The organism is Paenibacillus sp. GXUN7292 (genome assembly GCF_050864975.1).
GTDB lineage: Bacteria > Bacillota > Bacilli > Paenibacillales > Paenibacillaceae > Pristimantibacillus.
In genome coordinates, this window is record NZ_JBOZWO010000001.1 from 288,358 (window position 1) to 346,028 (window position 57,671).

Annotated in this window: 54 protein-coding genes, 4 tRNA genes and 1 other annotated feature (1 of these 59 running past the window's edge); of the genes, 44 read left to right on the forward strand and 14 right to left on the reverse strand. The window is 44.8% G+C overall.

Going from position 1 to position 57,671, the window contains the following annotated elements; all coding sequences use genetic code 11:
• Positions 1–841: 841 nt before the first annotated feature.
• The 28 genes from ACRRU2_RS01255 (at position 842) to ACRRU2_RS01390 (ending at position 28,593) form a co-directional block, all read left to right on the forward strand.
• On the forward strand, positions 842–1,123 hold the full coding sequence (locus ACRRU2_RS01255; protein WP_331699324.1) for a PRC-barrel domain-containing protein: 282 nt from the start codon (positions 842–844) through the stop codon (positions 1,121–1,123).
• 46 nt (positions 1,124–1,169) lie between these two features.
• Positions 1,170–2,027, forward strand: coding sequence for a peptidoglycan editing factor PgeF (pgeF, locus tag ACRRU2_RS01260; RefSeq protein WP_432499712.1), 858 nt, complete (start codon positions 1,170–1,172; stop codon positions 2,025–2,027).
• Between the two features lies 1 nt (position 2,028).
• Positions 2,029–2,748, forward strand: a complete 720-nt coding sequence (locus ACRRU2_RS01265) for a YggS family pyridoxal phosphate-dependent enzyme (RefSeq protein ID WP_432499713.1) — start codon at positions 2,029–2,031, stop codon at positions 2,746–2,748.
• Between the two features lie 2 nt (positions 2,749–2,750).
• Positions 2,751–3,233: a cell division protein SepF gene (locus ACRRU2_RS01270; protein ID WP_331699327.1), complete on the forward strand. Its 483-nt coding sequence runs from the start codon at positions 2,751–2,753 to the stop codon at positions 3,231–3,233.
• A gap of 7 nt (positions 3,234–3,240) precedes the next feature.
• Positions 3,241–3,519 (forward strand): YggT family protein, encoded by a 279-nt coding sequence (locus ACRRU2_RS01275; RefSeq protein ID WP_331699328.1) that lies wholly within the window; start codon positions 3,241–3,243, stop codon positions 3,517–3,519.
• Positions 3,520–3,524: 5 nt separating this feature from the next.
• The gene (locus ACRRU2_RS01280) at positions 3,525–4,301 is read left to right on the forward strand and encodes an RNA-binding protein (RefSeq protein ID WP_432499714.1); all 777 of its coding nucleotides are present in this window, start codon (positions 3,525–3,527) and stop codon (positions 4,299–4,301) included.
• A 104-nt stretch (positions 4,302–4,405) separates the two neighbouring features.
• Positions 4,406–4,903, forward strand: a complete 498-nt coding sequence (locus ACRRU2_RS01285; protein WP_331699330.1) for a DivIVA domain-containing protein — start codon at positions 4,406–4,408, stop codon at positions 4,901–4,903.
• A gap of 152 nt (positions 4,904–5,055) precedes the next feature.
• Positions 5,056–5,332, forward strand: a binding site (T-box leader).
• A gap of 81 nt (positions 5,333–5,413) precedes the next feature.
• On the forward strand, positions 5,414–8,500 hold the full coding sequence (ileS, locus tag ACRRU2_RS01290) for an isoleucine--tRNA ligase (RefSeq protein ID WP_331702651.1): 3,087 nt from the start codon (positions 5,414–5,416) through the stop codon (positions 8,498–8,500).
• 105 nt (positions 8,501–8,605) lie between these two features.
• Complete coding sequence (locus ACRRU2_RS01295) at positions 8,606–8,959, forward strand: DUF5665 domain-containing protein (RefSeq protein WP_331702652.1); 354 nt, start codon at positions 8,606–8,608, stop codon at positions 8,957–8,959.
• Positions 8,960–9,103: 144 nt separating this feature from the next.
• On the forward strand, positions 9,104–9,625 hold the full coding sequence (lspA, locus tag ACRRU2_RS01300; RefSeq protein WP_331702653.1) for a signal peptidase II: 522 nt from the start codon (positions 9,104–9,106) through the stop codon (positions 9,623–9,625).
• Entirely contained in the window at positions 9,606–10,550 is a 945-nt protein-coding gene (locus tag ACRRU2_RS01305; protein WP_432499715.1) for an RluA family pseudouridine synthase, read from the forward strand. Before lspA ends, ACRRU2_RS01305 begins: the two co-directional genes overlap by 20 nt.
• 278 nt (positions 10,551–10,828) lie before the next feature.
• A complete protein-coding gene (gene pyrR, locus ACRRU2_RS01310) occupies positions 10,829–11,374 on the forward strand; it encodes a bifunctional pyr operon transcriptional regulator/uracil phosphoribosyltransferase PyrR (protein WP_432499845.1) in 546 nt (181 codons plus the stop codon).
• Entirely contained in the window at positions 11,371–12,270 is a 900-nt protein-coding gene (locus tag ACRRU2_RS01315; protein ID WP_331702656.1) for an aspartate carbamoyltransferase catalytic subunit, read from the forward strand. Before pyrR ends, ACRRU2_RS01315 begins: the two co-directional genes overlap by 4 nt.
• Before the next feature lie 157 nt (positions 12,271–12,427).
• A complete protein-coding gene (locus ACRRU2_RS01320) occupies positions 12,428–13,714 on the forward strand; it encodes a dihydroorotase (protein ID WP_331702657.1) in 1,287 nt (428 codons plus the stop codon).
• 27 nt (positions 13,715–13,741) lie between these two features.
• On the forward strand, positions 13,742–14,878 hold the full coding sequence (gene carA, locus ACRRU2_RS01325; RefSeq protein ID WP_432499716.1) for a glutamine-hydrolyzing carbamoyl-phosphate synthase small subunit: 1,137 nt from the start codon (positions 13,742–13,744) through the stop codon (positions 14,876–14,878).
• Positions 14,871–18,086 (forward strand): carbamoyl-phosphate synthase large subunit, encoded by a 3,216-nt coding sequence (gene carB, locus ACRRU2_RS01330; RefSeq protein WP_331702659.1) that lies wholly within the window; start codon positions 14,871–14,873, stop codon positions 18,084–18,086. Before carA ends, carB begins: the two co-directional genes overlap by 8 nt.
• Positions 18,087–18,112: 26 nt before the next feature.
• A complete protein-coding gene (gene pyrF / locus ACRRU2_RS01335; protein ID WP_432499717.1) occupies positions 18,113–18,847 on the forward strand; it encodes an orotidine-5'-phosphate decarboxylase in 735 nt (244 codons plus the stop codon).
• Positions 18,840–19,478 (forward strand): orotate phosphoribosyltransferase, encoded by a 639-nt coding sequence (gene pyrE / locus ACRRU2_RS01340; protein WP_432499718.1) that lies wholly within the window; start codon positions 18,840–18,842, stop codon positions 19,476–19,478. The genes pyrF and pyrE overlap by 8 nt, the downstream gene beginning before the upstream one ends.
• A gap of 223 nt (positions 19,479–19,701) precedes the next feature.
• Entirely contained in the window at positions 19,702–20,472 is a 771-nt protein-coding gene (locus ACRRU2_RS01345; protein WP_432499719.1) for an ABC transporter ATP-binding protein, read from the forward strand.
• Entirely contained in the window at positions 20,438–21,502 is a 1,065-nt protein-coding gene (locus ACRRU2_RS01350; RefSeq protein WP_331702664.1) for an efflux RND transporter periplasmic adaptor subunit, read from the forward strand. Before ACRRU2_RS01345 ends, ACRRU2_RS01350 begins: the two co-directional genes overlap by 35 nt.
• Positions 21,503–21,505: 3 nt before the next feature.
• Entirely contained in the window at positions 21,506–24,424 is a 2,919-nt protein-coding gene (locus ACRRU2_RS01355; RefSeq protein ID WP_432499720.1) for an ABC transporter permease, read from the forward strand.
• Positions 24,425–24,430: 6 nt separating this feature from the next.
• Positions 24,431–25,321, forward strand: a complete 891-nt coding sequence (locus ACRRU2_RS01360; RefSeq protein ID WP_331702666.1) for an ABC transporter ATP-binding protein — start codon at positions 24,431–24,433, stop codon at positions 25,319–25,321.
• Between the two features lies 1 nt (position 25,322).
• Positions 25,323–26,834: an ABC transporter substrate-binding protein gene (locus tag ACRRU2_RS01365; protein ID WP_432499721.1), complete on the forward strand. Its 1,512-nt coding sequence runs from the start codon at positions 25,323–25,325 to the stop codon at positions 26,832–26,834.
• A 158-nt stretch (positions 26,835–26,992) separates the two neighbouring features.
• Positions 26,993–27,160 (forward strand): hypothetical protein, encoded by a 168-nt coding sequence (locus tag ACRRU2_RS01370; RefSeq protein WP_331702668.1) that lies wholly within the window; start codon positions 26,993–26,995, stop codon positions 27,158–27,160.
• A 164-nt stretch (positions 27,161–27,324) separates the two neighbouring features.
• A tRNA-Met gene (locus ACRRU2_RS01375) sits at positions 27,325–27,401 on the forward strand.
• A gap of 37 nt (positions 27,402–27,438) precedes the next feature.
• Positions 27,439–27,515 (forward strand) — tRNA-Ile (locus ACRRU2_RS01380).
• Between the two features lie 18 nt (positions 27,516–27,533).
• Positions 27,534–27,622: transfer RNA gene (locus ACRRU2_RS01385), tRNA-Leu, on the forward strand.
• A 293-nt stretch (positions 27,623–27,915) separates the two neighbouring features.
• The gene (locus ACRRU2_RS01390; RefSeq protein WP_432499722.1) at positions 27,916–28,593 is read left to right on the forward strand and encodes a uracil-DNA glycosylase; all 678 of its coding nucleotides are present in this window, start codon (positions 27,916–27,918) and stop codon (positions 28,591–28,593) included.
• 151 nt (positions 28,594–28,744) lie between these two features.
• Here ACRRU2_RS01390 and ACRRU2_RS01395 read toward each other — a convergent pair whose 3' ends face one another.
• The 5 genes from ACRRU2_RS01395 to ACRRU2_RS01415 form a co-directional block, all read right to left on the reverse strand.
• A complete protein-coding gene (locus ACRRU2_RS01395; protein ID WP_432499723.1) occupies positions 28,745–29,731 on the reverse strand; it encodes an S-layer homology domain-containing protein in 987 nt (328 codons plus the stop codon).
• 358 nt (positions 29,732–30,089) lie between these two features.
• The gene (locus ACRRU2_RS01400; protein WP_331701766.1) at positions 30,090–30,410 is read right to left on the reverse strand and encodes a hypothetical protein; all 321 of its coding nucleotides are present in this window, start codon (positions 30,408–30,410) and stop codon (positions 30,090–30,092) included.
• Positions 30,411–30,805: 395 nt separating this feature from the next.
• Positions 30,806–31,057, reverse strand: coding sequence for a translation initiation factor 2 (locus tag ACRRU2_RS01405; RefSeq protein ID WP_432499724.1), 252 nt, complete (start codon positions 31,055–31,057; stop codon positions 30,806–30,808).
• Between the two features lie 173 nt (positions 31,058–31,230).
• On the reverse strand, positions 31,231–31,539 hold the full coding sequence (locus ACRRU2_RS01410; protein WP_331701764.1) for a WGxxGxxG family protein: 309 nt from the start codon (positions 31,537–31,539) through the stop codon (positions 31,231–31,233).
• A gap of 145 nt (positions 31,540–31,684) precedes the next feature.
• Entirely contained in the window at positions 31,685–31,906 is a 222-nt protein-coding gene (locus tag ACRRU2_RS01415; RefSeq protein WP_331701763.1) for a DUF2905 domain-containing protein, read from the reverse strand.
• 215 nt (positions 31,907–32,121) lie between these two features.
• On the opposite strand from ACRRU2_RS01415, the gene ACRRU2_RS01420 reads away from it, so the two are divergent.
• Positions 32,122–32,358, forward strand: coding sequence for an acyltransferase (locus ACRRU2_RS01420; RefSeq protein ID WP_432499725.1), 237 nt, complete (start codon positions 32,122–32,124; stop codon positions 32,356–32,358).
• Between the two features lie 428 nt (positions 32,359–32,786).
• Here the strand turns inward: ACRRU2_RS01420 and ACRRU2_RS01425 are convergent.
• Positions 32,787–32,862, reverse strand: a tRNA-Val gene (locus ACRRU2_RS01425).
• A gap of 384 nt (positions 32,863–33,246) precedes the next feature.
• Between ACRRU2_RS01425 and ACRRU2_RS01430 the strand changes: the two genes are divergently transcribed.
• A complete protein-coding gene (locus tag ACRRU2_RS01430; RefSeq protein WP_331701772.1) occupies positions 33,247–33,477 on the forward strand; it encodes a DUF3892 domain-containing protein in 231 nt (76 codons plus the stop codon).
• Positions 33,478–33,582: 105 nt separating this feature from the next.
• On the opposite strand, the gene ACRRU2_RS01435 is transcribed toward ACRRU2_RS01430, so the two are convergent.
• Entirely contained in the window at positions 33,583–34,296 is a 714-nt protein-coding gene (locus ACRRU2_RS01435) for an MBL fold metallo-hydrolase (protein WP_432499846.1), read from the reverse strand.
• A 314-nt stretch (positions 34,297–34,610) separates the two neighbouring features.
• Here ACRRU2_RS01435 and ACRRU2_RS01440 point away from each other — a divergent pair, with 314 nt between their 5' ends.
• Together ACRRU2_RS01440 and ACRRU2_RS01445 are read left to right on the forward strand one after the other, a co-directional pair.
• Positions 34,611–35,180: a stalk domain-containing protein gene (locus tag ACRRU2_RS01440; RefSeq protein WP_331701759.1), complete on the forward strand. Its 570-nt coding sequence runs from the start codon at positions 34,611–34,613 to the stop codon at positions 35,178–35,180.
• 111 nt (positions 35,181–35,291) lie between these two features.
• The gene (locus ACRRU2_RS01445) at positions 35,292–35,612 is read left to right on the forward strand and encodes a DUF1292 domain-containing protein (RefSeq protein ID WP_432499726.1); all 321 of its coding nucleotides are present in this window, start codon (positions 35,292–35,294) and stop codon (positions 35,610–35,612) included.
• A 57-nt stretch (positions 35,613–35,669) separates the two neighbouring features.
• On the opposite strand, the gene ACRRU2_RS01450 is transcribed toward ACRRU2_RS01445, so the two are convergent.
• Both ACRRU2_RS01450 and ACRRU2_RS01455 read right to left on the reverse strand, forming a co-directional pair.
• Positions 35,670–36,086: a DUF1885 family protein gene (locus tag ACRRU2_RS01450; RefSeq protein ID WP_331701757.1), complete on the reverse strand. Its 417-nt coding sequence runs from the start codon at positions 36,084–36,086 to the stop codon at positions 35,670–35,672.
• 83 nt (positions 36,087–36,169) lie between these two features.
• Complete coding sequence (locus tag ACRRU2_RS01455) at positions 36,170–37,639, reverse strand: aminotransferase class I/II-fold pyridoxal phosphate-dependent enzyme (RefSeq protein WP_432499728.1); 1,470 nt, start codon at positions 37,637–37,639, stop codon at positions 36,170–36,172.
• A 287-nt stretch (positions 37,640–37,926) separates the two neighbouring features.
• On the opposite strand from ACRRU2_RS01455, the gene ACRRU2_RS01460 reads away from it, so the two are divergent.
• The gene (locus tag ACRRU2_RS01460; RefSeq protein WP_432499729.1) at positions 37,927–39,120 is read left to right on the forward strand and encodes an MFS transporter; all 1,194 of its coding nucleotides are present in this window, start codon (positions 37,927–37,929) and stop codon (positions 39,118–39,120) included.
• A gap of 192 nt (positions 39,121–39,312) precedes the next feature.
• The gene (locus ACRRU2_RS01465; protein ID WP_432499730.1) at positions 39,313–42,327 is read left to right on the forward strand and encodes an efflux RND transporter permease subunit; all 3,015 of its coding nucleotides are present in this window, start codon (positions 39,313–39,315) and stop codon (positions 42,325–42,327) included.
• Between the two features lie 126 nt (positions 42,328–42,453).
• Here ACRRU2_RS01465 and ACRRU2_RS01470 read toward each other — a convergent pair whose 3' ends face one another.
• Entirely contained in the window at positions 42,454–43,086 is a 633-nt protein-coding gene (locus ACRRU2_RS01470) for a YktB family protein (RefSeq protein ID WP_432499731.1), read from the reverse strand.
• Positions 43,087–43,284: 198 nt separating this feature from the next.
• Between ACRRU2_RS01470 and ACRRU2_RS01475 the strand changes: the two genes are divergently transcribed.
• Both ACRRU2_RS01475 and gndA read left to right on the forward strand, forming a co-directional pair.
• Positions 43,285–43,881: a hypothetical protein gene (locus tag ACRRU2_RS01475; RefSeq protein ID WP_432499732.1), complete on the forward strand. Its 597-nt coding sequence runs from the start codon at positions 43,285–43,287 to the stop codon at positions 43,879–43,881.
• 141 nt (positions 43,882–44,022) lie between these two features.
• Positions 44,023–45,435 carry an NADP-dependent phosphogluconate dehydrogenase gene (gndA, locus tag ACRRU2_RS01480; RefSeq protein ID WP_432499733.1) on the forward strand — a complete coding sequence of 471 codons (1,413 nt, stop codon included), beginning with the start codon at positions 44,023–44,025 and terminating at the stop codon, positions 45,433–45,435.
• Here the strand turns inward: gndA and ACRRU2_RS01485 are convergent.
• The gene (locus ACRRU2_RS01485) at positions 45,432–45,713 is read right to left on the reverse strand and encodes a hypothetical protein (protein ID WP_331701750.1); all 282 of its coding nucleotides are present in this window, start codon (positions 45,711–45,713) and stop codon (positions 45,432–45,434) included. The two genes, gndA and ACRRU2_RS01485, sit on opposite strands and share 4 nt — an antisense overlap.
• A 190-nt stretch (positions 45,714–45,903) precedes the next feature.
• Between ACRRU2_RS01485 and ACRRU2_RS01490 the strand changes: the two genes are divergently transcribed.
• The 5 genes from ACRRU2_RS01490 (at position 45,904) to ptsP (ending at position 52,019) form a co-directional block, all read left to right on the forward strand.
• Positions 45,904–46,434, forward strand: coding sequence for a shikimate kinase (locus ACRRU2_RS01490; protein WP_432499734.1), 531 nt, complete (start codon positions 45,904–45,906; stop codon positions 46,432–46,434).
• Between the two features lie 23 nt (positions 46,435–46,457).
• Positions 46,458–47,750, forward strand: a complete 1,293-nt coding sequence (gene aroA / locus ACRRU2_RS01495) for a 3-phosphoshikimate 1-carboxyvinyltransferase (protein ID WP_331701747.1) — start codon at positions 46,458–46,460, stop codon at positions 47,748–47,750.
• 28 nt (positions 47,751–47,778) lie between these two features.
• Complete coding sequence (locus ACRRU2_RS01500; protein ID WP_331701746.1) at positions 47,779–48,210, forward strand: CoA-binding protein; 432 nt, start codon at positions 47,779–47,781, stop codon at positions 48,208–48,210.
• 147 nt (positions 48,211–48,357) lie between these two features.
• Positions 48,358–50,244 (forward strand): glucose PTS transporter subunit IIA, encoded by a 1,887-nt coding sequence (locus ACRRU2_RS01505; protein ID WP_432499735.1) that lies wholly within the window; start codon positions 48,358–48,360, stop codon positions 50,242–50,244.
• The gene (gene ptsP, locus ACRRU2_RS01510) at positions 50,241–52,019 is read left to right on the forward strand and encodes a phosphoenolpyruvate--protein phosphotransferase (protein WP_331701743.1); all 1,779 of its coding nucleotides are present in this window, start codon (positions 50,241–50,243) and stop codon (positions 52,017–52,019) included. Before ACRRU2_RS01505 ends, ptsP begins: the two co-directional genes overlap by 4 nt.
• A gap of 56 nt (positions 52,020–52,075) precedes the next feature.
• Here ptsP and ACRRU2_RS01515 read toward each other — a convergent pair whose 3' ends face one another.
• The gene (locus tag ACRRU2_RS01515) at positions 52,076–52,606 is read right to left on the reverse strand and encodes a type 1 glutamine amidotransferase domain-containing protein (RefSeq protein ID WP_432499736.1); all 531 of its coding nucleotides are present in this window, start codon (positions 52,604–52,606) and stop codon (positions 52,076–52,078) included.
• Positions 52,607–52,667: 61 nt separating this feature from the next.
• Here ACRRU2_RS01515 and ACRRU2_RS01520 point away from each other — a divergent pair, with 61 nt between their 5' ends.
• The 3 genes from ACRRU2_RS01520 to ccpA all read left to right on the forward strand — a co-directional run bounded on the left by ACRRU2_RS01520 (position 52,668) and on the right by ccpA (position 54,973).
• Positions 52,668–53,123 (forward strand): VanZ family protein, encoded by a 456-nt coding sequence (locus ACRRU2_RS01520; RefSeq protein ID WP_432499737.1) that lies wholly within the window; start codon positions 52,668–52,670, stop codon positions 53,121–53,123.
• Between the two features lie 154 nt (positions 53,124–53,277).
• Positions 53,278–53,700 (forward strand): hypothetical protein, encoded by a 423-nt coding sequence (locus ACRRU2_RS01525; RefSeq protein WP_432499847.1) that lies wholly within the window; start codon positions 53,278–53,280, stop codon positions 53,698–53,700.
• A 268-nt stretch (positions 53,701–53,968) separates the two neighbouring features.
• Complete coding sequence (gene ccpA, locus ACRRU2_RS01530) at positions 53,969–54,973, forward strand: catabolite control protein A (protein ID WP_331701770.1); 1,005 nt, start codon at positions 53,969–53,971, stop codon at positions 54,971–54,973.
• A 1,394-nt stretch (positions 54,974–56,367) separates the two neighbouring features.
• Here the strand turns inward: ccpA and ACRRU2_RS01535 are convergent.
• Both ACRRU2_RS01535 and ACRRU2_RS01540 read right to left on the reverse strand, forming a co-directional pair.
• Entirely contained in the window at positions 56,368–57,549 is a 1,182-nt protein-coding gene (locus ACRRU2_RS01535) for an acetoin utilization protein AcuC (RefSeq protein WP_331701737.1), read from the reverse strand.
• Between the two features lie 26 nt (positions 57,550–57,575).
• Positions 57,576–57,671, reverse strand: the 3' end of a protein-coding gene (locus ACRRU2_RS01540; RefSeq protein ID WP_331701735.1) for a GNAT family N-acetyltransferase. Its footprint extends 540 nt past the window's final position; only the last 96 of its 636 coding nucleotides appear in the window; its start codon lies beyond the right edge, outside the window; the stop codon is at positions 57,576–57,578.

The window sequence follows — 57,671 nt, forward strand, 5'->3', positions numbered from 1 at the left end:
CTTCCGTACTGCATCCAGCCTTGCATGGCTAATTGCATTTCCTCAGGCTGTGGGAAGAGCTATAATGCAGCTTGATAGTCGGTAACAGGCTCGGTAAGCGTTTATTTTATAACGAATCCTCAAGGCGCTATTTTGCATAAAATGCACCTTTGGAAATTTTAAGTGGAACGAATCGACAATTTCGCTAGATGGTCAGACGTTCCGTTATTACGCCTAAAATCGTAGATTTGCGGTGGCAAAGTGACAGACGTTCCGTTATTGATCTATAAATTGCTGAAAGTGCCTCATTTGGAGCCGTATAGCGGAATGTGTGACCGCGAAATGAAGAAAATGGCGGTTTTTAGGCAAATAACGGAACGTGTGACCACGTCCATTCATTGTGAGCATCATTTGGTAAGCAAAGAAAAGGGGAACGGAGAGCAAGATTGGGACTGGAGAAGCGGTAGCGTCCGCCTTTGTAGGCCAATTTTAACCATTACAGGTTTTATAGGTGCCAAAAAACTATTAAGCAACTGCAGAGCTTTTTCAACAGTCTGATAATCGCTGGATTACTGAAAGAAAGGTAACAAAACGGGAAAATATGATGTAATTTCGTATCATGTCCAACAAGTACGACAGGTATCGCGCGGCAATTCAGCCAACAACTGCCTAACAAGTATTACTCAGCAGCAATGCACAGAAACAGTACCGAATGCCCTGATGCATTATTAAACAGCAATGCACAACAACTTGCATTGAATTTCCCGGTAATCTTGCTGGCTGAATGTACATTTTTTCAAATATATTCATATAGTATAAAAGAGGCTTACCGGACAACAACCTATTTGAAAGCGGTGATTCGATGAAAATTTCTGATTTTCAAACGAAGGACGTTATAAATATTGTAGATGGCAAGCGGTTGGGCCAGGTTACAGATTTGGAATTGGATTTGCGCCAAGGCCGCATAGATTCTATCGTAGTACCGCAGTATACAAAAATTTTAGGCTTGTTTGGAAGCTCCGGCACCGAGGTGGTCATACCATGGCGCAACATTGTGAAAATAGGAACGGATGTTGTGCTCGTCAGGCTTGATGAAGCGCGTAATAATCGGCCGGAGGAGGAAGATTTGCACGCGAGAACATAACGATGTAATATTGAATTAGCAATGTTTTCAAAGAGGAGAGGACAGCGTGGAGCCATTTCAAACACTCGATTCAGCGAAGGCGCCTTCGCTTTTTTTATTGTCGGACTGGATGAGCGTCAATAATAAATTAACTGCAGGCTTTACAGGACGCTCTGGCGGAGTCAGCGAGGAGCAATGGTCTTCGCTTAATATGGGACTGCATGTTGGAGACTCAAGCGAGGCTGTTATTCGCAATCGCCAGCTGGTCGCCAGCGCTCTGGAATGGCCCTTTGACGCTTGGAGCTGCGCAGAGCAGGTGCATGGCCACTCTGTATACAAAGTAGAGCGCAGCGACCGCGGCAGAGGCAGAGAGAGGCATCAGGACGCTATAGCAGGCTGCGACGCGATAATGACGAATGTGCCCGGCATTTTGCTGGTGTCATATTATGCGGATTGTGTTCCTTTATACTTTTACGATAAGGATAATAATGCCGTCGCCCTTGCCCATGCGGGCTGGAGAGGTACGGTCGAACAAATCGCGGCGCATACAATTGAAGCTATGCAGCGAGAGTATGGCACGCGCACTGATGCGCTGCGGGCTGCTATCGGTCCTTCAATCAGCTCATGCTGCTATGAGGTTGATGGGCAGGTTATAAGCTCACTTGAGCAGCTTGCTCATAATTATGGTCTGGATCCTGTACAATCAGGCTGGATGAATAGGGTGAGCGAGGAAGGAAAATCTCAAATAGACTTGAAAGAAATAAACCGACAGATTATGATGAAAGCAGGAATTTTGCCGATCCATATCGAATTAACGAAGTACTGCACTGGCTGTAGAACTGATTTATTTTATTCGCATCGTATCGAGAAGGGCAAAACTGGACGCATGGCCAGCTGGATCGGCATCTCAGAGGGAGAGCGATAGCATGTTGATCCGTACTAAATTATCGCAAGTAGAGGAGCGCATTTTGGCTGCTTGCGAGCGCTCGGGCCGGAATAGAAATGACATAACTATAATCGCCGTAACGAAATATGTTTCTACGGACAGAGCTAACGAAGCTTTGCAAAACAATTTATGGCATCTTGGAGAAAACCGCTGGCAGGATGCCCGTGCCAAATGGGAGGAATTACAGCAGCTTCAACATACCGATGCGCATCTTTCGACAAAGCCAGTCTGGCATTTTATAGGTTCCTTGCAAAGCAATAAAGCCAAGGAAGTAGTAGGTAGATTTGATTATATTCATTCACTGGACAGAATTTCACTAGCAGAAGCGATACAGAAGCGAGCAGAAGCGTTGGGCATAACGGTGCCTTGCTTTATTCAGGTTAATGTATCGGGGGAGGATTCCAAGCAAGGGATAGAGCCGGATCAGCTGACGGCTTTTATAGATCAGCTTGGCCAATATTCCGCGATCAAGCCAATCGGACTTATGACGATGGCGCCTTATGAAGCTGATCCTGAATCGACGAGACCGGTATTTAGAGCGCTGCGCGAGCTTAGAGATCATATTCAGAGCAACTCAGGAGGGACAAGCCCCATACGCGAGCTTTCGATGGGCATGTCCAATGATTTTGAAGTAGCGATTGAAGAAGGGGCAACCTGGATTCGGTTAGGCACGATACTAGTTGGGGAAGAGGAGGAATAACTATGAGCGTCATGAATAGGTTTATGAATTTTCTTGGCTTGCAGGAAGAAGAGGAAGTTGTGGAGCGCGAGAAAGTTTCACAATCGCAGCAGGAAGACAATGAAGTGGAACCAACGACCTTCGAAGCGCGTAGAAATGCTAAGGCGAGCAGTATGAATAGCGGTATAAATAGCAATAATGTGGTTAGCATTCATTCGCAAAAAAATATGCGCGTCGTGCTCAATGAGCCGCGTTCCTATGACGAAGCTCAAGAAATTGCCGATCATTTGCGCTCTCGCCGCTCTGTCATCGTTAATTTGCAGCGTGTTCGCGGTGATTTAGCGCTGCGAATTGTAGATTTTTTAAGTGGTACCGTATATGCCCTGAACGGCAGCATCTCTAAGCTTGGTCCTAATATTTTTCTGTGTACGCCAGAATCAGTAGAAATTCAAGGTGCCATTACAGAAATGCTGGCAGAGGAGCACGATTACAACAAAATGAGGTGACCTTGAATTGGATTTTATTTACAGGTTTGTTTCGAATGCATTGGAAATTTATAGTTATTTAATTATTGGTTATGTGCTGTTGTCGTGGTTTCCTAATGCACGAGACAGCTTTATCGGTCAAATACTCGGGAAAATTGTAGAGCCGTATGTCGGCGTATTCCGCAGATTTATTCCGCCAATCGCCGGACTGGATCTATCGCCGATCGCTGCGCTGTTTGCTTTAAGATTTATTAGCGTTGGCATATTGGCTGTATTGTCATTTATTTTTAATATGATTAACGGGTGAGTTTGGTGAAACCAGCAATTTATGAACATTTTCACGCGGACGAGAAGCCGTTTGTCGATCGGGCTGCCGAGTGGATCGATCGGTCTGCCAGACAGCATGAGCTTCGGCGAACGGATTTTCTTGATCCCCGTCAGGCGCAAATTTTGCTTAGCCTGGCGAACCGCAGCGGCGAGGTCGTTATTCGTCTGGATGGCGGGTATAGCGAGGCAGAGCGGAAACGAGCGATTATAGCGCCGGATTACCGTGATGTGGACAGCGAAGCGCTTGAGCTATCCGTGCTTGAAGTGAAATTGTCCGCTAAAACCGAGCTCGATCACGGCGATTTTCTCGGAGCGCTGCTTGGGCTTGGCATTAAGCGGGACCGGATTGGCGATATTCATGTTCATGATTCTTTTGCCCATATCGTTGTGCTCGACGAGATCGCATCGTTTCTTAATGTTCATTTGCGCCAGGTGCACCGTGACAATGTGCTGACAGAAATACTGCCGATCGAACAGCTGCAGCCTGTAAAGCAGCAGCTTGAAGAAATCAGTATTACAGTCGCGTCTATGCGGCTTGATGGCATTGCCAGCGACGTTTATCGTTTAAGCCGAACGAAGATTGTTGATCCGATCCGTGCCGGCAGATGCAAGGTTAACTGGCGCACAATGGAGGATCCGTCCGCAGCATTGAAGGAAGGCGATGTCGTTTCGTTTAAAGGCTTTGGCAGGTTTAAGGTGCTGGAGGCTGACGGCGTGACGAAGAAGGGCAGAGCGCGAGTCAAAATCGGCAAATATGTTTAGGCTTGTTTTTAAAAAAATAAAGGCATCTTGCTGCAGCTTGCAGGAATTTGAACAATTCTGTCGAAATGATTGTTCAGATATTAGAAGTTTTAGGAGGTGCGCCAATGCCGCTTACGCCATTGGACATACATAATAAAGAGTTTTCACGAAGATTGCGCGGCTATGACGAGGATGAAGTTAATGAGTTTTTGGATCAAGTCATAAAAGACTACGAGTCCCTCATTCGTGAAAATAAAGAAATTCAAAATCAAATGTTAAGCCTGCAGGAGCGCTTGAATCATTTTGCCAATATTGAAGATACTTTAAGTAAAACGATTATCGTAGCGCAGGAAGCTGCAGATGAAGTGCGCAACAATGCTAAGAAGGAAGCGCAGCTTATTATTAAAGAAGCTGAGAAAAATGCTGACCGTATTGTTAATGACGCTTTGAATAAATCGCGTAAAGTGTCTTTGGAGGTAGAAGAGCTGAAGAAGCAGGCCTCTATTTACCGCGCTCGCTTCCGCACGCTGGTTGAAGCTCAATTAGAGCTGTTGTCGCAGGACGGCTGGGAAACATTGGAGCAGCAAGCTCAAGCTAAGGAGCAAGAGCTGCTAAGAGGCTAAGCGGACGCACATTCGTGTTCTGTTCCTTTATTTCATCAGTAAACACAATTGTCAAAAGGAAGGCGAAAGCCGTTTACCTTGGCCTATTTATTCGCCCGCAGGTTGACAATGAGGGCAAATATACGCTATAACAGTATTATTATAACGAAATAAGCAATTCGATGACGAGAACAAGTACAATGCGAATTCAATCTTCAGAGAGCCGGCATCCGCTGAAAGCCGGCGTTTGGATCGTGCTGGAATATCATCTCCGAGAATTAGCACCTAACCCGCTTGAAGCCGTATTAAGTGCTGACGGATGTCCACCGTTACAAGGAACGCGAATGATTTGTTCGTGCTGAGCTGCCGCAATACTAATTTGCAAAGTTATTCTTTGCGATTTAATAATGCGGAATTAGGGTGGTAACGCGAGATAGCCTCGTCCCTTTTTTAGGGGACGGGGCTTTATTTGAGTTAAGCCTTAGTTGAGCCATTTAACCTTGTTTAGAAATTGCGAAGGGAGTTTATATAATGAGAAGAGTAGATGTAAAAGAACCAGCACGCAGCCGCGAGCTGCGCGTATTGCAGCAATGGAAGGAGCAGGATACGTTTAAGCAATCCATTGCAAACCGTGAAGGAAAACCTAACTTTGTTTTTTATGAAGGTCCCCCAACAGCTAACGGTGCGCCGCACATTGGCCATGTGCTGGGCAGAGTAATTAAAGATTTTGTATGCCGCTACAAAACGATGGCAGGCTATCGCGTCGTTCGTAAGGCAGGCTGGGATACGCATGGTTTACCTGTCGAGCTGGGTGTTGAAAAGCAGCTGGGCATTTCAGGTAAGCAAGAAATTGAAAATTACGGCGTAGAAGCATTTGTTAAGAAATGTAAAGACAGTGTGTTCGAATATGAGAAACAATGGCGCGAACTTACTGAGGCAATTGCTTATTGGACAGACCTTGATGATCCTTATATTACGCTCAAGAATGAATATATTGAAAGTGTATGGCATATTCTTGCGACTATTCACCGCAAAGGCCTGCTGTATCGCGGTCATCGCGTGAGCCCCTATTGCCCTTGCTGCCAGACGACTTTAAGCTCACATGAGGTAGCACAAGGCTATGAGGATGTTAAGGACTTGAGTGCAACAGCCAAATTCAAGCTTGTTGACAGTGGCGAGTTTATTTTGGCATGGACGACAACGCCTTGGACGCTTCCGGCTAACGTGGCGCTGGCTGTTCATCCAGAGCTCACATATGTAAAAGCAAAGAAAGATGGCGAAGTATATATCGTAGCACAAAATTTGGCTGAGACGGTATTAAAGGAAGACTTCGAGGTGCTTTCCGAGCTGAAAGGCGCTGATTTGGTTGGCCGCAGCTACGAGCCGCCATTCCAATACGCATCTATCGAAAAAGGCCATATCGTTATTGCTGGTGATTTTGTCAGCGATACGAGCGGTACAGGTATCGTTCATATCGCGCCTGCACATGGTGAGGATGACTACCGTGTAGCTCGCCAGAACGGCATCAGCATGCTGAGCGTTGTGAATAATGCTGGTCGCTATACAGACGAGGTTACTGATCTTGCAGGGCGTTTTGTGAAGGACTGCGATGTAGATATCGTAAAAATGCTAAGTGAAAAAGGCTTGCTATTCTCTAAGGAGCGCTATGAACATAGCTATCCGTTCTGCTGGCGCTGCAAATCACCGCTGCTTTACTATGCGACTGAAAGCTGGTTTATTGAAACAACCGCTGTCAAGGATCAGCTGATTGCCAACAATAATGGCGTTGATTGGTATCCTGGACATATTCGCGAAGGACGCTTCGGCAAATTCCTGGAGGATTTAGTCGATTGGAATATTAGCCGTAACCGTTATTGGGGCACACCGCTTAACGTTTGGATCTGCGAAGCAACAGGCAAACAGTATGCCCCAGACAGCATCGCTGACTTGCGCGCTCGCGCCGTAGGCGAGGTGCCGGAGGATATTGAGCTTCACAAGCCTTATGTGGACAGCATTCAATTAAGATCGCCATTTGCGGAAGGCGCTGTTATGAACCGTACTTCAGAAGTTATCGATGTATGGTTTGACAGCGGATCGATGCCTTTTGCCCAGCAGCATCATCCGTTTGAGAACGATCAGCAATTTGCAGAGCAATACCCTGCTGATATGATTTGCGAAGGCATTGACCAAACACGCGGCTGGTTTTTCAGCTTGCTTGCTGTTTCAACCCTTTATAATGGCAAGGCGCCTTATAAATCTGTTATCTCGACGGGCCATATTCTGGATGAGAACGGGCAGAAAATGTCCAAATCCAAAGGCAATGTTATCGACCCATGGGAAATTATTAATGAGTACGGAACTGATGCTTTCCGCTGGGCGCTGCTTGCCGATAGCGCTCCTTGGAACAGCAAGCGCTTCTCGCGCGGCATCGTTGGAGAAGCTAAATCTAAAGTTATTGATACGATTGTAAATACACATGCGTTCTACGCGCTCTATGCTTCCATTGACGGCTTTGATCCCGAAAAGCATCCAGCGGTAGCATCGACGAATAAACTGGATCACTGGATTGTTTCCAGACTGAACAGCTTGATCAAAACAGTTACGAAAGGGCTGGACGTTAATGACTTCCTAAACCCTGCCAAAGCGATTGAAACGTTTGTAGATGAGCTGAGCAACTGGTATATTCGCCGTTCAAGAGACCGTTTCTGGGGCAGCGGCTTGGCAGATGATAAAGTTGCGGCTTACCATACGCTTAGAGATGTGCTGTTGACATTATCACGATTGATCGCACCTTATGCGCCGCTTTTGGCTGAGGATGTATATGGCAATCTGGGCGGCAAAGGCAGCGTACATTTGGCTGATTATCCTGTTGCCAAAGATGAGCTTATTAATGAGACGCTGGAACGGGATATGGACAGCGCGAAGCAAATGGTTGAGCTGGCACGTAATGTCCGCAATGAAACAGCAATTAAAACACGCCAGCCATTGTCTGAGCTGATCGTTTCGCTTGATCGCGAATTTGAGCTTGCACCATACGAGGAAATTATTAAGGATGAAGTTAACGTGAAGCAAATTGTCGTTCAATCGTCCGACAGCGGCTTTGTAGACTTTACGTTAAAGTTGAATCTTAAGGTTGCAGGCAAAAAGTTCGGCAAGCTCGTTGGTCCGATCCAAGGTGAGCTGAAGGCTATGAGTCCGGAAGCAACTCGGGCAGTCGTGCAGGCTGGGGAGTGCAGGCTGGAAATTGCAGGCGAACAGGTCATTATCGCGCTGGATGAGCTGCTTGTAGAAAAGCAGGCGAAAAGCGGCTTTGCTTCTGCTTCGGCTGGAGGTATAACAGTAGCGCTGAATACTGAAATTACGACTGAGCTGGAGCAAGAGGGCTGGGTTCGTGAAGTTATTAGAGCGGTGCAGGATACGCGCAGAAAGCTTGATCTGCCGATTGAGAAGCGCATCGATCTAGTGCTGAACGTCGATGAAGAGCTGCATAGCGCGCTTACGGCTTTCGAGCATGTATTGAAGGATAATGTGCTGCTGCAATCCGTGCAATACGGCGAGACAGCAGATATGGAGAAGGTAGCGCTTGGCGAAAAAATAATTGGGATTTCCATTCAGTAATCGGGAAAGCTAAACAATGAACATAGCCCGCTTGCCTGCCGGTAATGTTGGCAGACAGCGGGCTATATCCTTAAAGGAAGAGAAATCAAAATGGGAGGTCTAACTATGAAGCGTATTGGTAAGCGGCGCAAAAAAAATGAAGTCAGGGATGAACAGCTGCCAATCGAGGAAAGACTGTCTCGTCTCGATCGCTCTCTAAACCGAATTGCAGTTGATATGGAAAAGACAAGAATGGCTGAATATGTCGATTTGCTTAATCGGCCTATTAGTTTGATATGGCGTAATTTGCTTGCGGGTACGGCCAGAGGTGTAGGGATTGCGATCGGTTTTACTTTTTTTGCAGCGACAATATTGTATTTCTTGAAAATACTCGGAGCGCTTAACCTGCCGATTATTGGCGACTACATTGCAGATATAGTACGTATTGTACAAATACAGCTGGAAGGGAAAAACTATTAATTCTCACCAATATTTTAAGCCTGAAGCCATGCAAGCAAAGCGGTTGTGTGCGGATGGCATGGGCAGACTGGCTCGACGGGGATGCTTTATGCTACACTAAAGTGAACATATGGTTAGATTTTATTGTTGGTGAGGAGAGATTGCATGCGCTTTTACTATTACATAGTAGCGATAATTGTGCTAATACTTGATTTTATTACAAAAAAATTGATTGCAACACAAATGACGATCGATGAAGAAATAAGCATTATAGGCAATTTCTTTTTAATTACTTCCCATCGCAATCGCGGAGCTGCATTTGGCATTTTGCAGGAGCAAAGACTTTTTTTTATAATTATAACCGTCATCATTGTTTCAGGATTAATATGGTATATTCAAACAGTGAGAAAATCAGCACATGCCAGGCTTCTAGTCGGTCTTGGTCTGGTGCTCGGAGGAGCGATCGGCAATTTTATTGATCGGGCCCGATTTGGCGAGGTTGTTGATTTTTTAAAGTTTAATTTCGGAAGCTATACATTCCCGATATTTAACATTGCAGATTCAGCAATTGTATGCGGGGTTGCTTTGATTTTACTGGACACATTGCTCACTGCCAAGCATGAAGGCAAGCCGATACAAGGCGGAGAGGACAAGGATCAAAACGAGAATGGACAACAATCAATTTGAAGATGAACAAATGTTGGAATGGACCGCAGATGAAGAGCAGGCAGGAGAAAGAATGGATAAATGGCTGCATGAGCAGCTGGATGACCCGTCAGTGTCCCGCACTCAAATTCAGGACTGGATAAAGGGCGGCGCGGTCAGTGTTGATGGTAAAACAGTAAAAAGCAATTATCGCATTACAGCTGGCGATCAAATTAAGGTAGAAATACCTTCTGTTGTAGAGGCAGAGATCGCAGCTGAGCCGATTCCGCTTGATATTGTATATGAGGATTCAGATGTCATCGTGATTAACAAGCCGCGCGGCATGGTTGTTCATCCTGCTCCTGGACATACTAGCGGTACAGTAGTTAATGCATTAATGTACCATTGCAAGGATTTATCCGGCATTAACGGGGTAATGCGGCCTGGCATCGTGCATCGCATCGACAAGGATACCTCTGGTCTGCTTATGGCTGCCAAAAATGATCTTGCGCATTTATCTTTAGCTGAGCAGCTGAAGGAGCATAGCGTGACCCGGAAATATATTGCTTTGGTGCATGGCAACCTACCACATGATACAGGAACGATTGACGCTCCTATAGGCAGAGATGCGAAGGATCGCAAGCAATTTGCTGTAACGGACGTAAACAGCAAGCATGCCGTCACTCATTTTGCTGTTCTAGAGCATATTGGCACTGACTTTACGCTGGTGGAGCTGCAGCTTGAAACCGGTCGCACGCATCAAATACGCGTTCATATGAAGTATATTGGCTATCCGTTAGCTGGCGATCCTGTATATGGCCGCAGCAAAACCGTTGCACTGCATGGTCAGGCGCTGCACGCTGCTGTTATCGGCTTTGAACATCCTAGAACAGGCGAGCGTCTTCTATTTGAGACAGAGCTTCCTTCAGATATGCAGCAGGTGCTGCTGCAATTAAAATCTAGATAAATAATCGGTATAAAAAATGTTGACATCTTTTGTCGAGCGTGGGATAATAACAACAACCTAAAGCAGTACCTTTAACTCAGTCCAGAGAGGCTGGCAAGGTAGCGTGAATAACTGATCATCAGTTGTTGGGATTGCTCATGGCCACATTACAGATGCGGTCATGCTAAGCTGTCTTATTTTACAACCGATGATTTCAGGCTCCTTGCATATAACGCAAGGAGCTTTTTTCGTTGCCATGTGTGGTTAAAAAATCGATATAGGAAGGAGTAAGCAATATGCTGGAGGAAGAACAACTCGTCATTATGGATGAAACGGCTATTCGCCGGGCTCTGACAAGAATTGCGCATGAAATTGTGGAAAAGAACAAAGGGATCGATAATTGCTGTATTGTAGGCATTCGTACGAGAGGCATCTACTTAGCTAAAAGAATTGCTGAGCGAATTGCAGATATTGAAGGCAAGCCTGTTGATTATAGTGAGCTTGATGTTACTCAATACCGGGATGATCGAGCAGACAGCAATCAGAAAGAAGCGGCACAGCTCCCTTTTCCTGTAAAAGAGAAAAAAATTATTCTCGTCGATGATGTTCTCTACACAGGCCGCACGATTCGCGCCGCAATGGATGCCATTATGGATGGCGGCAGGCCGCAAAGCATTCAGCTGGCAGTGCTTGTGGATCGAGGCCATCGCGAGCTGCCGATTCGTCCAGATTATGTAGGGAAAAACGTTCCGACCTCCAAGCAGGAAGAAATTAATGTTGCTCTCAACGACATCGATTCTAAGGACCAGGTTACAATCATCCACAATAGGGGGCAATCGGTATGATTATGACAAAAGTAAAACAACGAAGCTTGCTTGGCTTGAAGGAATTGAGCAAGGAAGAGATTGTATCCATTTTGGATCGTGCAGCATATTGGGAAAATCACGACAATACGGTGCACAATATCATGCAAGGCAAATTTGCCGTTAACATGTTCTTCGAAAATAGCACCCGCACACGTTTCTCCTTTGAAGTAGCCGAAAAGCGCCTGGGTACAGAGGTTATCAACTTCACAGCTGCAACCTCCAGCGTGCAAAAAGGCGAGTCCATCTACGACACTGTAAAAACATTGGAATCGATGGGAGTAGATGTAGGCATTATTCGTCTAAAGCCGATTGGAGTGCTGGCTGAAATTGCTCCTAAAATCAGTATGCCGCTTATCAATGCCGGTGATGGCAACAATGAGCATCCGACACAAGCGCTGCTTGACTTGTACACGATGCGCAAGCATTTTGGCTCGATTGAGGGCTTGAATGTAGTCATTGTAGGCGATGTGAAGCACAGCCGCGTAGCTCGCTCCAATGTATACGCCCTGCGCAAGTTTGGCGCCAAAGTAAGCTTTTGCACACCTCCGAATATGAGAGCCCCAGAGCTGGATGTACCATATATTAGCATGGAGGAAGCGCTGAAAGCTGATGTTGTGATGATGCTTCGCGTCCAACTGGAGCGTCATGAGAGCGGCATGCTGAATTCTGCAGAAGCTTATCGCCAAAACTATGGCTTGACGATGGAAAGAGCATCGCAAATATCGCCAAGCGCTATTATTATGCACCCGGCGCCGATTAATAGAAATGTTGAGATTGATGATGAGGTTGTCGAGCACGCTCAATCGAGAATTTTTCCGCAAATGAGCAACGGTGTGCCGATCCGCATGGCAGTAGTTGAAAGAGCGCTTAGCTAGCTGATTAGTGAAATGCGCTGGAGTATTGGATTGATAAAAATTAAATAATTGGCAAGTTAAAGAGTGTACTGCCCGCCGCTTTTCCTTTGCAAGGTGCTCACACTCGGTTTAGAAAAGTGCATATGCGGCTAAATCATAAATGTACGGAGGGTTACAAATGTCACTTTGGATATTGAACGGTCAAGTTTGGAATGAAGCTAGCAATGCGCTAGAGAATAAGCATATTCATGTAGTTGATGGCAAAATTGAAGCGCTGCTAGAAGGAAGCCTTGCCCCAGATACTGCTGGCGCTGAAGTTATTGATGCAGCAGGAAAGCTGGTATCAGCCGGTTTTATCGATATGCACGTGCATTTGCGTGACCCAGGCTTTGAATACAAAGAGGATATTGTTACAGGCTCGCGTTCAGCAGCCAAGGGCGGTTTTACAACAATCGCTTGTATGCCGAATACAAGGCCTGTAACCGATACGCCGGAAACTGTTCGCTACATTATAGATAAAGCAAACGAATCCGCGCTCGTAAAGGTGCTTCCTTATGCAGCCATTACTAAAAATGAACTGGGACGGGAGCTTACAGATTTCGATGCTTTGAAAGAAGCGGGAGCAATCGGTTTTACGGATGATGGGGTTGGCGTGCAGAATGCGCAAATGATGAAAAATGCGATGGCGTTAGCCAAGTCGCTGGATATGCCTGTCATTGCTCACTGCGAGGATGATTCGTTGGTCGTCGGCGCATGGGCAACAGAGGGCGAATTTGCTCGTAAGCATGGCCTTAAAGGTATTCCGAATGAATCCGAGGCTATCCATGTAGGACGCGACATTTTACTGGCGGAAGCAACTGGGGTTCATTATCATGTGTGCCACGTCAGCACTGAACAGTCCGTGCGTTTAATCCGCTTGGCTAAGCAAATCGGCATTAAAGTTACAGCAGAGGTATGCCCGCATCACTTGATTTTGTCAGATGAAGACATTCCAGGATTGGATGATGCGAACTGGAAAATGAATCCGCCGCTTCGTTCGCCGCGCGACGTTGAGGCTGTTATAGAAGGACTTGAGGATGGAACGCTGGATATGATCGTTACCGATCATGCTCCGCATAGCGCAGAGGAAAAAGCTAAAGGCGTTGATCTGGCGCCGTTTGGCATCGTTGGCTTCGAAACAGCCTTTCCGCTGCTGTACACAAAATTTGTTGAAACAGGCAAATGGACGCTCGGATTTTTGCTTAAGCGTATGACTGAGGATCCAGCGCGAGTATTCAGATTGGAAAGCGGACGTCTCATTGCAGGCGCGCCTGCTGACCTCACTATTGTTGATCTGCAGATGGAGCGGGTGGTTGATCCAAGCACTTTTGCCTCCAAAAGCAATAATACACCGTTCGGCGGCTGGCAGTTAAAAGGCTGGCCAACTACTACGATCGTAAACGGTCAAGTAGCTTGGACGGAATAAATAAAAATATGTAAAGGAGCGAGTGGAATGCAAGCAAGACTATTATTAGAAGACGGAACTTTATTTACCGGACAATCATTCGGCGCAGAAACAGAGCATGCAGGGGAAGTTATTTTCCATACAGGGGTAACTGGCTATCAAGAATTGATTTCCAGCCCTGCTTCCGCGGGTCAAATCGTCGTCATGACTTATCCGCTGGTAGGCAACTATGGAATTACTCGCAGTGAATTTGAGTCGCTGACACCGTTTATTCACGGGCTAGTCGTACGCAGCCACGAACCTTACCCAAGCAACTGGAGAGCGCAACACTCGCTGTCACAACTGCTTCAAAAACATGGTATTCCTGCAATTAGCGATATTGATACGCGTATGCTTACTCGCAAGCTGCGTCAAAACGGCTCCATGAGAGGCATAATCACAACAGGCAATGAATCAGTAGAAGCACTGCTGGAGAAGCTGAATGGTTCCAAGCCGGTAACAGATGCGGTTGAACGTGCGTCTACCTCCTCCATTTATTTTTGCCCAGGCAAAGGAGAGCGCGTAGTGCTTGTAGATTTCGGTGCGAAAAACAGCATTTTGGCTCAATTGATTAAAAGAGGCTGCGACGTTGTCGTAGTACCGCATAACACAACTGCAGCGCAAATTCGCGAGCTGTCCCCAGACGGAATCGTTTTGTCTGACGGACCAGGAAATCCGCAGGATCTTCCATATGCTATAGAAATGGTAAAAGAATTGCTGGGCGAGCTTCCGATTTTCGGGATCTCATTAGGTCATCAGCTGTTTGCTCTGGCATGCGGCGCCCGTACTGAAAAAATGAAATTTGGCCACCATGGCGGCAACTATCCGGTGAAGAAGCTTTCTACTAATGAATGCTTTATTACTTCACAGGGTCATGGATATGCCGTGCACAAGGATTCTGTACAAAGCACTGAGCTGGTGATTACGTACATTAATAATAACGATGGAACGGTAGAAGGACTGCAGCATCAGACAGCACCTGCCTTTTCTGTACAATTTCATCCTGAGTCAGCGCCAGGCTCACATGATTTGCTAAGTCTGTTCGACGAGTTTTTGACGATGATGATTGAACATAAAAATTCGAACAAAGTACCGCCGCAAGTAGCGCTAATGGAGAAATTGAAAGGAGAGCTTCAACATGCCTAGAAATAATAAATTGAAAAAAATTCTTGTAATTGGTTCAGGTCCTATCGTTATTGGTCAAGCAGCGGAATTTGACTATGCCGGCACACAGGCTTGTCAAGCGCTTAAGGAAGAAGGCTATGAAGTCGTTCTGATCAACAGCAATCCTGCTACGATTATGACGGACACAAATATGGCTGACAAAGTGTATATCGAGCCGATTACACTGGATTTTGTAACACAAATTATTAAGCAGGAGCGTCCGGACGGCTTGCTGCCGACATTGGGCGGTCAAACGGGTCTTAATATGGCAGTTGAGCTGGCAAAAGCAGGCGTGCTTGAGCGTGAAAATGTAAAACTGCTTGGAACGCAGCTGTCCGCAATTGAGAAAGCTGAGGATCGCGATCTGTTCCGTGAATTGATGCGTGAGCTGGAGCAGCCGGTTCCTGAGAGCGACATCGTAACAACGGTTGAAGATGCGGTTGCCTTTGCTAATGAAATCGGTTATCCGATCATCGTTCGTCCGGCGTTTACGCTTGGCGGCACTGGCGGCGGCATTTGCGCGGATGAGGAAGAGCTGCGCGAGGTTGTAGCTTCAGGTATTCGCTATAGCCCAATTAACCAATGTCTAATTGAAAAATCTATCGCGGGCATGAAAGAAATTGAGTATGAAGTTATGCGCGATGCTAATGACAATTGCATCGTAATATGCAATATGGAGAACGTTGACGCAGTCGGCGTTCATACAGGAGACAGTATCGTAGTCGCTCCAGCACAAACGATGTCGGATCACGAGCATCAAATGCTTCGCACTGCATCTCTGAAAATTATTAGCGCTCTAAATATCGAAGGCGGCTGCAACGTGCAGTTCGCGCTCGATCCGTACAGCTATCAATACTATGTAATCGAAGTAAATCCTCGTGTCAGCCGTTCTTCAGCACTTGCCTCCAAGGCTACAGGCTATCCAATCGCCAAGATGGCAGCTAAAATTGCAGTAGGCTATACACTGGACGAAATCGTAAATCCGGTTACGGGAAAAACCTATGCTTACTTTGAGCCGGTGATCGACTACGTCGTTTCCAAAATTCCGCGTTGGCCATTCGATAAATTCGTGAGCGCGAACCGTAGACTCGGCACACAAATGAAAGCGACTGGTGAAGTAATGGCAATCGGCCGCACATTTGAGGAGTCTATTCACAAAGCGGTACGTTCACTGGAAATTGGCACACACCGCTTGTTTTTGAAGGAAGCATCCGATCTTGAAGACGGCGTACTGCGCACAAGACTGGAGAAGCCAGACGATGAGCGTATATTTCTGCTAATGGAAGCTTTCAGAAGAGGCTTCAAGCTGCAAGAAATTCAAGATCTGACCAAAATCGACTGGTGGTTCCTGAACAAGTTTGAAAATATTTTTAAATTTGAGCAGCTGCTTGCAAGCGAGAAGGAACTGAGTGCTGAGCTTTTGCTGGAAGCAAAACGGATGGGTCTGGCGGATCGTTCGATTGCGGAGATTCGCAGCGAAGCCTTCCCTGGAGAAGCTAACACAGAAGAAGCTGAAATACGCGAGCTAAGATTGCAGCATAATATTAAACCAGTTTACAAAATGGTCGATACATGCGCGGCGGAATTTGAAGCTTTGACACCATACTATTATTCTACGTACGAAGTAGAGAATGAAGTTACAGAAACAGAAAAACAAAAAATTGTCGTGCTTGGCTCAGGTCCAATTCGTATCGGCCAAGGTGTTGAATTTGACTACTCCACCGTTCATGCGGTTTGGGCTATTCAAAAAGCAGGCTATGAAGCGGTTATTATCAATAACAATCCTGAGACCGTATCGACTGACTTCAGCACCTCTGACCGCCTATATTTTGAACCGCTATTCCTGGAAGATGTGCTTCATGTCATTGAACAAGAGCAGCCAATTGGTGTAATCGTTCAATTCGGCGGCCAAACAGCAATCAATCTGGCAGCGCCGCTAGCTAAGGCGGGCGTGCAAATTCTTGGCTCGAGCCTTGAAAGCATCGATTCTGCCGAGGATCGTAAAAAGTTCGAGGCACTGCTTCGCAAGCTGGAAATCGCTCAGCCGAAAGGCAGCACCGTCACATCTGTGGATGAAGCTGTAGGAACAGCTCAAGCGCTGGGTTATCCTGTGCTGGTAAGACCTTCCTATGTACTTGGCGGACGCGCGATGGAAATCGTATATTCCGATGAGGAATTGCTGAACTACATGGAGGTAGCAGTAAAAATCAATCCTGAGCATCCTGTGCTTATTGATCGTTATATGCTTGGCCAAGAAGCTGAAGTAGATGCGATTTGTGATGGCGAAACGGTTCTAATACCTGGTATAATGGAGCATGTTGAGCGGGCTGGTGTTCACTCCGGCGACTCGATCGCGGTATACCCTCCACAATCATTAAGCGATGAGATTAAAAATGAAATTGTGGATATGACAATTAAAATTTCCAAAGAGCTGAAAGTAGTCGGCCTTGTGAACATTCAATTTGTCATCCATCAGCAAAAAGTGTATGTAATCGAAGTAAATCCTAGATCTTCACGGACAGTTCCGTTTATGAGCAAGGTTACAACGATACCGATGGCCAATCTGGCAACCCAAGCTATTTTGGGCATCAAGCTAGCTGATCAAGGCTATACAGACGGATTATGGCCGGAAGATAAGCATGTTTCCGTAAAAGTGCCGGTGTTCTCCTTCGCTAAGCTGCGCCGCGTTGACCCAACGCTTACACCGGAGATGAAATCGACAGGCGAGGTTATGGGCCGTGATGTTTCTTATGCCAAGGCGCTTTACAAAGGCTTGATCGGCGCAGGAATGAAAATTCCTTATGCGGGCTCCATTATCGCAACGGTTGCTGATAAGGACAAGGAAGAAGCGATCGAGCTATTGCGCGGCTTTTACACTATTGGTTATACGATTTATGCAACAGGCGGCACAGCTGCTGCGCTTGAAACGGCGGGTATTAATGTGACTCCGGTTAACAAGCTAAGCGAAGGTTCGCCGAATATTCTCGATCTGATTAGAGAAGGCAAAGCGCATTTTGTTGTCAACACATTAACAAGAGGCAAAGCGCCTGAGCGTGACGGCTTCCGTATTCGCCGCGAAGCGGTCGAGAATGGAGTAGTCTGCTTGACTTCTCTTGATACGGTGCGCGCTCTGCTCGGCATGCTGCAAACGATCAACTTCTCTTCTGAGGCAATGCCGGCAAAACTTTAACAAAATTAAGGGCGGAGGGAATGCAAGTGAGGCTTACAAAGGATCAAGCGGCAAGCCGCATTATGGTGGCGCTCGATTATCCGAGCGCTGGCGAGGCGGAGCGGCTGCTTGCCCAGCTGCAAGGCATTCCGTGTTATATGAAGGTGGGCATGCAGCTGTTTTATGCTGCAGGCCCTTCCTTTGTGGAAAGCTTGAAAGCCAAAGGATATTCCGTTTTTCTGGACGTAAAAATGCATGATATACCTAACACGGTGAAGGGCGGAGCTATGAGCATCGCAAAGCTTGGCGTAGACATGTTCAATGTGCATGCAGGCGGCGGCAGGGCGATGATGGAAGCAGCGCTGGAAGGTGTAGAGAACGTGCTCGGCAGCGCCAACAAAAAGCCGATCGTGATAGCTGTAACGCAGCTGACAAGTACGAATCAGCAGGTTTTGAATGAGCAAATTGGCATAAGTGGTTCCGTAGAGCAAGCGGTATTGCATTATGCAAAGCAAACTCAGCTGGCAGGTCTGCATGGCGTAGTTGCTTCTCCTTCTGAGGTTGAAGCAATTAAAGCGGCATGCGGCCATTCCTTCCAAACCATTACACCTGGTATACGTCCTTTGGGCGCAGCGGTGAATGATCAATCCAGAATTATGACGCCAAGGGACGCTGTACTGGCAGGAACGGACTATTTAGTCATCGGAAGACCGATTACAGCTGCCGCTTCTCCGAGAGAAGCGATTGAAGCTATTATTGAGGAGATGATTTCAGTTGAGTAATGAACAATTGCCTAAACAAATCGCCAAACATTTGTTGAGCATTGAAGCAGTTGCTTTACGGCCTAACGATCCTTTCACATGGACATCGGGTATCAAGTCGCCTATCTATTGCGATAATCGCTTAACGATGGCTTACCCGGAAATTCGTGATGTAGTGGCTGACGGTTTTGTAACTATTATTAAAGAGCAGTATCCTGAAGCAGAAGTGGTTGCCGGCACCTCTACAGCAGGCATTCCTCATGCTGCTTGGGTTGCTCAAAAAATGAATTTGCCTATGGCTTATATTCGTGATAAGGCGAAAGGACATGGCAAGCAAAATCAAATTGAAGGCCGCATTGCTGAGGGGCAAAAGGTAATCGTCATTGAAGATTTGATCTCGACAGGCGGAAGCTCGCTAAAGGCTGCGCTTGCTGTTCGCGAAGCGGGTGCTGAACCGCTAGCAGTTCTTGCTATTTTCTCTTATCAATTCAAGCAAGCGATTGATGCCTTTGCAGAAGCAGGCATTCCGCTTCAAACGCTCTCGAATTATACTGCCCTGATTGAAACGGCAGTCGAGCTGGGCACTGTACAGCCGGAGGAAGTTGCAAGTTTGCAGCAGTGGCGCGAAGATCCTCAGTCTTTTGGCAAATAGTTATTATACTTATGGAGCATCCCGTTAATGGGATGCTTTTTTGGTGAATTCGCCTCTGCTGCGGCTAAGATAGGCCAAAAAAACGCTTCATATTTAATTATTGGAAAAATGTTTTCAACTTAATGCCAAAAGTCGTAACTTTTCAGGCACGAACACCGTCTATGTTGTAAGATTAGAATTATGAAAGAAATACATAACAAAATAGGGGGTATAGGAGGAGCTCATGAAAGCAGTGGAATTAGATGAGAAGGAGAAACTAGAGAAGACTGCTTCTGACCAGCCAGCATCGCATACAAGCGCTTCGGCTCATAATAGCAATGATTCCGGCAAGCTAATGGTTGTTGAAAATGTCGAACGGACCTTTCAGGTTGGCGGGAAGGCCCTGCATGTTCTTAAAGGCATCAATATGGAGCTTGAGCGGGGTAAGCTTGTTATGCTTCGCGGCAGGTCAGGGTCAGGCAAAACAACCTTGCTCAATTGTCTGGGAGGACTTGACATTCCTAGCAAGGGCGAGGTTATATTTGACAATAAGCAGTTCAGCCGCATGAATGATGATGACAGAACCAAAATTCGTAGATCCCAAATGGGTTTTATATTTCAGGCGTATGCATTAATGCCTCTTCTGTCAGCTTGGGAAAATGTCGAGCTGTCTCTTCGTATGGCTGGAACTCCACGCTCGGAATGGAAGGAAAGGGTGGCAGAATGCCTGGAGCTGGTTGGATTGGGCAAACGCATGAAGCATCGTCCCTTCGAAATGTCCGGCGGAGAGCAGCAGCGCGTAGCTATAGCGAAGGCGATCGCCCATCGTCCCATTCTTCTGCTTGCCGATGAACCGACTGCCGAGCTGGATTCCAGCATGGCAGCGCAAGTGATGGCATTATTCCAAAATATTATTCGCAATGAACACGTTACAGTATGTATGACTACACACGATCCCACAATTATGGAGGTTGCCGATCATGTCTATGAAATGGTGGACGGGAAATTTATTTAAACGTTCATTTGTTGTTGCACTCAGTTTATCTATTATATTAACTAGCGGATGCTCCTTATTACCGTCCGAGGGCGAGGAAGAGGTTTTACCAGAAATCAACCCGCCTGCTATTGCAAAGAGACCGGAATATACGGTTTCGACAGATACGCTTGAAACGAAGGTTCAGGTTATGGGAAAGCTGATCTCGCTAGAAGAAGAAACGATGTTCTTTACTTCTGAGAACAAGCATTTGAAGGAGCTTTATGTTAAAACAGGAGACGTTGTGCAGGCGGGCGATCTTATCGCTGAGCTTGATGTCGACGATTTGGAAAAAACGCTGCGGAATGAAAGGTTATCCTTCAAGCGAGAAGAAACCTTGATGAAGGAAACGCTGCGAACTCGCGACGAGATGGATCCTATTGATTTTGAAGAAAAAAGAATCGCTTTCGAGGAACGCCGGCAAAAACTGCTTGATCTGGAGGAAGAGATTTCGAAAGCTCAGCTATATGCGCCATTTAGCGGGACGATCGTATCCGTAGATGTTCAAAAAGGTGCACTTATTAAAGCCTATCAATCAATTGCAATTGTAGCAGATACTTCCCTTATCGTTCCAGCTGCAAAGCTGACCAAAAATGAGCTTGAAAAAGTAGCGGTTGGCATGGAAGCTGTTGTTACCATGAGCAATATCGGCAAATTTAAAGGTAAGATTAAAACGCTGCCGGCTCCAAAAACTGAACAGAACAATAACGGAAATCCTAATGAAAATAATAAGCCTGAGCGTCCTGAAGACTTTATGATTATTGATATTGCAGAGCTTCCTAAGGAAGTAAATCGCGGCATGCCATTATCGATTGATATTATTACAAAACGTACTGAAAACGCGATAGTAATTCCACCATCTACTCTTCGTACTATTGGGTCCCGCACTTATGTACAAGTAATTGAGAATGATGTAAAGCGCGAGGTTGACGTTGAGGTCGGCCAACAAACGCCTACTCAGGTGGAAATATTGAAAGGCCTGGAGCCTGGACAGAAAGTTGTAGGTCGATAGCCAATGGGATTTCCGCTGTTTCGATTTTTATTCCGAAAGATGTGGAATACAAGATGGCTGACGTTAAGCACGCTGGCAGGGCTCGTAATTGCAGTTGCTTTTGCAACGAGCATTCCGATGTATGCTGATGGTGCGCTTAAACGTGTGGTAGCAGAATCTTTGCAGGAGAAAAGCGCGGGGCTTCCTGCTGGTTCATTATTGATGAGGTATCAATCTCCTCCTGGCGAAAAAACAGATTTGGCAGCTTTAAAGGGTCTGGAGGATTATATTAATGGAAGCATTCCAGAACTAATTCCTTTTTCTTACGACACTTTCTTGCAAACTTATTCAATTCGCAGCGCAGATGTCGTGCCTGAAGACCCAATGAAGGTAGATCCTGGCCGAAATCGTCAGTTTACCATTTCATCCATGACTAATCTGGAAGAGCATACCGAGCTGGCGCAGGGACAATGGTTCAGCAGCAGTGCGGGCAAGGGCGATATTATTGAAGCTGTACTGTTTGAAGAAGCGATGTTCAGAAATGATTTACATATCGGGGATGTGCTTCTTTACCCCGTTAGCGGCTCAAATATGAAGCTGCGTGTCAAAATCGTCGGAGCGGTTAAGCCGTTAGTCGACACTGACCCATATTGGTATCAAGGTCTTGAAAGCTTGCTTGGTACATTGCAGGTAAGCGAGGAGACATTTAATAATATATTGCTGTCTCAACATCGTATTCCGCTTCATAGCGCGGGCTGGTATTATTCTTTTGATTTATCAACGGTCAAAACGAGCCAGCTTACACCGCTCGGAAACACCCTTGATCGCATTAATATTGACTTATATCAAAAGTTAAAAGAAACACGTGTAGAAATTTCGTTCGCTAATTTGCTTACCGATTTTAAAAAGCAGAGCCTGCAGCTGCAAACGATGCTATTTACGCTCGCGGCTCCCATGATTGCCATGGTGTTCTTCTTCATCGCGATGAATGCAAGACAAGCGCTTGATAAGCAGCGCAGCGATATTGCGGTATTGCGAAGCAGAGGGGCCAGAACAAGCCAGATCATATGGATTTATTTGATCGAAGGGTTATTTCTCGGCGCAGTTGCGCTGGCGCTAGGACCGATGCTCGGCTGGTTTATGGCCAAGAGCATAGGCTCAGCAAACGGGTTTCTCTCCTTCGTCAATCGCAAATCGATACCGATCGGCTTTTCAACAGAAGCGCTCATTGCGGGCGGGGCTGCAGTCTTGCTAGCGATACTGGCAACTGTAATTCCAGCAATTATTTATGCCAGATCGTCAATTGTAGGCTATAAGCAAAAGCTGGCTAGATCGGATCGCAAGCCAATGTGGCAAAGATGGTTTCTTGATATCTTGCTGCTGGCTGCCGCAGGCTATGGCTGGTATATGTTCCAGGAAAGACAGATGCTTACTTTCCAGACCGGAATGACGACGGATCAGCTGAACGTTCAGCCATTTCTGTTTTTCGTGCCTGCCATTGCGATATTTGCAATCGGACTGTTCTTTTTGAGATTGTTTCCATGGCTGCTGAAGCTGTTCAATTGGCTGGGACGCAAGTTTTTGCCTGTTCCGTTGTATTTGACGCTTACTCAGCTGTCTAGATCTTCTCATGGCTATTATTCATTGATGATCTTACTCGTTTTAACGCTTGGATTAGGTGTTTACAATGCTTCTGCAGCTAGAACGATAGATTTGAACTCCACTGAAAGAACGCTCTATAAATATGGTTCGGATGTCATTATTCAAACCGTATGGGAAGGTACACCTGAACTGCCTGCGACAGGCGGTGGCAACCCTGGCGGCGGCGGAGGCAACCCAGGCGGCGGAGGCGGAGGCAATCCTGGCGGCGGCGGAGGCGGCAACCCTGGCGGAGGTGGTGGTGGCAACCCTGGAGGGGGAGGCAACAATCCTGCTCCTTCAAAAATCTTATATAATGAGCCTCCTTTTGAAGTATTTCGAGAAGCAGAAGGAGTTGAAGCTGTAGCGCGTGTACTGCAGACGAAGGGTAACGTTGTTGTTTCAGGCAAATCAATAGGGCAAGGCACTGTACTAGGCATTGATAATGATCAGTTTGCCAAGGTGGCATGGTTCCGCAATGATTTGTTCCCTGTCCATCCGTTCCACTATTTAAACAATCTCGGCTTGTTTGAGCATGCGGCTATTATTCCGACGAATGTTGCTGAGAAATATCAGCTTAAGCTGGGCGACAGCATTTCTGTCGGTTTTCAGGACGGCATGCTTGAATTTGCCATTGTAGGCATCCTGCCTTATTGGCCAACGCAGTATCCAGACAAAACACCGTTTATTATTACAAATCTGGACTTTATATACGATCAGCTTCCGATCATCCCATATGATGTATGGATTAAGATGAAACCGGAGGCAAAGCTCGCGCCATTAGTTGAATATTTGCAAAAAAATGGCGTTGATCTGGCCTCGGTTACCGATGTGCGCAGCGAATTGCTTACACAGGCTAAGCATCCTACACGCGGCGGCGTATTCGGTATTCTGAGCTTGGGCTTCCTCGTTTCGGTCATTATTACGTTAGCTGGCTATATTTTATATTGGTTCTTCAATTTATCAGGCCGAGTTGTCCAGTTCGGGGTGCTTAGAGCGATGGGATTATCGCGCAGGCAGCTGACAGGCATGCTGCTCCTTGAACAAATTTTTACAGCTGGGCTGGCGATTGGGCTGGGAGTTGTAATCGGTAAAGTTGTAAGCTTACTGTTCCTGCCATTTTTACAAACAGCAGAGAATGTGGCTGAGACCGTACCGCCATTCAGAGTTATTTTCAATGCAAATGATACGAACCAATTATTTATCGTTGTCGGTGTCATGATGGCGATAGGAGCATTGCTGCTCTTCCTGCATATTCGCAGACTTCGTGTGCATCAAGCAGTGAAAATGGGAGAGGAGCGTTAATCCAATATGATTGAATGTGAAGGGCTAGTCAAAATATTCAAGTCGGATGATTTGGAGGTCGTTGCTCTCCAAGGGCTTAATCTAAAGGTTGAACCAGGCGAGCTCATGGCTATTATTGGAAACAGCGGCAGCGGAAAATCGACCCTGCTGAATACACTGGGCGGCTTGGACCGCCCTTCCGCTGGTACCGTAAAAGTAGGCCAGTGGGATTTATTGAAAATTTCAGAGGAAGATTTAGTGCAATATAAACGGGATACAGTAGGGTTTATATGGCAAAATAACGCACGCAATCTGCTTCCGTATCTTACTGCTCTCGAGAATGTGGAAATGCCGATGATGCTGTCAGGCAAAATGGACCGGGAATATGCCAAGCAGCTGCTTGAATGGGTAGGCTTGAAGGAGCGCATGCATAATAAGCTGCATCAGCTATCCGGGGGGGAACAGCAAAGGGTTGCCATCGCTATTTCCTTGTCGAACCGTCCACAGCTTCTGCTTGCGGATGAGCCGACCGGCTCGGTTGACACCGCAACTTCGGATCTTATTATGGGCATTTTCAGACGATTAAATCGCGAGCTGGGCATTACAATCGTTATCGTTACGCATGATCTGTCTCTGGCTAGCAAGGTGGATCGGGTGGTCGCCATTCGAGATGGACTGACAAGTACAGAATTTATTAAACGCAATACCAATTTGGATTCTAATTTATCTTTTGCGCAGCAGAACGTTGGCGGCAGCTTGCAGGAAGTACACGAAGCATATGTTGTGGTTGATCGCGTAGGCAGGCTGCAGGTGCCAAAGGAATACTTGGCCGCTCTTGAAATTAAAGATAAAGCGACGATGGAGTTTGACGGTGAACGAATAATTATTTCTTCACCCAAAAAAATAGGAGGAGAATAAAATGGGGAAGTCAAAAACAAGTTTAAAAGGATGGCGTAAAGCAATTGTAATTGGATTAACGCTAGTATTCATCGTCAGTTTATTAAGTGCCTGCAGCAAGGGAACAGGCGGCAAGAGTAATGAGAATACCGTCGTTCGAATCGGGTATTTGTATGGCGGCTCTGATAATGAGCCATATATGCGCCAGCAATACACAGATACGTATGAAATCATGAACAAAAATGTAACCTTTGAATTCGTAGGCGCGGTTAACTATGATGATCAAAGATTTGAACAGCAATCTGATCCAAGCAAGCCGGTTGAGCAGCCGGATGCATATGAGAAGATGAAGGAGATGCTTACAGGCGCCAATCCTGTAGATGTCGTTATACTGGATTTCGGTTTGCTGCGCCGTCTGACGCAGGATAATCTGCTGAAGCCGCTTGATCCGCTTATTCAGCAGGATAAATTTGATATTAGCGATTACGTTCCAACTGTTATCGAAGGCATTAAATCAGTTGGCGACAATAATCTTTATGCCCTAACGCCAACGTTCTCTTCTTCCGCATTATTTTATAACAAAAAAATGTTCGCCGAAGCAAATATTGAGCCGCCAGTTGATAAAATGACTTGGGATGATGTGTTTAATAAGGCCCGCCAATTGGCTAAAGGCGAAGGACTAGACAGTCAATTTGGCTTCTCCTTTAATCGTTGGGTATCGGATGGATTCAGCGATATCAATTACTACAGCAACGCCTTGCAACTGCGCATGTGGGATGACAATGCTGACAAAATGCTCATTAACAGCCCGCAATGGCAGCAGGTGTGGGATACGGTAATTTCATTGCACAAGGATAAAGTTATTCCCAATCAGGAATATATGAACTTGTACTACGAAAAGCAAAATGAATCCGGTGCTCAGGATCCTTTTTACGGAGATCTGTTCGTAACTGGAAAAGTAGGCATGATGATTTCTGATTACTACTATATTAATGAGCTGAAAAAAATAGGCGATAATGCTTCAAAAATCAAAGATTTTGAAATGGTGGACTGGGATGTTGTAACACTTCCTACCGATCCGTCGACACCAGGCGTTGGTGGAAATATCAGCCTTAATCAATTGATGGGCATTAATGCCCGTGCTCAAAATCCAGAAGGAGCTTGGGACTTCATTAAATTTATTAATGGCAAGGATTGGGCTAAGATCAAATCAAGAAGCTTGTACGAGATGGCAGCCAGAAAAGAATTCCTACAGCCGATTGGCGGTTTGCAGTACAATTTGGACGCCTTTACTACATTGCGCCCTTATCCTCCAGTTACTAACAATGACGAAAAAATTTATCGTGAAAAACCGGGCATATGGGAAGCGCAAGGCTATGGCTATGAGCTGTTCCAGCAGGTCATAGCTGGCGATAAAGACACCAAAGAGGCGCTTGCGGAATGGGAAACGAAAGGCAATGCCGCGCTTGAACGTACAGCTACAGAAGGTGATGGCGGTATAGGCGTGATGCCGATGCCTAGACCTATGTATTAATTGTTAACTCGAAAGCACTTATAATATTAGAAGAGGCTTGTCAGTGTCTATAAGGCGCACTGACGAGCCTTTTTGATTTTTTTATATGTCTGAAGAGTATGCAGTGCAATATCCGGGGGAATTATATAAATGAACAGCTGTGAAAGAGAGGGATACGCTTGAAGTGGGTTTACTGGATCCGATTATACGAAACAAAATTTCAAGCCGGCTGCTTAGCGCGCAGGATGGAAAATGACGGCTGGCTGTATGGTTTTGAACAGGCTCGTGAAATCGAAATATTCCGTTCAAGAAAGGGCCGTTACGGAGTAAGATTTTTAAAAACATAATAATTTAAGGCGTTCAAAAACGATAAGTTTAATGCTGATTATACCCACTAAAAATCATCCAAAAAGTTTACCAATATTTTTTTTGAAAAAAGGCTTGACTGTATATATCGATCTATAGTATATTAATTGATGTCGCCATTTACAAAAAGTTTTAAGAACGATGACGCGGGGTGGAGCAGCTCGGTAGCTCGTCGGGCTCATAACCCGAAGGTCACAGGTTCAAATCCTGTCCCCGCAACCAACCTTAAAATGATCTAATTTACATAACCTTATTTTAAGGGCCCTTAGCTCAGTTGGTTAGAGCGGTCGGCTCATAACCGATTGGTCGGGGGTTCGAGTCCCTCAGGGCCCACCACTTTATAGTCATTCCTTTGCCGGGGTGGCGGAATTGGCAGACGCACAGGACTTAAAATCCTGCGGTAGGTGACTACCGTACCGGTTCGATCCCGGTCCTCGGCACCATTTGAATACATAATGTATTGAAGCGACATAGATCAGATCTGCTAAGAGAGAAAAGGTTGAAAGAAAGTCCTGTATGCTGCAAGTCAGCATGCAGGACTTTTTTTGTCGGTTATGAAAAGTATCAAGTTGGAACGCTATTGGTGATTGTAGGACATAATAGCGATTCTAGCGAAGCTGTCGATCCACAATTAATCGATACCCTCCTAGCATTCGACACAGTTTCTAAAACGTGAAAAGTATGTGATATAATAATAGAATCATAACTTTGAAGATAGTGCTGGAGGTAATTTGCAATGTTATCTGCTATTGAAGGAGATTGGAGGCAAATTCTTGCAGAAGAGCAGGATAAGCCGTATATGGCTGCTTTGACAGAGCAACTGGAACGCAGCTATGAGGAAAAGATTATTTACCCTAAAAAAGACCATTTATTTTATGCTTTGAATTTGACTGCATTTGCTGAAACTAAGGTTGTCATTCTTGGCCAGGATCCCTACCATGGACCTGGACAGGCATATGGCTTGAGCTTTTCTGTCATGGAGGGCGTAAAGCATCCGCCATCGCTGCGCAATATTTTTAAGGAGCTTGCTAGCGATATAGGCTGCGAGACGCCGCAGAATGGCTGCTTGGACACCTGGGCAAAGCAGGGAGTGCTGCTGCTGAATACAGTTTTGACAGTCGAAGATGGGCAAGCAGGCTCGCATCAAGGGATTGGCTGGGAACAGTTTACAAATCGCATCATCGAATTGTTGAATGATCGCGAGGAGCCGGTAGTATTTGTGTTATGGGGAAAGCATGCGCAAGAGAAGAAAAAAATGATTAATGCCAATAAGCATTGCATCATTGAGTCCGTTCATCCTAGTCCGTTGTCTGCGCATCGCGGTTTTTTTGGCAGCAAGCCTTTTTCAAAAGCCAATCAATTTTTGAGACAGCATGGACAAACAGAGATTGATTGGCGCTTGCTTAATGTATAAATGAGCTATTTGGGTTTATGCTATTAAAACTTAACGATATAAAAAATTAAAAGCCGGCTAGAGGAAAGTCCCTTTTGGGGTCTGCTCTCTTGCCGGCTTTTCTTATTGTAACAGTTGTTAAAGTCGATTTTTGAAACAAGTACACTAGTGTTTATTGCGCCGCTGCTGCGCTTGAATGACCCGAATTGCCGCCTCCGCTTGAACTGCTGGAGCTGGAGTCGCTCGTATCAGAAGAAGCTTGAGCATAAATAAGCTCAGCCTTGTATGCGGAACTGATAAACGTATCTACACTTATATCAGTAATAACTTGAGGATAAACTCTATCAGGATCAGGCATTACAGGCTCTACCAGGATGAAGGCTGTTTTGCCCTCGAATGAAATGGAATTGATCTTCATTCCATATCCCGGATGCGGAACAGTTGCGTGAATAGTTATTTTGTTAACCTCATCGTTAATAGCGGTCTTTTCGAGGCGTACATTATCTAATGGAGACACAGGCTGCAAAGCTTTGTTCTTTTCTACAAAAGCGATAGCATCATATACAGCACCTGCTGCATCGCCTCTAGTAATAGCTTCTGAAGGGTTGAAGAAATCTTTGTCCAGCGTCATCCATTTAGAAATTAGCACCTTTTGCACGCTGTCTCGATACGGCTCAGAAACTTTATCATGATCCTCAAACATCATATAAAGTTCTATGAAGGCAAAGTCGCCTTGCTTAATAACAGCTTTGAACAAATGATGTGCGAATTGTTCGCGCGTCATAAGATCATTGGCTTTCACATCTTTCGGAATATCCAACCCGTTATAGAATGCCTTGATAAAAGCATCTGCATACCAGGCGTCATTGTCCAGATTAGGGAAGGAATCTGTCGCTTCAGGCATTTTGACAAAACGGATATGGTTGATGTTAATATCAAAAGCTTTAACTAGTAAGGAAATTCCTTCGGCATAGGTTAAAGAACGGTTTGGAATGAATTGATCCTTTCCATTGCCGCTTAAAATCCCCTTTTTCTGCAATTCATTAATTTTAGAAGCTTGCGAATGTCCTGTTACGTCTGTGAATGCTGAAGCGCTTTGAGTAAATACGAGAGTAAGCATTAGTGCCATCATTAACAGAAAAAATCTTTTAGTTTTCATAATTTCACCTCTTTTATCGATTGTGCAGCGTTTGTTTTATAGACGTTTCTGTCAATGTATAGGTTGCAAGAAAAGAGATAAAAAATGCTGCCTTTGAGTAACGCCTCTAAATCGGCTATTAATCTCTCGCGTATATTATTATCTAGCAAGCCGGACGAGAATAGGAATGCGTTGATTACGGAGAAAATTGTGAGCATCATGCTGGACAAAATAGAACAGCCAGGGATGTAGTATGATCTGGACATGGAAGGTTTTAAAAAATGCTACGGAATCGATCCGGAGATTATTGAGGAGTTTTCAATCAAATCGCTGACTATATATAAATTAACTCGATGCAAGAGCAGGTATAAGGAGGGTTTTAACCCTCCTCACCTTCAACAAGACTATCATCGTCAGGTTCTCTGAAAGTATCTAGCGCAGCATTGCCTTGACCTTGGTCACCTTCATATTCACGTTCCATTCCTGCATGAAGTTCTCGGTTTTCATAATCAAATGCATTAGGGGAGCGTTGATCAATGCGCCATGGCGTACTTTTTCCTAATTTTTCAGCATTAATGGTCGAACCATAAGGACCTTCAGGGAATTCTTCAGCGATTAAGTCATTGCGTTGAGATTCAACTGTAGCAAGATCAGTAAATTCATTTCGTTCTTCTTCGATAAAACCATCTTTTTCAGTCATAGCGAACCTCCACACCATTCATTTTGTATAGTGTGCTCAACAATAGTTGAAAAATACCCAATGGACGCATTGCAGCAGAAAGCTGAAGCTGCAGATTATTTAATAAAGTGAAATAAAGTTTATGAAGCAGCGCTCCTAGGGGCGTTTTTATCACCCAATTCAAAAGTGATTAGGGTTATCTAATATTTGTTTGAGGGTTGTCCCAAAAAGCCCGAAGAATAAGCCTGGGGGGCGATAATTACAATAGAAAGTAACAAGAATAAAGAACCAATAGATTTTGCTGATGGAATGATGGCATTAATAGAGGGGAGGGGGAAGCATAACATACACATGAGAATAGATAGTTGCTATGGACGTTAGGCAGTTAGCAGCAGAAGCCACAGCAATTCATTTATTTATCTGATCACTTTTCTAATTTTTATTAATTCGTTTATATAATAGTCTAACTGTTTTTGAGTAGAGTCTATCTGCAATGTATGATTTTGAAATCTTGTTTCGCTTGGGTTTTCTAACACTTCTAAAGCAAGCCCGGCGGCAACAGCAGATAAACCATCACCAAGCAGTGTGATTGATGATCCGATGAAAGCAATTCTGGCGATTAGAATATCTTTATCTAACTGATCTAAATCATTATTATTGCGGTTCATATATAATCCCTTTCTTAATAGATAATGAAAAGCCTAATGTAATATATGCACCGTAACGATTTTTAGAAGAGCAGCAGCAGTGCTTTTCAAATTGCAAACCGCTTTAGCTAAGCAACAAATATTCCATAATAAGAAAAACCCCCATTGGATAAAGGGGGTGTTAAAATCATTTGTTAGGAACGTTCTCTTTCTCGGTTTCTTAATCCGAACAAACCAGCTAAACCAAGCAATCCAATCCAGCTCCAATTAGTACCTCTATTGTTATCTACAGCAGATGTACGGTAATTATTTATGTTAGATCTTCCATCTACTCTGTATCCATCCATTCCACCATCGCTTGATTTGTAATTGTTCATTTGGTGGGTGGTTAAATCAATATTCTGGATAACATTCGTTTGATTATTGTCCAGTGCATAGGCGGGGCTTGACAGTAAAGATAATAACACAGTAAAGGTAAAAGCAAACGAGCATATTTTTTTCAAAACGATAATCCTCCTTATTATTATTTTCGTACTTTTTTAAGGTTTCCGTTGTTTTGAAAAATATTCTTAGACTTAGAAATGAAAAATCCCGCCCAATGATTACCTCCTATGATACCCACTTACTGGATTATTACCTGATATAGTATCACTTAAAAAACCATCTAGCTATATAAGCGATAATTGACAATACAATGCTTATAACTATGCAAGTGACGATGGGGAAGTAAAACTTTACACTTCCTTTTTCGACTGCTATATCACCAGGGAGACGCCCAAGGTTTATAAACCTCCCTAAACCAGCCCAAATTAATCCAATAACGATAAGCACGATACCGGCTATCATGAGCAATTTCGGAATGCCATTCAATACATCTCAGCCCCTTTGTTGAAGGATGTTGTTTTATAACCTGTTAACGGGCTCTAACGATGGCGCATATGTAACATTGGTGTTTTCTTCCTTTTATTTGCTGCAAGTTTTCACAGTAGACACATTTCATGTGCAGCTCACCTCCGAGAAATATTATGCCGTTAGTCGTAAAGGAATATTCTTGAAGTAGAGTATATTAAAAGAAGTCATTTATATTGCGAGCCAAGCAGAAACGCTTGGCGGTATCATCAAAACGAGCCGGTGAATCTGATCGCAAGCCAGTGACTATCGGAAAGGGCTGCTGGATCGGAGCTCGAGCAACAATATTGCCAGGTGTTACCGTTGGTGATGGTTGCGTTATTGCTGCTGGAGCGGTTGTTACTAAAGATTGTGAGCCGGACTCATTATATGCTGGCGTTCCTGCCATTAAGATAAAATCTATAGAAAAGTAATGCAGCTCAGGCACCCTGATCGGTGCTTTTTTCTTAGCTTAGGCAATAATGCATTAGTTAAAATTGTGAATAAGTGTGTTGAGCTCGAATTGATCCTTATGATGCAGACACTAATGACCGTTAGCGCTCATTTTTCATCAACTTCTACTTTCTAACGGACGGAAATTTCCGTTAGCGGGTAAAAAGCTAGAGATTTCGAAGGAATTTTCTTCTAAAGGACATAAATGTCCACATATGCAACAAAAAGACTGTTTTTTTGGTTCTAACGGTCATGGATGACCGCACCGCAAATAACATCGCGTCGTTGGGAGTGGATATTCACATCGATTTTACAACAATTGCGAAAATCTTATCTGTACTATATATTTCAATCATCTGTTATATAACAAAAAAAGCCTTGAGTATCAAGGCTTTCAGCTTCTAAGTTATGGTGATCTGAGCAGGGTTCGAACCTGCGACCCCCACCCTGTCAAGATGGTGCTCTCCCAGCTGAGCTATCAGATCATATTATGCAGATGCAAATATTAATATAGCAAATTGAAAAGGCATTGTCAATATATTCATCTCATTTTCTCACCAATTCATTATTTTAAGGTTATGAGCAATGCATGTTGCGCATAGTTTGATAGAAATATAATGAGAGGCGGGAATAAGATGGCAGATCAAGTCGTGGAGCTAGTTGTGTGGCTAGGTGGGATGTTTGTATTAATTGTAATTGTCATTGCAGCGACAGTGCGATTTTTTCGTTCCAGCTCGCAAAGTGATGATGAATAGCCCGCTTGAAAATGGACAATATTAAAGGTGTCAGGCAATGGTTTTACATCTGCATACTGACAATGACAGCAAGAGAGGATGACATAAATGGCACATGATTTCATTGAGAATAGAATGGGCAAGCGGGAGAGCTTTGTAGCTGTACAAAAAAATGGCGACGGCGATTTGACAGCTTTTAAAACGTGCAGCGGAAGAGTACTGGATTATGACCAGGCGAAGCAGGAAGTAAATGCAGGAAATATTAGCGGCGTTAATCTTTTCAAGGGCCGCGACGGCGAATTGTATATTCGCGGAGATGCAGACGGCGATCCATCGAACAATTTAGACAATTTGCCCTCATTTTAACGTTCGGTTTTACTAACGAAAAAGCTGTCACGCTTCAAAGCGTGACAGCTTTTTTGCTTGCGCTAACTTGCTAACATGCTAACTTGCGCTAAATAGCGGCTAATTTTAAAAGCTATACATTTTTCCTTGTTCAACAATACGCATTGCGCCGGTTTTTCCTATATATTCGCTAATGGCATCGCCATAATGCATTAACCACATTTTTTGCTGTATCGCTTCAGGAAGTGTAAGCAGCTCGTCCAGGCATGCATGCACATTGCCGGGAGGTTCTAGCTGGCAGTCGTGAAAGAACGTCTCGACGCCTTGTTCATGCAGTAATTCGAGCAGCTTTCTGTCAAACTGCATATCTGCTGAATAAAAAAAACGGTCGTTAATAAGAAAGGAATAACTGGGTTTTCCCGGAATATGAGCTGTCTGAATTGGCATGACGGAAAGCTCTTCGGTCAGAGGCGCATATTCATTCGGCTTCAGGGGTCTTACTTCAAAAAAATCAGATAATGAAGTAAGCTCACCCTGTGTAAGGCCGCCGCGCAGTGTATGCTCCCATAAAGGCGAAATAAGTGGCTCGGCAATATACAATAATGGCTTACGGTTATAATTAAATAACATTTGAAAAGCAAGTTCTTCTAATCCGCCAACATGATCTGCGTGAATATGGCTTATAAGCACAGCATCTAATTGACCGAAATTATAACCTAGCTCGTAAAGCGCATGAGGCAATGTAATTCCGCAATCGAGCAATATGGTTTTGCCGCCGCTTTTTATTAATGCATTATTATTATAATGTTTTTTGGCAAAGGCGCTGCCCGTGCCAACCATTTGAATGTTCAATACACAGCCTCCAATAACCGAGTAATTAGAAATGAAATAAAAAAAGCTGCTTATATAGCTTATGTAAATAATAATGATATTTTTGGAAATAATCAATCATCTGCTTGTTATATTTCCCAGGCAAGCGCATATTTCAACAGGTTGTGACAGAGATATAGCGAAGTTTATCAAAATTTTCGTTAATGTAGTATAAAAAAATCTCTATTAAAAAAGAACAACTATTTGCGTTGAACGGCGCAACTTTATGACTGAAATGCAGTATACATCTACGACGAGAACATTTGGACGGAGGGCTTGCATAGATGTCAATGAAGAAGAAAGTAGCAGTTGCAGTATTGCTTTTAAGCGTATGGGGTGGCAGTATGATTTTTGCTAATACAGCTGCCAATAAAGTCAGTGTAATTTTCAATGGCTCTGAGCTTGGTGATGATGGAGCATTAATAGAAGGAAAAACATATTTGCCGCTCAGACAGCTTGCGAGCTCGTTCCAAGCGCTAATCGAGTGGGACAGCAATAAAAAAGCTGCGGTCATTTATAAGCCGAATGTACATATGTTTGTATTTCAAGGCAAAAGCTCAAATTCGTTTGGAATTGTAGACCGAGGCTCTTACAAGTTTCATGTGTTTTCACAAATCGATAATTTGAAAACCGACATAGCTGCGGTTAAAGTATCTATTTTTGATCCAAAGGGCAAGGAAAGAGTAATTCAAACTGAATCGGTTAATCAAAAGAATGATAATTTCTGGTTTGTAACTGAAGAAATTGATTACCGCTTTGAAACAGCCGGCAAGTATACGATTAAGTTTTTTATGAAGATGTCTGCGAATGATGATTGGACCGCTGTTTCAGAAAAAGTGATCACATCAAGATAAGCTAGTGCTCGAAGAAAAATGGCGTTCTTTCCTGCCGTGCAGTTTGACCCGAATATATTTAACGTGTTAGGATAAGCTGTGTACATAACAAATGAAATGGGGTTTTCTTGCATGAGCGAGCATCAGCATGGTGCAGATTGCGGCTGCGGACATGATCATGATCATGAGCATGAGGAGCATGTATTTATCGTAACAGACGACGAAGGCCAAGAGCGTGAGATGGTTATGGTTTATACATTTGAATCCGAAGAGAATGTATATGCAGTATTGTTGGATCGTCAAGATCCAGAAGCGGACGGAGTAATTTTCCGTATCGAGGAAGAAAATGACGAAGCATTCCTTGTAGGCATTGAAGATGATGCAGAATGGGATCGCGTTGCAGCTATTTACGAAGAAATTGCGCGCAAAGAAAATGAAGGCCTTGAGCAATAGGCTTTCTATAAAAGTAAAAGAAGGGATGTCCCATGCAGCATACATGGGTCATCCCTTTTATTTGCGCGGATTATAATAAATAGTCCGGCCATTGAACAAAGTCAGCTCAGCTTGCAGCTGCTTTGCCATATATTTAGAATACTCATTAGCTTTTCCTTTGTCGCCATGCGTGGCTGTTTTGGGTAAAACGACTTGAATGCACGGAACGGTATTTCCTTGCGAGCACTCTGCATTGCCGATGCCCATAATAATATGGTTGTAGTGTGCGGTTGCTCCCTTAAGATAAAACCAGCGTTCATCCTCAGATTCTACTATCGTGTAAGGGAAGGCGGCGTCAGCGTAATTCCAGCCCAGCTGTTCACCGGTTCGAGCAGCCTGATCGCAATATTGCTTAAGCTTGCTCTGAATAGCAGCAGTCGTTAAATCGAAATCCACAGAACCTTGCACAAGTTTAATAAATGCGCTCTGACTCACTTCGATCACCCCAGCCCCATATTAGCATGAATTGGTAATGTTTACAATAACATTACCAATTTAACGCTTCAAGATCCGCTGATTTAGAAAATGGCTGTTTCTTCTACAATAACCTTAACAAATTCTATGCTGCGATCCTCAGGACCTTTCACAGGCAAGCCAACTTCAACATGATCGACGATGTAATCGATATTGGACTGGGAAATTACTTCGCCCGGAAGCAGAATAGGAATGCCTGGCGGATACACATAGATAAATTCGGCAATAATTCTGCCGGCAGATTCCCGAAACGGGATGACTTCTGTTTCCGCATAGAAAGCATCGCGGGGCGTTAGTGAAAGCTGAGGGATTTCAGGTATTTTCACAACGAGCTCGCGTGCTTCAGCGCCTTCGAAGAAGGCCGCTGACAAGGCTGTAAGTGCTTCGATTAGCATTCCAACAGAATCTGAGGTATCTCCAGGCGTAATTAAGCACAAAATATTATACATATCACTCATTTCAATTTCGAGATTGAAATGATCGCGCAGCCAATTTTCGGTTTCATAGCCTGTAATGCCTAAATGTCTTACATGGATCGTCACTTTGGTCGGATCGTAATCATAAGTAGCTTCATCGCCAAGAATTTCTTCGCCAAAGCTGTACAGGCCAGGAATTTTATTAATCGCTTGGCGGGCATATTCTGCAAGCGTTATAGCTTTTTCCGCAATTTCATAGCCGTGCAAAGCCAGATTGCGGCGAGATGTATCCAGCGAAGCAAGCAAAATATAGGAAGTCGAAGTTGTAGTCAGCATGCTTATAATCGTTTGGACGCGCTGCGGGTTAATTCTTCCGCTTTTTACATTGAGAACAGAGCTTTGCGTCATCGAACCGCCCAGCTTATGGACGCTCGTTGCAGCCATATCAGCGCCTGCTTGCATGGCCGACATCGGTAATTTATCATGGAAATGTATGAGCACACCATGCGCTTCGTCAACGAGCACTGGAATGTCATAGCTATGCACCAGGTCTACAATTTCCTTAAGATTAGCGCAAATGCCATAGTAAGTAGGATTAATGACAAGTACACCTTTGGCGTCCGGATGGCGTTCAATGGCGCGTCTTACCGAACGGGTTGTGATGCCATGATCGATGCCCAGATTGCTGTCTCGAGCAGGGGATATAAATACCGGTCTTGCGCCGGCAAAAATAATCGCCGCCATAATAGATTTATGCACATTGCGCGGGACAATGATTTTATCGCCGGGTGAGCAGACTGTAAGTATCATTGTCATGATGGCGCCGCTTGTGCCTTGTACAGAAAAATAAGTATAGTCGGAACCGAAAGCATGTGCAGCAAGTTTTTGGGCTTCTTCTATAACGCCTGTCGGTTGATGCAGATCATCGAGTGGAGCTATATTAATTAAATCGATTGACAACGCATTGTCTCCGATAAATGCTCTAAACTCTGGGTCGCTTCCTACCCCTTTTTTATGTCCCGGAATGTGGAATTGCACGGGATTGTGCTCCGCATGCTTGCGAAGCGCAGTGAAGAGCGGTGTTTTATTGTGATCCATCGCCAGCATCCCTGCCTTTCATCAGATGTACAAACAAAGTAGAGTATAGCAAAAAAGAAGGGGAATGCAAGCGTCTTTTTTTGAAAAAGGAAAGCTTGTAAAAATTCGCGGCATTCTTTCGTCCGAATAGTCGATTAAACCGCCAGACGACTGCACATCATCGTGTTTGAGCGTTTACATAAAATGAAATAATTAGTTATGCAGGAAGCGGTTTATTTGTTCTTGAAATGTTCAAACCTGTAAAGTAGTAGAATATGGTACGATGAAATAATGGAGGGATATTACGAATGAAAAATAGTCGTATGATCATTGTAATGGCAATATTAATGATTACATTTATTGGCTTCGGTATTATAATTCCAGTTATGCCGGAAATCATACAAAAAGCTGATCCGACCGGGGCTGAACTACATACAGGGAGAATGCTGGCATTATATTCTGCGGTGTCCTTTCTATTATCGCCTCTTTGGGGCAATTTATCTGACCGGATAGGCAGAAGAAAAATTATTTTAACAGGTCTGATCGGTTTTTCTGTCAGCTTTTTGCTATTCGGCTTGGCGGGCGAAAGCTTGACGATGATGTATATTTCAAGAGCGCTAGGCGGCTTGTTCTCTGGTGCTGTAGCTTCCGTTATCGTTGCCTATGTAGCAGATATCACGCCTCCTGAGCAGCGTACGAAAGGAATGGGGCTTGTAGGAATGTCTATCGGGCTCGGCTTTACGATCGGGCCTGGTGTAGGTGGTTTATTAAGCGTTGTTTCTCTTAACACGCCTTTTTTCGCGGCTGCCATATTTACGCTCTTAACGTTTGTAATGGCGTTTATTAAGCTGCAGGAGTCTTTGCCGCCTGAACAGCGCAAGAAGGCTTCTGAGAAAGCTGTATCGCGCTGGAAAGCATTTCAAGGACCGCTTAAATATTTATACGTGCTCGCTTTTTTTGTAACATTCACTTTAGCAGGAATGGAGGCGACACTGCAATTTTTCGGTATGCGTCGCTTTGATGTAACGCCTCGACAAGTTGGCTTATTATTTTTCGTGGTTGGTTTGGTAGGCGCGCTTGTACAGGGAGGCGTCGTTCGCCGAATGATCAAGAAAGGCCAGGAGCCGCTATTCATTAGTGCGGGGCTTATTTTTTCAGCAGTCGGATTTTTTATGCTCATATTCGCTCATTCCTTATGGTGGACCATTTTGTCTCTCGTTGTATTTGGAATCGGGAACTCCTTAATCCGGCCTTGTGTAACGTCGTTAATTACGCAAAAAACGACGGTTGGCCAAGGTGTCGCCTCTGGACTAAGCTCTTCGATGGACAGCTTTGGCAGAATTCTCGGTCCGCTATTAGGGTCCATATTGTTTACTTATGAAATTGGTTATGAGCTTGGCTTGCCATATTTGGTAGGCGGCATTTTATGTGCGCTTGCACTTCTGCTCGTACTCGGTTTTGTGCGCGCGGATCAACACCGCCAATTGGCTGCATCGAAGTAAAGCAACCTTTAAGCAGTGAATGTTGTTCTCAATTATATAGCGGTCTTAGTGAAAAGTCAGACTTAGGTCTGACTTTTTTTCAATCTCTAGTATTTGCTAAATACTGGACTTGAGACGATTATGTAATCTGACTCCTCAACTTATGATTATTACAGAAAGAAATTATTGCAGAGGATAAAGGAGTCGTTCAAGTTGAGTAAATTAACAGAGTGGTCATTTCGCAATAAAGCAGCAATAGCCTTGCTAGTCTTTATGGCATTAGTTATGGGAGTTATCAGTTATTTCCGATTGCCGATGGAATTTTTGCCAGCTGCAGATAATCCGCAAGTGATGATAACGACGATTGGCCCAGGCATGAATGGAAAAGCGATGGAAGAGCAGGTAACAAATCCGATTGAAGAAGCTGTTTTATTTGTTAAGGGTAAAAAGGATATTTTCTCTACTTCCGGCGACGGTTATGGCCAAATCATTATTAATTACGATTCTAAAACGAGTATGAAGGAAGCGAAGCAGGAGGTTGAGCAAGCATTGGCGGGCGTGCCATTGCCAAGCAATGTTATGAAGCCTTTTGTCGTACAGCTGAACACCTCGATGATTCCGATATCCTGGTTAGTTGTAACCTTTGAAAAAGGTCTGAGCGAGCACGATAAGGATGAACAGCTGAAAAATGTGCTTGCTGAGATTAAAAATATTGAAGGCGCAGGTCAAGTCGTCGTAGATGGCAAGTCCAATCCGGTCGTCTTGATCGAACCTCATACGCAGAAGCTTTCAGAGCTGGGCCTTCCCGTACAGAGCCTGCTTTCCATACTGCAGGGAAGAGGCGTATCAGCCGCGATTAGCGAACAGATTATTGACGGTCATACCGCTAACATAGCCCTATATGATCAGATCGAAGACATTAAAACATTAGAAAGCTTGCCAGTGGCGCCACATGTATCGCTTAAGGACGTTGCTTTCATAAACGTTTCCAAGCAGCAGGATAGTATTACGCGATTAAATGGACAAGATGCCATTATGGTAACGATATCTAAAACAGCAGAAGCCAACGCGGTATCGGTAGGCAATGCCATACAAGATATGGTTGCTGACTTCAATAAGGACCATACTGGCGTAGAAGTATCAATAATACTTAGTACCGCAGAATCAATTGTTCAATCTGTGAACAGCATGCTGCAGGAGGTGCTGCTGGGAGCTTTATTTGCAACAATTATCATTTTAGTTTTTATGCGTAATTTCAAAGCGACCATTATTACAATTGTTTCTATCCCACTATCGTTAGGAATTACACTTTATTTGCTTCACATTTCTGGAGTTTCGCTTAATATTATTACACTGGGTGGCGTGGCGGTTGCCGTCGGCAGATTAGTGGATGACAGTATAGTCGTCATAGAAAACATTTATCGGAGATTGCAGCGTGAATCGTTCTCGATTTCATTAATAAAAGAAGCAACGAAAGAAGTGGCGTCAGCGATAACTTCTTCTACGCTTGTAACAGTAGCCGTATTTTTGCCAATGGGCTTGCTGCGCGGCTCCTTGCAGGATTTTCTATTGCCGTTTGCGCTTACCGTCGCTTATTCATTGCTCGCATCACTGATCGTTGCGTTGACAGTCGTGCCGCTGCTGAGCGCTGTACTGCTTAAGAATACGGTTGAAGCGCCGCATAAAGGCGCAGAATGGTTTACTCATTTTATTCGATGGAATTTAAATAGAAAATGGCTGCCTCTGACTCTGGCGCTGCTGCTTTTTGCAGGCTCGATTGGCTTGTATGTCTCGATGCCCAAGGGAGCGCTCGATTCATCCAGTGCAGAGTATGTAGATATTTCTTTGCAGTATGCTGGCGATACGCCTTCGGATGATGTGCTTTTGGCAGGGGAAAGGCTGGACAGCTACTTAACGCAGCACGCTTCGGTAGACTGGGTGATGATGTCTCTGGGCAATAGCGCCGAGGCTGCTAAATTCGGAGCTGTTTCCTCCGCAACGAATGTTCAATTTATGCTTCACTTGAAAAAACAGACGAATGTGGAGCAATTTATGGCTGAAATATTAGCTTTGCAAGACCAATACGCAGGAGCTGACTTGTTTGTTACTGCCACTGATCTTATGATGGGTGGCGGCTCAAGCAACATATTTATAGATATTATGGGCGAAAATACAGAGCAATTAGCGCAGGCTGCCGAACAAATTGTAACAGCTATTAGGCCTGTGGATGGCGTTCTGAAGGTTGAAAGCAATCAGTCTGAGCAAAAAACAGTATATTCTTATAAGATTAACGCGACTCAAGCAACAGGGCAGGACACCGCAATGCAGCTGCAAAGCTTGTTTAATCCTATGCCGCTTGGCGAAATTAAAATTGACGGTCATGCAACGCCCGTTATATTGCAGCCTGTTGCTCTCGCGCAGACAGAGTCCGATCTGAAGCAAATTACGCTGATGACTGAGGAAGGGCCTAGATCGATTGAGGAAGTGGCAAGTTTGGTAAAAACACAGGAGCCCAGCCTGCTTTACCATAAGGAAGGCAAGCCGTATGTACGGGTTACGGTTAGCGCGGAGCCTTCATTGTTGTCCAAGGTGGATCAGCGAATTAAAGAACAGATGAATAGCGTAGAGCTTCCGGAAGGTGTAAAAGCAATTGTTGGCGGTGCTTCTTCGGATCAATCGGAGGACTTTGCTGATCTTGGCATGACGGCGCTTATCTCCATTGGGATTGTTTACTTGATTATGGTGCTCACGTTCAAAACGCTGCGCGCTCCGCTCGCAATATTGATATCTCTGCCTTTGGCGGCTATCGGCGCTGTGACAGGACTTCTAATATCTGGTGTAACGCCGGACTTTACAGCGATGTTTGGAGCATTGATGCTAATTGGCATCGTGGTTACCAATGCCATTGTGTTAATAGACCGTGTGAAGCAAAATGAGCAGACAATGTCTATTCGTGAAGCGATTGCCGAAGCGGCTGCAACTCGTCTGCGACCGATCGTAATGACGGCGCTTGCTACGATCTGTGCGATGCTTCCGCTAGTATTCGGTTCGCATGAGTCAGGCAGCATCGTATCGCAAAGCCTTGCCATCGTCGTTATTGGCGGCCTTGCAGGTGCAACAGTATTGACGTTAATTATTGTTCCTTGTGTGTATGAGCTGATGTATTTCCGCAAATCTGCAAAACAAAGAAGACGACAAGTGCAAGATGGATTGACTGCTTCTTCTTAATTCTGAATTACTGTATTAAAAAAATATGGAAAAAGGCAGTCCCATAAGTCATTCGTGACAGGGGCTGCCTTTTTGCACAATAAGATTTTTCTTACTATTGCAAGAAGAGGGTGATTAATTGGCAGTTTATACCGTATGCCTTGCCTTCTGGCAGGCAAGCTCGTACAACGGAAGCAGCTGCAAAAATGTGTTTTCTACATATCCTAACAAATTTTCTTCACTGTTCAAAAGCTCGCTATCCGGGCAAATATGTCTACCTATTAATAACTCGCATTGCTTGACGTCACGCAAGCGGATAAGCAGCTTTTTCCAATCATCTTCGGCAAGTGTATGTACGGCAGTGCTGTCCTTTTTCATATGGTCGAGCGATATTACATAGTCTTGCGGAACGGCTGCAATTACATCATCCAGCTGATTTAAAAAGCCTGCAGCTACTTGCTGCTTGCCTGGAAGCTCATAAATAAGCGCCAGCCAAATAAACAGGTGATCATCGAAAAGCCCCAGCTGAAAATGCGGATGCCCCTTGTACCCGTGCTTGTTGTCACATATCGCCAGCCAAGTATCTTTGGGCGGATTGACAGTACGTCTGGCGTGCTTGGCAATGTGAAGAAACATCTCTTTGCCCGTATGCACGCTTAGGCTGCTGCGCAGCTGCTCGCCGATGGTACGGAATTTAGGCTGAATCTGCTCCTGGATTGCAATCATGCGCTGTTCAAGCCCTTGTATATGAAAAACTTCAAAATCTTTACGAGTAAACATTCCGGTATTCTCCTTACTTTGATTTGATAAAAAGGGTATGATGATAGAACATGGAATAAGTATATCATGATCTAATAAAACGGGCTAAAAATTAGTCAATAATCCAAGTTGCCACAACATAAGATGAAGTATAAGATAGTATTACGAAATGAATTCTGAACTTTCTGACAATTGGCCGCAGATCAAGGAGGGGTTGCCGTGAATAAAGGATATGAGGTCGAATTTTGTAATTTGGAATTGCGGTTTGAACGACGGCAAATCCAAAACCTAATTAGAGAGCTTATTCAAGAAGGGTATTCGTTATATTGGAGTGAATCGGAAGGTGCATTTTTAGTATCTATCCGATCAGGCCGCAGACTGCTTAAGCTGCATTTTCAAAAATTAAATGACCGCTACAAGATGATAGGCAATTATACAGTGCGCGATGAGCGACTTACTGAGCTGCTTGATAAGCTGATAAATGATACAAGAGGGCATGCTGTAGTAAAACGGACAAGGGATCGGCAAATGGTCATTGAGAATATTATGTTCGGGGAAATTATCCGGTTGGTGGAGGTGACGGGAATGGAGCATCGTATTATTTTCCAAAAAAAGCCGGCGATTACTACTGAGGATATGATTCGGGCGTTTCAATCGAAGCGTGCGGAGGAAAGAGCAGCCGTTTTACGCTATGAGCTCGATTATGAATTATCCGCTCTTTATGAAGCTTTACAGACAGGCAACGAGAAGCAAGTTGTTTTATCTAAAAATAAACTGGAGCTGTTAAGAGTTGAAATGCTGCAATTGGAATTATAAAAGGATACGATCCGTATGCTATAATAAAGCTGCGGGTCGTTTTTTTGTACATTTTCGGTCGAAATAGTTTTCTTCTTGTCGCAAAAAGAGTAGAATAGGCTTATTATGACTTAAAATATATACGAAGGATGGAAGAGCCAAATGTCTAAACAGCAAATCGGTGTCATTGGTATGGCCGTAATGGGCAAAAATCTTGCTCTTAATATCGAAAGTAGAGGATTTACAGTTTCTGTATTCAACCGTTCTCGTGAGAAGACAGATGAACTAATGAAGGAAGCAGCGGACAAAAATCTTGTTCCGACTTATACAATTGAAGAGTTTGTGCAATCATTGGAAGTGCCTCGCAAAATTTTGATTATGGTACAAGCAGGCGCAGGCACGGATGCGACGATCGATTCACTTGTTCCGCATCTTGCTCCAGGGGATATTATTATCGACGGCGGGAATGCATACTTCCCAGATACACAGCGTCGCAGCAAGGAGCTTGAGGCTAAAGGCTTCCGCTTTATCGGCACAGGCGTATCCGGCGGTGAGGAGGGAGCGCTTAAGGGCCCTTCCATTATGCCAGGCGGACAAAAATCAGCTTACGAGCTTGTTGAGCCGATTTTGACAGCTATATCTGCTAAGGTAGGCGAAGATGCTTGCTGTACTTATATTGGGCCGGACGGTGCGGGCCATTATGTGAAAATGGTTCACAACGGTATTGAATACGGCGACATGCAGCTTATTTGCGAAGCTTACGACCTTCTCAAAAATGTACTGGATGTTAGCGCTGAAGAGCTTCATGAAATTTTCTCCGACTGGAATAAAGGAGAGCTTGACAGTTACTTAATTGAAATTACAAGAGATATTTTCTCCAAATATGATCCTGAGACCGGCAAGCCGATGGTGGATGTTATTCTTGACTCTGCTGGCCAAAAGGGCACAGGCAAATGGACAAGCCAAAGCTCACTTGATCTTGGCGTGCCGCTTTCCATTATTACAGAATCCGTATTTACCCGCTTCCTGTCCGCTATGAAGGAAGAGCGCGTAGCTGCCAGCAAAGTGCTTAGCGGACCAGCTAAAGTTCCATTCCAAGGCGACCGTGCAGCATTTATCGAGTCTGTGCGCAAGGCGCTGTTTGCAAGTAAGATTTGCTCCTACGCGCAAGGCTTCGCGCAAATGCGTGCAGCTTCTGAAGAATACAACTGGGATCTTCGCTACGGCGAGATCGCGATGATCTTCCGCGGCGGCTGCATTATTCGCGCACGCTTCCTGCAAAACATCAAGGATGCTTATGACCGCGATCCTGAGCTGCGCAATTTGCTGCTTGACCCTTACTTTAAGGATGTTGTTGAATCCTACCAGGGCGCATGGCGCGAAGTTGTATCCGTAGCCGTTGCAAACGGCGTGCCTGTTCCTGCATTTGCAAGCGCACTGGCCTATTTCGACAGCTACCGCACAGAACGTCTGCCGGCCAATCTGCTGCAAGCTCAGCGCGATTACTTTGGCGCTCATACATTCAAGCGTGTGGATAAGGAAGGCACTTTCCATTTCAACTGGCTGCAAGATTAAGCTTCATTGTTTAGGAGGACGCTGGATGCCTCGGATAGCCATTCTCGCATTTGATTGGCATCCAGCGAGTTATTGTTGCCTCGTTGAATTAGGCATAATGCCGCCTCCGCATAAGCGTGAAAGCTTTGAATTAAGCGTAGCTGCGGGAGATCCAGTAGAGCTGGGTCCTCGTCAGCTACTCTTTTTTTTATACACTGAAGCAGCCAGATAACATCATTGCGACAAAGCGGATGATCGGCATCGAGCAAACTGTTTATATGTCGTTTTGTTTCATTCATTGTGTGAATGCTCTCCTTTCCTATTTTTTTGTTCGTAAATATTTTTAGCGTGTATTATCATAAATACGACATAATTAGCTTTTTTATACCCTGGTCCTAAAAAAAATGATATGATGTACATAAGTCGGCGATAGCCATTTATCCTTGAAATACAGGAAAGTATATGTTTTTGTTAAGGGAGAATAAGCACATGGGCAATGAAGGGCTTCGTAATATTATTTTGGTTGGTTTTATGGGCACGGGCAAGTCAACCGTCGGAGCTTTGCTTGCTAAGCAGCTTGGCTGGGAAAACGTTGACGTCGATGCCGAAATCGTACAGTCAGAAGGCCGTGCTATAGCTGATATATTTGAAAAAGACGGAGAAGCGGCGTTTCGAGCAATCGAAACAGCTGTGCTGGAGAAGCTTCTTACCGATTCGCGCAAGCTTATTATTGCGGCTGGCGGAGGCGCAGTGCTTGCTGAACGCAATCGCGAGCTGATGCTGAAGCATGGGCTTGTCGTAGCTCTAACAGCAACTGCTGAGCAAATCGTCGAAAGAGTGAAGCATGATACGGCAAGGCCTCTGCTGCAAGGAGACGTTAAGGCAAGAGTCGAACATCTAATGGAGCAGCGCAAGCATGCCTATGATTTCGCGCCTGTCGCTGTTGATACGACTGCCAGGAGTGCTGCCGAGGTCGCAGCTGCCATAACCGAACAGCTTGAGACGAGAATACAACTATAATTGGGCAAAGGGGAATTGTTACAATGGATGTAATCGTTACACCAACACCTAAACTTAGCGGAGAATTGCAGGCACTCTCCTCCAAAAACTATACAACGCGCTACTTGCTTGTTGCAGCGCTTGCAGAAGGAACGAGCACGATTTACTATCCTGCGCATAGCGAGGATAGTGATGCAATGCGCCGTTGTATTCGCGATCTTGGGGCAATTATTGAAGAGGATGATGAGAAAATTGTCATTACTGGCTTTGGACGGAATCCGAAGCCGGCAGCGCAGCTTGACGTAGGCAACGCGGGTGCGGTGCTGCGGTTTTTAATGGCCATTGCCTCGCTTTGCCCTGATCTTACATTCATTAATCGTTACCCGGATTCGCTTGGCAAAAGGCCGCATCATGATTTGATCGAATCTTTAGAGAGCATGGGAGTCACAATTGAACATAATGAGGGCAAGCTGCCTATTACAATTAAGGGCGGACAGCCAAAGGGCGGACATATTAAAGTATCCGGTAATATCAGCTCGCAGTTTTTGAGCGCTTTGCTGTTCCTGACGCCGCTGCTTGAAGAGGACAGCGAAATAGAAGTGCTTCATGATTTGAAATCGAAGGTTGTCGTTGGCCAAACGCTTGAAGTATTGGAGCAGGCAGGTATCGTTATCCATGCTTCCGACGATTACATGAGCTTCCGCGTTCCAGGCAAGCAAAGCTACGCAGCAAAAACATACAGTGTGCAGGGCGATTACCCGGGTTCAGCAGCACTATTGGCGGCAGCGGCTGTCACACAATCCGAAGTACGGATCCATCGACTTGAAGAAAACAGCAAGCAAGGCGAGCGTGCTGTTATCGATGTGCTTAAGGCAATGGAAGTGCCGCTAACGCAAAAAGGCGGCATTGTAGATGTGAAAGGCAACGGCAAGCTGAAGGCTGTCGAATTCGATGGCGATCATTTTACGGACGCTGTTTTGGCAATGGTAGCTGCAGCAGTATTTGCCGAAGGCACATCACGTTTTTATAATGTAGAAAATTTACGTTATAAGGAATGCGATAGAATCACAGACTATTTGAATGAGCTGCGCAAAGCAGGCGCTGATGTAGAAGAACGTCAAAGTGAAATTATAGTGCACGGCAAGCCGGAAGGTGTTGAGGGCGGCGTTGAAATCAACGCACATTACGATCACCGCGTTATTATGGCGCTGACTGTAGTAGGCCTTCGTGCAAAAGCTCCGATACGGATACGTGATGCGCATCATGTAGCGAAATCTTATCCAATTTTCTTTGACCATATGAAGGCATTGGGTGCCAAGGTGGAATGGGTTGAGTAGCTTACATCAAATTTAAGAGGTGAGAAGGATGGCATTTGAAAACCCGGATCGTACGCAAATAAAAAAGATTTTGCAGGAGAGCTCGGTAATTGCTGTAGTAGGCTTATCAGATAAGTCTCATCGCACTTCTTATATGGTTTCACAAGCTATGCAGGCAAAAGGCTATAAGATTATTCCGGTTAATCCGAATGCTACAAGCATTTTGGGTGAAGTCTGCTATCCATCATTAAGCGATATTCCTGTCAAAGTGGATATTGTCAATGTATTTCGCCGTAGTGAATATACGCCTGAAATCGCTAGGGAAGCTGTAAAAGCTGGGGTTAAAACACTATGGCTTCAACTTGGCGTTTTCAATGAAGAAACCGCACAAATCGCATTGGACGGCGGACTTACGGTCATTATGGACCGCTGCATTAAGGTAGAGGACTCGATACTCCTGCCGCATGGCAAGGAAACCTAGCCCTGTTTGCCTTATGGATATGGAGGAAAGAGAGGATACGGGGAGTCGTGCAGGCTCGCCCGTATCTTTGTTTCCTTTGACATTGAGCGAGGATGCGATTATTATCGTATTGTCAATACAGAAGTCTAATAGTAAAGGAGGGTTTGAATGGCGTTTATAGGTAATCTGCAGCAGCTTGGCAGAGCTTTTATGCTGCCGATGATCGTATTGCCTGGCGCGGCTTTGTTTATGAGTTTAAGCAAGCTGCCGTGGGAATATATCGGCTTGCCAGGTCTATCCTCGCATTTACTGGCTGCAAGTGAAGCTATTTTTTTGTTTTTGCCTTATATATTTGCGCTTGGGATATCGTTAGGCTTAACGGGAAATGCGCTATCCGCTGGTATTGCATCGATAGTAGGAATGATTATTTATTACGGAATAACGAATTCGGCAAATCCCGAAATAGAGCCAACTGTTTTGATCGGGGCGATCATAGGCATTATTGCGGGCTACAGCCATGAGCGGTTTAAAAGCTTGCGATTGCCTGAATATATTCAGTTTTTTGGCGGGCCGCGCTTCGTTCCGTTATTTGTCAGTTTTATTTCCTTGCTATTTTCGATCGGAATGATAAATATTGCGCCATTTCTCCAAAACATACTAGTTGATCTCGGAGAGATCGTTGCTTCTGGCGATGGATTTGGCGTGTTCTTATATGGATTTGTACATCGGATACTTGTAGTATTCGGACTGCATCATTTAGTCAGCCATGTATTCTGGTTTCAAATTGGCGGCTATGAAACAGCTTCCGGTACGATGGTTTATGGTGATTTGCCGCGTTTTTTTGCGGGGGATCTTTCAGCCGGAGCTTTCATGGCAGGCTTATATCCAACGATGATGTTCGCATTGCCGGCAATTGCATTTGCGATTATTCATGAGGCGCGTGAAGATTTAAAGCCCAAAATTAGAAAAACGTTTTTTTATGCTGCTCTTGCTTCCTTCTTGACCGGCGTTTCCGAGCCGGTAGAATTTGCGTTTTTGTTCGTCGCTCCATACCTTTATGTCGTTCACTCTATATTGTCCGGTATCATTATGTGGGTAACGTATGAACTGGGTATTTTGCACGGCTTTTCATTTTCAGCGGGAGCGATTGATTTTATAATTAACGAGCATTTGGCTACAAGAGGCTGGCTCATTATTCCGATTGGCATCGTTGTCTTCATGGTCTATTACTTTCTGTTTCGCTGGGCGATCCGAAGGTTTAGAATACCGACGCCTGGCCGTGAAGAAGGCTCGCAGCTTGAGGATTGGGCAGGCGATATACCATACCGCGCTCCGCTTATTCTGCAGGCTATCGGCGGCAAACAAAATATCGTTCAAATGGAATCCTGCATAACGCGGCTGAGGCTCAAGCTATCCAACGAGAAGGATATCGACGTCAATGCGCTGCGCAATCTTGGTGCAGCGGGAGTTATCAGGCTCGGTGGAGGCCATGTGCAGGTCGTGTTCGGCACCTATTCCGAGCTGATCCGTGAAGAGATGATTAAGACGATTCACCGCGATCAAGCGCAAGTGCTGTTCCATTCGCCTATGCAAGGGAAAATGATCCCGCTGGAAGAAGTGCCGGACCCTATTTTTTCCGGTAAGCTCGTAGGCGACGGAGTCGCGTTTATACCAGATAAAGGGGAGCTGGTTTCTCCTGTCCAGGGAGAGGTCATTCATATTTATCCTACGATGCATGCGATCGGGATTCGCACTCCGGAAGGGCTGGAGGTGCTTATGCATATTGGGATAGATACATCACAGCTGAAGGGCGGAGGCTTCTTCCAAGCGCTAGTCAAGGAAGGCGATGAAGTAATGCCGGGCACGATGCTGATAAAATTCAATTTGCACCGAATACGACAGGAAGGCAAGTCGCTTGCCACGCCGATGGTCATTACTAATTCTGATCGTGTTCGTTCATGGCGGTTCGCTCCTTTTAAAGCAGTCAAAAAGGGACAATCTTCTGTTATGTCAGTTGTACTTAAAGAGAGCAATAGTGGAGGGGAAACAGAATGATTCAAGGGATAGGGGCGTCTTCAGGAATCGCTATCGGAAGAACATTCGTACTGCCTAACTGGGAGTGGGAAGTGCCGGAACAACAAATTGATGTAGCTGATTTTGCTAAAGAATTTGATCGTGTCTACGAAGGGATTCGCACATCCAAAGTTGAAATCGAGCAAATTAAGGACGAGCTGAAGGATGTAGTCGGCTCAAACGAAACGATGATTTTCGATGCGCATATTGCCATTTTGGATGATCCTGTTTTTATGAACGAAATTCAAGGCATTATTCAGCGTCAATATAAAGCGGCAGAGGTTGCTGTAAAGGAAGCTATCGATCATTTTGTCACGATGTTTGATTTGCTGGATGACGATTATATGAAAGATAGAGCGCTGGATATTAAAGATGTAGGCAATCGCCTGCTGAAGCATTTGCTTGGTGCGCCTGAAATTAAACTGCCCTCAGATACGCAGCCTTTCATTTTAATAGCTAAGGAGCTGTCGCCATCCCAGCTGGCGAATTTGAATCAGGACCATGTGCTTGGCATCGTTACGCTGGCGGGCAGTACAACCTCCCATACGGCTATCATGGCAAGAGCGTTAGGCATTCCGCTCGTTGTCGGGATAGAAAGTATGCTCGATCGTCCGATACAAACCGGTGAAAAAATTATAATTGATGGCGGGGATGGAGCCGTATTTTTAAATCCTAAAAAGCAGCAAATTACAGAGTATTTGAAAAAACGGGATAAGCAGGACGAGGAAAAAAAGCTGTTATCTCAAATAGCGGATATTCCGTCTGCCACACCGGACGGCAAAAAGCTGAAACTTTCAGCGAATATCAGCTCACTTAAAGAACTGGAAATCGCTCTAACCTGCAGTGCAGACGGAGTCGGACTATTCCGTACAGAATTTTTATATATGGACCGTACAAAGTTTCCGCAAGAGGAAGAGCAGTTTGAAATTTACCGTAAAGTTGCTGAAAGGCTGGAAGGCTCGTCCATCGTTATTCGTACGCTGGATATTGGCGGAGATAAGCAGCTTGATTATTTTCAAACGCCTGAGGAGGATAATCCTTTCCTGGGTTATCGTGCCATACGTATTTCACTTGCCCGAAAGGATTTATTCAAGACACAGCTTAGAGCAATCTTACGAGCGAGCTATTATGGAAATGTCAAAATTATGTACCCGTTGATTACATCTTTGGATGAGGTGCGTGCGGCTAACGCAGTTTTGGAGGAAGCGAAGCGGGAGCTTGAGGAAGAAGGCCATCCCTATGACAGCTCTATTCAAATCGGAGTTATGATAGAGGTGCCAGCAGCGGTTATGATCGCTGACCTGTTGGCTGAGGAGGTCGATTTTTTCAGCATCGGCACAAATGATTTGCTGCAATTCACACTGGCTGTAGACCGCATGAATGAAGAAATAGCTCATTTGTATGAGCCGTTTCATCCAGCAATGCTGCGTATGCTCAAATATACGGTTGAGTCTGCTAAGAAATGCGGCATTCCCGTGTCTGTTTGCGGAGAGCTTGCCGGCAATCCGCTGGCCCTGCCTATTTGGCTTGCACTGGATGTTGACGGCATCAGTATGTCCGCACACTCCATATTGCGAGTTAAAAAACGATTGCTTGATACGTGCCAGTCGGATAGCAAAGAGGTTGTGCAGCAGCTGCTGAGCTGCCGTACTAGCGACGAGATGAAAGCGAGACTGAATGATTTTTTGGCAGCCGTGGACAAGAAGAAGCGATGTGCGCCATTGGCCCATGAGGAACCGTTTCACGGTGAAGTATAAGAACTTTATACGGGTGTAAAACTTGTACATTCTTATATATGAAAAAGAGCGAATGGTTAGCCCATTCGCTCTTTTAAAGCATCTACAAATGCTTTGGCATAAGGAGGCAAGTCGGGAGGCCTGCGCGCAGAGATCAGGTTGCCGTCTTCAACAACAGGCTCATCGAACCAAAGCGCTCCGGCATTTTCCATATCGTCTCTAATGCCTGGGGTAGATGTTACTTTACGTCCGTTCAAAATTTTTGCTGATATAAGCACCCAGCCGGCATGACAGATTTGACCGATCGGCTTATTGGCTTCATCCATATCGCGCACAAGCTGCAAGACAGCCGGATAGCGGCGTAGCTTGTCTGGAGCCCAGCCTCCCGGTACAAGCAGGCCGCTTACGCTGCTGCTGTCTATCTCATCAAAGGAAAGATCTGCAGTAGCGGGCACGCCGTATTTTCCGATATGCGTCTTTCCCTTTTCAGGTCCGGCATACAATACAGTTGCTCCAGCTTCTCTTGTGCGATAAACAGGATACCATAGCTCCAAGTCTTCAAATTCATCATCCAGCAAGCAGATTACGGTTAGGTTTTGTAAGGACATCGTTAGTCTCCTCTCCTCAGTCTTTCTCTATTATTGTAACGAAGGAGGTTATAGGAAGCAAATGCCTGCTTATAACGAATATCGCAATAATGATACAACTACTGTGAAAAGCAAAGGGAAACGGATATTCAGGTTTATTCCCGCATTGTTATGGATGACAGTTATTTTTGTTCTATCTTCGCGCACAGGCGACGAGATCGATACGGTTTTGCCTTTTTTCCAATCGTTTATGCCTTGGATTTCTGATTTTAACTGGGGACATTATATCGCTTATTTTATATTGGCTCTGACGTTTGATTTTGCACTCGGAAAAAAAGCGAATCGTTTTGTTTGGAAAATTGCAATCGTGCTTCTATGCGGCTTGTATGGAATTACAGACGAATGGCATCAATCATTTGTTGGCGGCCGCATGATGGACCCTGTCGATGTACGCAATGATATGATCGGAGCTGCTGTTTTTGTCGCGGTTATCGCTATTCCTCCGTTGCAAAGGGCATGGTCAAGGCTAAAAGGCTAGTAAAAGACAGGTTCAGCATGCTGTGAAAAAAATTTTTTTGAATAGTAAAAATTACATATCGCAAACAAGCAGGAATTTTGCCGAATCAGGTCGAATGTTTCACTCATCGCATTGTGTTTAATGAGCCACAGTTATGCTGTGCTCGCAAGAAGGAGTGATACCATTGCAAAAACAATGTCATTGCGGCGACATAATGTCCATTAAGTTGCGAACTGTAATTTATTCTGGAAAGGTAGAAATCGGCAACGTGCCTATTTATTCTTGCCAGGCTTGTCAAAGAAGTGAGGTTATTCCGCAAGTAAAGCCGGATTTGACTGGATTGATCGCTCAGCTCGGCTCAACGCCTGAAAAACAATCTTTTTTGTTTAACGAGTGTAATGAATGGGCAGATTTATTAGTAGAGGCAAAAGAACAAAAGCGTAGAATTAGTGAAAGTGAGGTAGAAGCACTCACAGAACACCGCGTGAATGCTTTGCTTGATTTATATTTATTGGCGCAGTCACTGCAGGATAAAAATTGGATTAAGGATCTGTCAAAACGTTTGGAGCAGCTAAGCCGCAGCAAGCAAACTACATAGACTGGCTTTCTGAAGCCGGACATACAGATTTAAAATCATATACATAATGTTCGTATCTTATCACACTTAAAAAACCGTACGTCCAACAGATAGGAATAGGAAATGATGTAGTCCTGGTCATTGCTCGTAAATATCAGACAAGCATAATTTGTAACAATTCATAGTCGAATTGATAGCTAACATTGCGAAAAGTAATATTTTGTCGTATCATTAACGGTAACATACGGCGAACGTATCAACAAAATCTGATGTAATGGAGAGAAGGATCGTGACGGTAACCATTTATGATGTAGCAAGAGAAGCTGGCGTATCTATGGCGACGGTTTCCAGGGTTGTAAACAACAATCCGAACGTTAAGCCTGCCACACGTAAAAAAGTATATGAAGCGATTGAACGGCTAGGCTATCGTCCGAACGCCGTCGCTCGCGGTCTTGCGAGCAAGAAGACGACTACAGTAGGCGTAGTAATTCCGGATATATCCAATGCTATATTCGCAGAGGTAGCAAGAGGTATTGAGGATATCGCGAATATGTATCATTATAATATTATTTTGTGCAACGCGGATAAGAAGAAGGAGAAAGAGATCCGTGTTATCAACACGCTTCTGGAGAAACAGGTAGACGGTTTGCTGTTTATGGGAGGCGCTGTTACCGAAGAGCATCAGCAAGCTTTCAAAACATCCAATGTGCCAATCGTGCTATGTGCTACTTCGGATGAAAGTGAAGAAATTCCTTCAGTCGATATTGATCATGAGGCAGCGGCATACGATGCTGTTATGAACTTGATCTCTAACGGGCACAAAAGAATTGCGATGATTAGCGGAACTTTGCAGGATCCGGCTAACGGATATGCTAGATTCCAAGGCTATAAGCGCGCACTCGAATCATCCGGTATTGCCTATGACGAATCATTGGTTCGCATCGGCAATTACAGATATGAGTCTGGCGCAGAGGCGATGAAGTATTTTATCGATATGGACAAGCGTCCTACAGCTGTGTTTTCTGCAACGGACGAGATGGCGATTGGCGCCATTCACTGCATCCAGGATAGCGGCCTGAGCGTGCCATCTGATATATCAGTTATCAGTGTAGACAATAGCCGTATGGCGTCTATGGTTCGCCCTCAGCTGACGGCGGTGGCGCAGCCGATGTATGACATTGGCGCGGTATCGATGCGGCTGCTTACGAAACTGATGAAGAAAGAGCATGTAGAGCAATCCAAGGTTGTTCTGCCGCATGATTTGATTGCAAGACAATCGGTTAAAACTGTGTAAAACATTATAAAGCAGCCCGGTCAATTTAATGACTGAGGCTGCTTTTTTGTTCCTATTTCTTATATTTAAGCGTGATACAACGGTAAACGTACCCCGAAGAAACCGATGGCAAACTCAGTTTTGTGGAACGAGCACTCACGAGCTAAGCTAACTGCATTACCTGTGCTTAGTTTTAAGAAATTTGGCTTTTTAGTGATTCTAAGGGGAAAAACTGCATTTAGTTTGGCTTAATCGTAAAATGCAGGGACATTCAATAAAACTAGATACATGAAATCCATTAAGAATCTTTTTTTCGATAGAAAAGGGTGAATCTAGATGGACAAAGTGTTCTAAGTATGTACTTAGAATATACTGAGAATGTACTGAGTCTATACTAAGTATGTTTTTAGAATATACTGAGAATGTACTGAGTCTGTCCTAAGTATGTTTTTAGTTACCACGAGCAATTGTCCATCCATTTTGTAACGAATCCTAACGACGCTATTTCGCATAAAATGCCCCTTTTGAAAATCTAACGCATCGTGGGGACGCTATCTGTGAATAAATGCTCATTTGAGCAGCGTTTTACAGCCAATAAGCATGCTACGATTCGTTACAAATTTAAAACAAGCTTTTTTGGCATAATAGCGCTGCTAGCATTCGTTAGAGCTTCAAAAAGAGTTTTCCAACAGCCCGACAAATTCCACTTGGACAAACAAAGAAACAGTATTGTAGATCGATTACTCCTCGTGCTATCGATTACCAGTAGGGTGGAGGTTAATTGTGGATAAGTTTTAAGCAATCGAAAGGGATGTTACTACGATCAAGTTTGGGATTCCCACCGCTGTTATAGTCCCATTTTTTTGATGAAATAACCCCTGTAAAGGATAAAATTGGCCTACAAAGACGGACGCTGCCGCTTCTCCATTTCCCATCTTGCTCTTCCTTTTCCTTTCTTTTTGCTTGCCAATAGTTGCCCACAATTAATTGACACCCTTACCAAAGTCGCGAATCTGTCATAAACATCGTTTTCAAAAATGTAACGGTTGCCATTGTCGCTTATCCGCCTCAAAAGTCGTTTTCAAAGATCTAACGGTTCTAGACGAGCTTAATTGCCTCAAAAAAGGTGAAATAAGCTAAAAGTTCACAGATAGCGCTGCTGGCAACCGTTACAAATTCAAAACTGCTATTTTTGGCAAATTAACGCTTCCTGCAACCGTTACAGTTTTCGCCCATCGCTTACTCCACATGCTTATGAACAGCCAGAATGCGAATCGCCACGATCAAGCATATTTTTGTGAAAAGTTGCAGATAGCCTGCTGTGCGCCGCTAGCGTTGGGCAGATTTAAGCCGAATAGCGCTTCCAGGACTCATTAGCGGGATGGAGCTGGACATGCAACTCGGCTAAATATCGGCTAAATATCTTGTATAACTATAGCTTGTGTCGCTCTATTTTTTTGTTCGATTTGCTCGCGCCGCGGAATTTCACCGATGACCTCCGGCGGATCGAACCAATCGTCAGGAAGCTCAAATGGGCTGTAAGGCTGCCATTTTTTGAGCCACTGGGCAGGGAGCGGGTGAGTCGATTGATGCGAAGCCCCTGCAGCCATAATCGGCTGATCCTGCATCTCCAGCCATACGAGCGACCACGCGCGGGGCACGACACGCCATATGTCATATCCGCCTCCGCCAAGAGCAATCCATCGCCCAGCTGTATATTGATGAGCGAGTTGATGAATAATCGCCGGTATTGCATGATATATATTCATACTGCAATGCAAGTGTGAGAGCGGATCGAATGCATGCGCGTCGCAGCCGTGCTGGCTTATAATAACATCCGGCTTGAAATGCTCAATGACGCGATGCAGCGTTACTGTAAACGATTCGAGCCAAGAGTCATCCTCGGTATAAGGCTCGAGCGGCACGTTGAAGCAGGTTCCAAAGCCGTGATCATTGCCTTTTTCGTAAACATAGCCTGTGCCTGGAAATAAAAATTTGCCCGTCTCGTGAATGGAATAGGTGCAAACATAAGGATCATTGTAAAAAATCCATTGCACGCCGTCGCCATGATGGACGTCGGTATCGATATATAATACTTTGGCGCCGTAAGTATGACGAATATGCTCGATCGCTATAGCGGCATCGTTATAGACGCAGAAGCCCGCAGCGCGCTCTGGGAAGGCGTGGTGCAATCCTCCGGAGACGTGATAGGCATGAAGCGTCTCGCCGCTCATAACGGCATCTGCGGCCGCGACAGAGCCTGCTACAATTGCACTGGCCGCCTCGTGTATGCCGTGGAAGGAAGGAGTATCCTCTGTGCCCAGCCCATACTTATCGATGAATGAAGCGGTTTCAATATTATCATCGGTGACGCTGACATGCTTTACGGCATCAATGTAATCTTTTCGGTGAACGAGCGTAAGCTTACTGTCATCCTGCAGAAGCTTAGGCACAACAATATCTTGATCAGAAAGCATATTCATAGATTTGAGCAAATCCATCGTCAGGACAGCGCGTATCGGATTAAAAGGATGATCTTCGTTAAATTTATAATCTTTTGTAGCGGGATGATGAAAAAATAATGCATTAGCTGACATTCGCAACACAATTCCTTTCCCTAGATTCAATACATGAATCTTCGTTGAAATCGAAGTTGATCGAACTTTTCAATAGAGCTCATTGGCACTTCTTTACCGATCCGTACCATAAGGCAATTGGC

Coding starts and splice junctions, on each gene's coding strand:
- ACRRU2_RS01255 (WP_331699324.1), top strand. CDS start 842: ATGAAAATTTCTGATTTTCAAACGAAGGACGTTATAAATATTGTAGAT.
- ACRRU2_RS01265 (WP_432499713.1), top strand. CDS start 2,029: ATGTTGATCCGTACTAAATTATCGCAAGTAGAGGAGCGCATTTTGGCT.
- ACRRU2_RS01270 (WP_331699327.1), top strand. CDS start 2,751: ATGAGCGTCATGAATAGGTTTATGAATTTTCTTGGCTTGCAGGAAGAA.
- ACRRU2_RS01285 (WP_331699330.1), top strand. CDS start 4,406: ATGCCGCTTACGCCATTGGACATACATAATAAAGAGTTTTCACGAAGA.
- ileS (WP_331702651.1), top strand. CDS start 5,414: ATGAGAAGAGTAGATGTAAAAGAACCAGCACGCAGCCGCGAGCTGCGC.
- ACRRU2_RS01295 (WP_331702652.1), top strand. CDS start 8,606: ATGAAGCGTATTGGTAAGCGGCGCAAAAAAAATGAAGTCAGGGATGAA.
- lspA (WP_331702653.1), top strand. CDS start 9,104: ATGCGCTTTTACTATTACATAGTAGCGATAATTGTGCTAATACTTGAT.
- ACRRU2_RS01305 (WP_432499715.1), top strand. CDS start 9,606: ATGGACAACAATCAATTTGAAGATGAACAAATGTTGGAATGGACCGCA.
- ACRRU2_RS01315 (WP_331702656.1), top strand. CDS start 11,371: ATGATTATGACAAAAGTAAAACAACGAAGCTTGCTTGGCTTGAAGGAA.
- ACRRU2_RS01320 (WP_331702657.1), top strand. CDS start 12,428: ATGTCACTTTGGATATTGAACGGTCAAGTTTGGAATGAAGCTAGCAAT.
- carA (WP_432499716.1), top strand. CDS start 13,742: ATGCAAGCAAGACTATTATTAGAAGACGGAACTTTATTTACCGGACAA.
- carB (WP_331702659.1), top strand. CDS start 14,871: ATGCCTAGAAATAATAAATTGAAAAAAATTCTTGTAATTGGTTCAGGT.
- ACRRU2_RS01345 (WP_432499719.1), top strand. CDS start 19,702: ATGAAAGCAGTGGAATTAGATGAGAAGGAGAAACTAGAGAAGACTGCT.
- ACRRU2_RS01350 (WP_331702664.1), top strand. CDS start 20,438: ATGTCTATGAAATGGTGGACGGGAAATTTATTTAAACGTTCATTTGTT.
- ACRRU2_RS01355 (WP_432499720.1), top strand. CDS start 21,506: ATGGGATTTCCGCTGTTTCGATTTTTATTCCGAAAGATGTGGAATACA.
- ACRRU2_RS01360 (WP_331702666.1), top strand. CDS start 24,431: ATGATTGAATGTGAAGGGCTAGTCAAAATATTCAAGTCGGATGATTTG.
- ACRRU2_RS01365 (WP_432499721.1), top strand. CDS start 25,323: ATGGGGAAGTCAAAAACAAGTTTAAAAGGATGGCGTAAAGCAATTGTA.
- ACRRU2_RS01390 (WP_432499722.1), top strand. CDS start 27,916: ATGTTATCTGCTATTGAAGGAGATTGGAGGCAAATTCTTGCAGAAGAG.
- ACRRU2_RS01395 (WP_432499723.1), bottom strand. CDS start 29,731: ATGAAAACTAAAAGATTTTTTCTGTTAATGATGGCACTAATGCTTACT.
- ACRRU2_RS01400 (WP_331701766.1), bottom strand. CDS start 30,410: ATGACTGAAAAAGATGGTTTTATCGAAGAAGAACGAAATGAATTTACT.
- ACRRU2_RS01405 (WP_432499724.1), bottom strand. CDS start 31,057: ATGAACCGCAATAATAATGATTTAGATCAGTTAGATAAAGATATTCTA.
- ACRRU2_RS01430 (WP_331701772.1), top strand. CDS start 33,247: ATGGGCAAGCGGGAGAGCTTTGTAGCTGTACAAAAAAATGGCGACGGC.
- ACRRU2_RS01435 (WP_432499846.1), bottom strand. CDS start 34,296: ATGGTTGGCACGGGCAGCGCCTTTGCCAAAAAACATTATAATAATAAT.
- ACRRU2_RS01440 (WP_331701759.1), top strand. CDS start 34,611: ATGTCAATGAAGAAGAAAGTAGCAGTTGCAGTATTGCTTTTAAGCGTA.
- ACRRU2_RS01445 (WP_432499726.1), top strand. CDS start 35,292: ATGAGCGAGCATCAGCATGGTGCAGATTGCGGCTGCGGACATGATCAT.
- ACRRU2_RS01455 (WP_432499728.1), bottom strand. CDS start 37,639: ATGGATCACAATAAAACACCGCTCTTCACTGCGCTTCGCAAGCATGCG.
- ACRRU2_RS01460 (WP_432499729.1), top strand. CDS start 37,927: ATGAAAAATAGTCGTATGATCATTGTAATGGCAATATTAATGATTACA.
- ACRRU2_RS01470 (WP_432499731.1), bottom strand. CDS start 43,086: ATGTTTACTCGTAAAGATTTTGAAGTTTTTCATATACAAGGGCTTGAA.
- gndA (WP_432499733.1), top strand. CDS start 44,023: ATGTCTAAACAGCAAATCGGTGTCATTGGTATGGCCGTAATGGGCAAA.
- ACRRU2_RS01485 (WP_331701750.1), bottom strand. CDS start 45,713: ATGAATGAAACAAAACGACATATAAACAGTTTGCTCGATGCCGATCAT.
- ACRRU2_RS01490 (WP_432499734.1), top strand. CDS start 45,904: ATGGGCAATGAAGGGCTTCGTAATATTATTTTGGTTGGTTTTATGGGC.
- aroA (WP_331701747.1), top strand. CDS start 46,458: ATGGATGTAATCGTTACACCAACACCTAAACTTAGCGGAGAATTGCAG.
- ACRRU2_RS01500 (WP_331701746.1), top strand. CDS start 47,779: ATGGCATTTGAAAACCCGGATCGTACGCAAATAAAAAAGATTTTGCAG.
- ACRRU2_RS01505 (WP_432499735.1), top strand. CDS start 48,358: ATGGCGTTTATAGGTAATCTGCAGCAGCTTGGCAGAGCTTTTATGCTG.
- ptsP (WP_331701743.1), top strand. CDS start 50,241: ATGATTCAAGGGATAGGGGCGTCTTCAGGAATCGCTATCGGAAGAACA.
- ACRRU2_RS01515 (WP_432499736.1), bottom strand. CDS start 52,606: ATGTCCTTACAAAACCTAACCGTAATCTGCTTGCTGGATGATGAATTT.
- ACRRU2_RS01520 (WP_432499737.1), top strand. CDS start 52,668: ATGCCTGCTTATAACGAATATCGCAATAATGATACAACTACTGTGAAA.
- ACRRU2_RS01535 (WP_331701737.1), bottom strand. CDS start 57,549: ATGTCAGCTAATGCATTATTTTTTCATCATCCCGCTACAAAAGATTAT.